Genomic DNA, 57,671 nt, shown 5'->3' on the forward strand with positions numbered 1-57,671 from the left:
CGGATACGGGTGCCGTGCTCTTCGTAATCACCGTGAGAGAAGTTCAGGCGCATGACGTTCATGCCGGCGTCCAGCATTTTGGCCAGCATTTCTTTGGATTCGGTCTTGGGACCTATGGTGCAGACGATTTTGGTCTTTTTCATGTCAGTCTTCATGGTTAAGGAGTTTCCGCCGTGCAATATACACCAGTTTTTGGATACTTTTTATGATCCAGAAACAACGTTTTGAGCTAAAAACGCCTCAATTTGAAAGATAACGTTTTCGCTCACAGCTGATTTTAGGGGCTAAAATAATTGATTTTCCGCGAGTGAGGCCATTTGGTTCCCATTTTTCGCCCCCGTCGATGACCCGATCCCATGTAGTTAAATGACAAACAAGGGATGAGAGTGCCGGCGACGGGTCAGGGCCCCTTTCCCCCTTTGGCCGTCACCCAGTGTAGTCATTGGACCGCCACCACGCAGGACGGGGACTAGCTTTCGACCAGGCGCGTCACCCACCCAGGGGACGCGCCTTTGCGCAGGCTTAGCCGAAGAACCAGTAACCGCGGTTGATGAGACGGGTCAGCAGCTGCAGGAAACCGGCCTGATCGGCGAGTTCCACCATGTCGGCCTGGGTGATGATGTCCTTGTCGCACAAGAGCGAAATGGCGGCCGCATCCTCGCTCGGCAGGGTCCAGGCCTCGCCGTCGATGTGGCAGGTACGGCTCTCGCCGCTGAACCAGACGGAGCGCAGGCCCGGCACCTTGATGGCGGGCTCGCCCTGGGTCAGCAGATCGGCCACTTCCTCGGCGCTGTAGTCAGGCTCCATGGGGCTCACGTCCAGATCGTGCTTGGCCTCGGAGATCATGGTGCCGAACCACTCCTTGAACAGGGTCTCGTCATCCAGGGCCTGTTGCATCAGCTCCCGCAGGCGGTGCAGTTCATGTGGCTGGATCTCGCCGTGACGGGCGCGGGGCTTGAGGTCCGGGTCGCCGTAACGCTCGGTGCGCAGATCGTTGTCGATCAGGTGATCGGCAAAGGAGGAGATAAGCGCTTTTGCGTCCGGTGCCCGGAAGCCCACGGAGAAGTTCAGTGAGGGCTCGATGGCGTAGCCCTCGTGGGGGAATCCGGGCGGGATGTAGAGAATGTCGCCCGGCTCCATGATGGCGTCGATGATCGCCTCGAACGGCTCGCAGTGCAGCAGGGCGGCGTGGGCGGCAAACTCCTCGAGGGGCTTGGCATCGCCGACCCGCCAGTGACGCTTGCCCTGGCCCTGGGTGATGAAGACGTCGTAGTTGTCGATGTGGGGGCCGACGCCGCCGTGAGGGGTGGAGAAGCTCACCATCACATCGTCAAAGCGCCAGCCCGGGATGAACTGGAACGGCAGCGCCAGCTCGTGCACCTCGGGGGCCCAGTGGTTGCAGGCCTGTACCAGCACAGTCCAGTTCTCTTCCCCCAGGTGGTCATAAGACTCGAAGGGCCCGTGTTCGGCGGCCCACTTGCCGTCGAAGCGGGTCACCAGGCGCGATTCGATCACCTCCTCCATGGCCAGCCCAGCCAGCTCGTCCGGGCTGATGGGATCCTGAAAGTCGGTGAAGCCGCCCTTGATGAGGAGCGGGCGCTTCTGCCAGTAATGCTCGAGAAAGTGGGCAATATCCAGATTGAGTTCGTACATGGTGCTTCTCGTATCTTGTGAGAGATCTTGCCCAAATCGGGCTTGGGCAAGGGCTCTGAAATGGCCCGATAGCCTGTGACGCTATCGAATGGGCCAAAATCAACGGGGGCCCTGCCGTCATGACAGAGCCCCCGCCGGTTCGGTTTAGCCGCTTACTTCAGCAGATCGACCAGACGCTGGGCCTGACCGAGGTAGTTGGCCGGAGTCAGCTTCTTCAGTTCGACCTTGACGGCCTCGGGCAGTTCCAGGGTGTCGATAAAGGTGCGCATGCCTTCGGCATCCACACGGCGGCCACGGGTCAGCTCCTTGAGCTTCTCGTAGGGCTTCTCGATGCCGTAGCGGCGCATCACTGTCTGGATGGGCTCGGCCAGCACTTCCCAGTTGGCGTCCAGATCGGCGGCCATGGCGTCCGCGTTGGCTTCCAGCTTGGAGATGCCCTTGAGGGTCGCCTGATAGGCAATCAGGGAGTAACCCACGGCCACCCCCAGGTTGCGCAGCACGGTCGAGTCGGTCAGATCACGCTGCCAGCGGGAGATGGGCAGCTTGGAGGCCAGATGCTGAAATACGGCGTTGGCCAGACCCAGATTGCCTTCGGAGTTCTCGAAGTCGATGGGGTTGACCTTGTGCGGCATGGTGGAGGAGCCGATCTCGCCCGCCACAGTGCGCTGCTTGAAGTGACCCAGGGAGATGTAGCCCCACACGTCCCTGTCGAAGTCGATGAGGATGGTGTTGAAGCGGGCCATGGCGTCGAACAGCTCGGCGATGTAGTCGTGGGGTTCGATCTGGGTGGTGTAGGGGTTCCAGGAAAGGCCCAAGGAGGTCACGAACTCCTCGGAGAACTGGTGCCAGTCCACTTCAGGGTAAGCGCTCACGTGGGCGTTGTAGTTGCCCACGGCGCCGTTGATCTTGCCGAGGATCTCCACCGCCATGATCTGCTTGTACTGGCGCTCCAGGCGATAGGCGACGTTGGCCATCTCCTTGCCCATGGTGCTCGGGGTAGCCGGCTGGCCGTGGGTGCGTGACAGCAGCGGCATGTCGCGGTACTCAACGGCCAGACGCTTGAGCTCGCTGATCAGCTTCTCGCAATAAGGCTTGATGACCTCGTCGCGGGCGGTCTTCAGCATCAGACCGTGGGAGTTGTTGTTGATGTCTTCCGAGGTGCAGGCGAAGTGGATGAATTCGCTGACGGCGGCGAGCTCGGGGTTCACTTCGACTTTTTCTTTGAGGAAGTACTCCACCGCTTTCACATCATGGTTGGTGGTGCGCTCGATCTGCTTGATGCGCGCGGCGTCCGCTTCGTTGAAGTTCAGGACTATGCCGTCCAGCACGGCATTGGCGGCCGCACTCAGGGCAGGGACTTCCGGGATCCCGGCGTGGCTGGCCAGTTTTTGCAACCAGCGCACCTCGACTTCGACGCGAAAACGCAGCAGACCGAATTCGGAGAAGATGGGACGCAGGGCATCGGCCTTGTCGCCATAACGACCGTCAATCGGGGAAACAGCAGTCAGCGCGGACAGCTCCATGGGGTGAACTCCTGATGATTGGTGTGGGGGATTCTCATCAACTCGCGCTCCTGTTACGAGACCGTTATCAAGGCTCATGTGCTGCTCGGCATCCTTATTTATCGACATAAACTCCGGTACCTGCGCTGCGCTTCACCTTGCTTCCGGCCTCTCACGACGGAGCTCGAGCCGATTCTTAGAAACGTTTGGCCAGTTCCACCATCTTCTTGCGAGCGAAGATGATCTGGGTACGGCTGCCGCCAAGCTGGCGCCACAGCACGGCGGCACGGATGCCTGCCAGCAGCAGGGCGCGCACCTTGTGCTGCACCAGGGGCTGCTGCAGGAACAGCGGGGTGCCCGCCACCTGGATGCGCGGCCCTATGGGGCTGATGAGATCGCTGTAGATGCTCGCCATGTTGGCCAGGATCTGCTCGTCGAGCAGATCGAAATGCTGTTGCTGGCGGCCGATCTGCCCGATCCGCTCCCCCAGCATGTTGAGAATGTCCTTGCGCTTGGCCAGCTTGCGCTCCAGCGCAATCAGGCTCACCACGTAGCGGGTCAGCTCGGCGTTCTTCTGGCTGCCGTCGGCCCCCAGCTGCTCCACCAGGGCGCGGTAACCGTCGCGGATGGCGAGGTGGCTGCCGAACACTTCCAGCGGCTGCTTGGGATTGGTCACCAGCACGCTTTGCAGGCTCTCGCGCAGGGAGGCCTCGTCACAGGTGCCGTCACGGGCCACTTTTTGCACCAGATAGGCCGCCTGGCAGATGCCGGCGAAAGCCATTGTTCTGTCTTGGAATTTGTCGCTCACGTCTGCTGCCTTCTGTTAAGGATTCAAACCGGATGGCTGAAACGCTGTTCTATGATGCCGCCGCCCAGGCAGACTTCCCCGTCATAGAAGACGGCGGACTGGCCCGGGGTCACCGCAGCCTGTTTCTCGTCGAAGATGACCCGTATGGTCTCATCGTCGATGGGCTGGATGAGGCAGGGGATGTCCTGCTGGCGGTAACGGGTCTTGACGGTGCAGCGAAGCGGCGCCCGGATCGGGGTGCGATCCACCCAGTGCAGCTGGCTCGCGATCAGGCCATCGGAGTAGAGGCGGGGATGCTCCCCTTGCGCCACCACCAGGGTGTTGCGCTCCACCTCTTTGTCGACCACGTACCAGGCCTCTTCGGTCGCATCCTTCATGCCGCCGATGCCGAGCCCCTTGCGCTGGCCCAGGGTGTGATACATCAGCCCCTGATGCTCGCCGATCACCTTGCCATCCACGGTTTCGATGGGGCCGGGCTGGGCGGGCAGGAACTTGGCCAGGAAGTCCTTGAACTTGCGCTCGCCGATGAAGCAGATGCCGGTAGAGTCCTTCTTCTTGGCTGTGATGAGGTCGAGCTGCTCGGCGATGCGGCGCACCTCCGGCTTCTCCAGATCCCCGACCGGGAACAGGCTCTGACCCACCTGGGCTTCGCTCAGGGTGTAGAGGAAGTAGCTCTGATCCTTGTTGGTGTCCAGACCGCGCAGCAGGCGGGGGCGGCCCGTGCTGTCGTCACGGCGCACGTAGTGGCCGGTGGCGATGTAGGTGGCACCCAGCTCTTCGGCGGCAAATTCCAGGAACGCCTTGAACTTGATCTCCTTGTTGCACAGGATGTCCGGGTTCGGCGTACGCCCTGCCTTGTACTCTTCCAGGAAGTGCTCGAACACGTTGTCCCAGTACTCGGCGGCGAAGTTGATGGTGTGTAGCTTCATGCCCAGCTTGTCGCAGACGGCCTTGGCATCAGCCAAATCCTGGGAGGCGGAGCAGTACTCGTCCGTGTCGTCTTCTTCCCAGTTCTTCATGAACAAGCCTTCGACCTGATAACCCTGCTGCTGGAGCAGGTAGGCCGAGACGGAAGAATCCACGCCGCCGGACATGCCGACGATCACCTTGATTTGGCTGTTGTCTGTCATTAGTCGAAGTTACCAGTTCGTTTAAACGGGGCGTATTCTACCAGAGTTTTGCGCCCCCGGTCACATCTCCCTGCCGTCGTTCCCCTCGGGAGCCTGGCGGCGGGAAATCGTTTTTCCGTCGTTTGCCAAGATGGGCAAAAAACGGCTTCAAATGGCCTCAGATAAAGGCCTTGAGCGCCGACAGGGGCAGGCGGGTGCCCCCCAGATAGTCCTGGATGCACTGCCACACCAGCGGGCTTCGCAGGGCGGGCTTGCACTCGGCTATCTCCGCCAGGGTGAGCCAGTGGCAGGCCAGCACATCGCCGTCGGGATCCTCTGGATGGTGCTGACCCGGCGCCTTTTCAAGGTCGAAGATGACGGCAGTGCGCACGAAGGTGGCCTCGCTGTCCGCCGGTTTGAACAGATAGACCCCGAGCCAGGCGCTGGGGGTGGCGGTCAGCCCCGTCTCCTCCTTGAGCTCGCGGCAGGCCGCCTCAATCAGGTTTTCCCCCGGCTCCACGTGGCCAGCGGGCTGGTTGAAGCGGCGCTGGCCCCTGATCTCCTCCTCCACCAGCAGGAAGCGGCCCTGCCAGTGCACCAGGGCGGCCACGGTGAGGCGGGTGGGCAGCGGCGGGTGATCGCTCATAAGGACTCCTTGTCTCGTTGGCTGTGCCCCGGCGGGGGCGTTCGATGCAGATCCGCTGTCGCCATCATGCTGACGGCTTGGTGCGGGCCGGGCGGCGGGCGGTGCCGCGCCCGCTGCTGCGATTGCCCGGGCGCGGGTCTGCCTCATGGTTGCCTCGCTCCTGGCGTGGTTCCTGAGGCTGTCGCCGGGTCTGGGGGCTGCGAGCCGCTCGGGGCTGGTTGCTGCCAGTGCCCTCGGGTTTGGTTGATGCCCGCGGCTTGCCGTGCGCTGGCGCTGATCGCGGTGCCTGCGCCAGCTCGGGGGCGGGCAGGGCGCGGCTCTCCCCCGGCGCCAGACCATCTAACGTCCAGTCACCGATGGCGTAGCGAATGAGGCGCAATGTGGGGTGGCCGATATGGGCCGTCATGCGCCGCACCTGGCGGTTGCGCCCCTCCACAATCTTGATCTCCAGCCAGCTGGTGGGGATCTCCTTGCGCATCCGTATGGGCGGGTTGCGCGGCCACAGATCGGGCTCGGCCATGATCCGTGCCCCGGCGGGCAGGGTCATGCCGTCGTTGAGCTCAACCCCGGCGCGCAGGGCGGCCAGTGCAGCCTCGCTCGGCACGCCTTCCACCTGCACCCAGTAGGTCTTGGGGGTCTTCTCCCCCGGCTGGGTGAGGCGCGCCTGCAGCTTGCCGTCGTTGGTGAGCAGCAAGAGCCCCTCGCTGTCGCGATCCAGCCGGCCTGCGGCATAGATGCCGGGCTCCCTGATGTAATTCTTGAGGGTCTCGCGCCCCGCCTCGTCGGTGAACTGGCAGAGCACCATGTAGGGCTTGTTCAGCAGCAAGAGCCTGCGTTCTGCCGGTGCCATCTCTGGTTTTTGCCCCGCCACTCTGGCGTCGCCCGCCTGCCGGGTGCCGGCCCGTGAGCGGGCAAGGCCGGGCTTGTGGGCTTCATCCTGTGCGGGACGGCCAGTGGCGCTGGGGCGGCCGGAAAGGGAGAGGCGGGGACGGGCAGGTTTCATCGCGTGCATACCAAAAACAGGGGATGCCGGAGTGTATCACGGCGGCGCTCGCCATGGGGCATCGGGGATGCGCGCACCCGGGCAGGCCTGCGCCTCTCAGCCGAGCAGGCTGTCGATGACGATGGCCTGGCGGGCGGGGGCCGAGCTTGCGTGCAAGAGCGCCGTGCTGACCACCTCGTCCATCAGGGCGCGAGCCAGCCGGGTGAGGGGGCGCAGCTGCTCGGGGGCCAGAGCGGCCGGAATGGCCAGCAATATGATGGTCTGCACGGGCCCGAGCGCCGATCCCCAGGGGAGGGGGTCATCGCAGCTAAGCAGCGAGAGGCTTGGCCTGGTGATGGCGGGGCAGATCACATGGGGCATGGCGAGGCCAGGCCTGATGATGGTGGCGGCGAGCCGCTCCCGATCCGCGATGGCCTGCTCCAGCGCGGCTCTGTCGCGCACCCGCTCCCCCGGCAGCAGATCCACCAGGATCTGCAACGCCAGCGCCTTGTCGAGGGGCGCCGAGCTGTGGCCGAGCTGGGCGAGGGAAAAGCCGTAGTCGGGCAGGGCGGCGGCCAGCCGCTGCTCGGCCCGGGCCGAGGTGGCGGGGCGCCCCAGCGGCTGGCCCAACTCCACGCACCAGCAGGTGAAGGCCATGTGGGCGAGCTCGGCATCCAGCCCTTCGATCAGCAACTGGCAGAGATCCCCGGGCTGGGTGGCCAGGGTGAGCAGGGCGAGCTGGCTGGTCGCCTCTGCCCGCTGGCGACGGCTGATGTTGATGAAGAGGATCTGGGACTTGAACAGCCCGGCCAGTCGACAGAGCTGCTTGGCCTGGGTGATGGTCAAGCCTTGGTGGCAGCAGAAGGTGAGCTCGCGGCGGAGCATTCAGGCGCCGGGAGTGGCGGCTTTGAGCACGGCGGCGGCGTCCAGCAGCACGGACTCCAGGGATACCTGGCGCACATTGCAGCCGAGGAAGCGCTCCTTCTGCTCTATCTCGATGTCGGAGGCGATCAGCACCAGATCCGCGCTGGCGATCTCCCGGGCGGTCAGCACGTTCTCCAGCCCCATGGCGCCCTGGGTCTCCACCTTGATCTTGAGTCCCAGCTTGTCGGCCGCTTTTTGCAGCGCCTCGGCGGCCATGTAGGTGTGGGCTATGCCGGTGGGGCAGGCGGTGACGGCGAGGATCTTCATGGGCTCTCGAAGCAAATTGAGGTGGGGCAACAAGATAGCGCCATGGGGCGGCTTTTGCCAAAGGTGCGGGGTGAAAGTGGGATCTTGGCGGCGCTCTGGTGCCGCTTTGCGCAAGGCATGGCCCCGTTTGAGTGTGGGGCTGTGCGGATAAAAAACGGCCCGCCAGAGGGCGAGCCGAATGCATATCAGGAGATAAAGCGGATGGCGGCTATCAGGCGGACTGGGTAGCCAGCTCGGCGGCGCGCAGTTCCCGTTTGATGCGGCGGATCTTGCGCTCCTCGGCCACGGCGACGCAGGCCATCAGCACCAGGCAGGCGGCGGCGGCCATGTCCAGCGCCGCGAAGGTGCCGGTCCAGCCGGTCAGGCCGAAGATGGGGGTGCCGTCGGCTATCATGCCCAGACCCAGCTTGGCGAAGCTGTCACCGATGAGGTAGGCGAAGGTGCCCTTGACCCCGTCGGCCACGCTGATCCCCTGCTTGGGCACGAAGCCCACGGCGGCCACGCCGATCAGCAGCTGCGGACCAAACACCAGGAAGCCCAGCAGGAACAGGGAGCCCAGGAACATGAACTGGGTGGTGGCATGCTGGTAGAGCCCCAGAGTGGCGATGATGAGCGCCAGTGCCACGCAGGCCACCAGACCACGGCGACCGTTCGCCAGATCCGAGAGGTAGCCCCACATCAGGGTGCCGACCAGGGCGCCCACTTCGAAGAAGGTAAAGCCCTGGATGGCGACTTCCTTGGAGAAGCCGAGCTCCTGGTGGGCGTAGACGGTGGACCACTGGTCGATGCCGATGCGCACCACGTAGAGGAAGATGTTGGCAAAGCAGAGCAGCCAGATCACCTTGTTCATCAGCACGTACTTCACGAAGATCTGCCACTTGGTCAGCTTCTGCTCTTCGGTGGCGATGTCCTCTTCGCTGGCCACCTCGTCAAACAGCTCCTCCACCTTGCCCAGACCATAGGCCTCCGGCGAGTCGCTGCCAAAGCGCAGGCCGATAAAGCCGACAATGAGCGCAATCATGGAGGGGAAGATGAACATGCCGAGCACGTTGCCATCGAACAGGTAGTTGGCACCGAACAGCGCCACACCGGCCGCGCCAGCGCCGCCCACGTTGTGGGAGAGGTTCCACATGCCGAGGTAGGTGCCGCGCTTGTTGCGGGGGGTCCACTTGGTGATGGTGGAGTAGCTGCAGGAGCCACCACAGCTCTGGAAGAAGCCGCTCAGGGCATAGAAGAAGATCATGAAGTAGAGGCTGAAACCCGTGCCCCCCATGCTGGCACTGAAGCCCAGCATGCAGAGGGCGGAGAGGATCAGCATCAGCGGCAGGAACTGCTTGGTGTTCTTGCCATCGGCATAGTAGGAGACGACCGTCTTGCCCACCCCGTAGGTGATGGAGAAGCCAAGGCCTATCATGCCGAGCTCGGTCATGGAGAGACCGTACTCCTGGATCATGTCGTTCTGGGCGATGTTGAAGTTCTTGCGGATCAGATACATGGTCAGATAGCCAATGAATACAACCAGATAAGATTGCATGAATGGCTTGAACCAGAGCTTGCGCCGGGCTTCGACCGGCAGGTCCAGGGTGGGGATCCGGACCTGTTCGAGCAGTTTAAACATCTTCGTTCATCCTCTGCGAGATAGACGCTATTCCCGCCGCGTTCCTCATTTATGTATTGAACTCGTTCAATCTGTTATGGGAGGTCACGCCACGGGAAGGGCGACAGGAAGAGGGCGAACTGCAGAGCGCTCCCCTGTCGATTGAACCCATGCCCGAACGCACCATGGCGTGCCGGGTAACTACATCAGGTAGGTCGACTGTAAAGAGGCGGGCTGTGGATGGCGTGAGAGCCATGCCTAGGGGACTTAAGAAAATTTCCTAGTTTGGCGGCTTGTGGTCGTGAAGCGTGAAGGGGATCACAGAGTCGGCTCACTGGCCCGCGCGCCCGGGGTGGCGCGGCGCCGCAGGGAGAGGAGCCATCAGGCTCGCAAACCGGCGGCAGGGGACGCGCAAAAACAAGCAGGCCACCCGGGGGTGGCCTGCTGTCATCTCAAGTGCGTGGGGTCAACAAGGGTCAGGCGGCCTTGGCCAGCGCCACCTGGTCGGTTTTCTTCACCCGCAGCTTTTTCAGGGCAACTGCCACCACGCCGGTGACGATGGCGCCGCAGATCATGCAGAGCAGGGCCAGCAGCGGCTTGTTGACGGCGCCGAGCAGGGCCACGATGGGGCCACCGTGGGCCACGCTGTTGGTGATGCCAAACAGGAAGGCCATCACGGCGGCTGTCATGCTGCCCAGCACGTTGGCGGGGATGACGGCGAGCGGGTCCCGGGCGGCGAACGGAATCGCCCCCTCGGAGATCCCCACCAGGCCCATGGCACCGGCAGCCTTGCCCGCCTCGATTTCGGAGGCATCGAAGATGCCGAGCTTGCGACCGAGCACGGTGGCCAGCGACATGCCAAGGGGCGCCGCCGGGATGGCGCAGGCCATGGCCCCCATGAACTGGGTCTGGCCGGAGGCAATCATGCCCACGGAGAACAGGAAGGCCACCTTGTTGACCGGGCCGCCCATGTCAAAGCCGGCCATGCCGCCCAGCACTATGCCCAGCAGCACCAGGCTGCCGCCGCTCATGGAGAGCAGCATGGCGTTGAGGCCCGTCATCATGTCGGCGATGGGGGCGCCGATGATGAAGATGAAGACGGCGGCGATAAAGAGCGACCCGACGATGGGGGCGATCAGGATAGGCACCAGCGGCTGCACCATCTTGTGGTAGTGGCGGGTCGCTATCCAGCGCACCAGATAGCCGACCAGCAGGCCCGCTATGATGGCACCGATGAAGCCGGTGCCGGCGTCGGCGCCGTAGAAGCTGCCGTTGTTGGCGATCCAGCCGCCGATAAAGCCCGGCGCCAGGGCGGGGCGATCACCGATGGCGTAGGCGATGTAGCCCGCCAGTATGGGGATCATCAGGGTGAAGGCGGCGACGCCCACGTTGAGGATCTGGTTCCACATGCTCCCTGCCGGGATCTGCATGCCGCTCGGGGTCGGGTCACCGCCGATGGCGAGCGCCAGGGCGATCAAGAGGCCCCCGGTCACCACGAAGGGGATCATATGGGAGACGCCGTTCATCAGGTAACGGTAGAGATCGGAACTGCCGCCCGCGCTCTTCTCCTCGCTCTTGCGCTCATCCTTGTCCGCCACATAGGCGGGGGCCTTCAGCGCCTGCTCGATGAGGCCCTTGCCATCCTTGATGGGCGCCTTGACGCCGGTCTTGATGAGCGGCTTGCCGTTGAAGCGGGTCATGTCCACCTGCTTGTCGCAGGCCACGACGATGGCGCTGGCGCGGGCGATCTCGGCAGGCGTAGGGCTGTTCTTGACGCCGATGGAGCCGTTGGTCTCCACCTTCACCTCAAAGCCCAGCTCCCTGGCGGCGCGCTCCAGGGATTCCGCCGCCAGATAGGTGTGGGCTATGCCGGCCGGGCAGCCGGTGACGCCTATGATGAAGCCCTTGTCGGCGGCCGGTGCGGCCACTTGCGGTTCTTTCTTCTCGAGCAGCAGCGCCAGCGCATCGGTTGGCGTCTTGGCGGCCAGCAGGGCATCGATAAAGCCCTCTTCGATCAGCTTGGCGGAGAGCTCGGCCAGCACCTCGATATGGTGGTTGGCGCCACCCGCCGGGGAGGCAATCATGAAGAACAGCCGGGAGGGCTTGCCATCCTCGGCGCCGTAATCGATGCCGGCACGGCTGATGCCGATGGCCACCGCCGGGGTGCTCACCGCCGCACTCTTGGCGTGGGGCAGGGCGACGCCCTCCTCGAAGCCGGTGTTGTCCAGCTCTTCCCGGGCCCACAAGTCCTTGATGAACTGCTGCTCGTCGCTGACCTTGCCTTGGGCGACCAGCAATCGGGTCATCTCGGCGAAGACCTCCTCCTTGCCCGTGGCCTTTAAATCGAGCGCGATCAGCTGCTCGTTGATAAGGGTGGTGATCATGGCGTTCTCCCTGCTCCCTTGATGGAGCCTGTTGGCATGCCGTGCACACGGCATGCAGACAAAATTGACACGACTATTATCGCGCCGGGCCGCACGCCACCCTATCGGACAAATGTGCGAATGACTGGATTTTTGTGCGGCAAGATCCCGAGTGTGAGCCGGATCCCAAAGCGAGGCATTGGATGGAAAACATCAGGTTTGCATTTTTTAATAAATTAAATCATGTAGTTATTTAATTGTTTGTTGCAGCCACATCGCTGTGGCCCTACCAGTCTGGGCGGGAGAGAGAAGCTTTTTCTGTAAATTTGTGAGGGTGGATGATGGGGCTAGATGTGATCCGACGCACATAAATGGCTGCTATCAGGGGAGGATAGGGGAGAGCAAGCTGGAGAAATGAGCTTGGCGAGCGGGATTTGTGGGGGTAACCGCAGAGTGCAATGAACGAAGTGAATTGCACCACCTATCACGGTGGAAGGGAAAGGAGTCTTGATGCAATCCGTTTCTATATCACTTTTAAAAAAATGATGCTAGATATATGGTGGGCTATTTTTATATTTTTCGCTGGACTTTGAATTTCATATTATATAGTGCCAATATATAAGGCGATCAGATTCTTACAAGAAGCCCTCTGGCCAACAGGGTGTAATATCATGAGGATATAATTAGCTAGCTATAGTTGCTGGCGTGGTTTACAAGAAAATGAGAGATCAGTCTTTTGTGTTGGCTTTCCAAATTATCTCGGTTCGTGCATCTATTTTACTGTGCCAAAGTAAACTGGGTTGTAATGGTCTGGGGTACTTGAGTTGCGAAACAAACCTAAGTGCTTCCAGCTTGTCGACACCGTCAAGCTGTGGCCCAAACTTTGCTTTTAAGCCTTTTAAACCAACGCAACCGCTCCCATAAAATGCAATAGATAAATAAGCTGATGCAATTGATTTTTTTTCTCGGTGTCGGACAAGTGCGATAGCCAATAATTGTTCCCGTACTTTTCTTGCAATTGTTCGTTCATATCGCCTTGTTACGGTTCTCACAAACTGTTGTTCGATAGTACTTGCGCCTTGGACGTTACCATAAATGGCTCTTACCCATAAAGCTCGGAGCATTCCTATAGGATCAATCCCCCGATGATACTGATTGCGATGGTCTTCTGCAGCAAATAGAGCATCGATAAACACGGATGGCACAGAATTCTTATACTGGTCTATGTAAAATAAACATAGTTCTAGGTCTGAATGGAACATTCCAGTTGAGAGGCCTTCCATACATCTTGAGATCGCTATTTGAGGGGTGGATATAGCAATTATTGTTATTTTTAGAATTCTATTCTTTGCCATTTGACAGTACCCGATTGATTGGCGACCATAGAGCTGAAGTTACCCGGCATACATTTTTCTGAATCTGCAATAAGTTCGTAAAAATTAGTTGACTCGCGTCCATGTCCATCTTCTACCACATGCAAAACGAGTTTATCTTTTCCAAAGTAATTTTTTTCAATGCAACCTTCTACTTTACCTCTGGTACGATTTTTACCAACGAATTTTCTTTCGCCGGTAGATGAGTTTTCATAAATTTTCTCCACAGTTCCTTGGACTTTACTGCCTTCTTGCCATAGCACAGCCACATATCTAAGAATCATGTTTTGGTATGGAGTGTAGGAGGTGGTGATTGTATTTACCTGAAAGTACCAGCGACCAGTTATTTTAGGCATTGGTACCACTTTTTCTCGAAACCAGAAAAATAGAATTGCTATTATGATACCACCTACAAGAGTCGCGATAATATCCGCAAAGAAAGAATCAAAGTTCATTATATCTCACCATTGTTTTGGACTTTTAACGTTTTCATCTAGAGGAGCGATTAGTGTGTACAGTGCAATCAGCTGCTGAAAGGTATCACCTAGCAACGCTGCCGCCCCTGAGTTTCAGCTCCCAGCCTGCTGCTTTTTACCTGAGAGTGACCCGATAGGGTGTGGCGATTCCTGCTCATGGATGTGACTCCGTCGAGGCTTGGTTGCCAACTGAAGCATCTTAACCAAGGCGGTGGGATAGCAAAACAGGGAGCCGATAAAAACCGGCGGCAGATCAATAAATTGCCGATGGGTGGGGGAGGTGGCGGATCAGCGGTGCCGCCTGAAGGTTTGTGGTGAAAGAAGGCGGCACTAGCCGCTTAGCGGGCCGGGCTTGGGAGCCGGGCTCAATACTCCAGAAACTTCTCGCCGCAGCGCTCGCAGATCAGGTGCTTTACATGGGTGGCCTGGTAGGCCAGGGTCGAGCCGAATGCCCAGTTGGTGATGCTGCTGGAAGTAAAGGCTTGCCAGAAGGCCTTGCGCGGATCCTTGGGCAGGATGTCCTGACTGTGATCGCGAGGGACCAGCACTACGATATGGCGGGTGCGCTCAGCGCATTTGTCGCAGCGATGGATTTCGCTCTGCGCCTGTTGCTCACTCTGTTTTTGCTGTTCACGCCGGGCTGTCATGATGAGCACTCTCCTGCTGATGGCGCGCCCATCATAATCCTCTCCACTTGGCTCTCTTCCCCCCATATGGTGTGGCTCCATTGAGGGAGGAGCCCCTTTTCTGCGTGGTGGCATGAGGGCATGGCGATGTCGATCAGGGCTGTTTGGGGGATGTGATGCCCATGCTGGCCAGTACCCGGGCGGCGTTCTCCTCGCACGGCATCTCGTCGGGTTTGGACTCCACCAGCCGGATCAGGGTCTGTAACTGCTGCTTGCTGTGGGCAAGCCTTGCCTCCAGCGCCTCGATATCGCTCACCTTGGCCTTGAGTGCCGCCAGCAGCGGGGCCTGTTGCCAGGTGCCGATATCCGCCGGCACCAGCTGCTTGATTTCGTCGAGGGAGAAGCCCGCCTGCTGGGCCTGGCCGATGATGGTCAGCAGCTGCACCGTTTCGGGCGGGTAGTCGCGATAGCCGTTGGCACCCCGTCGCACCTTGCTGAGCAGGCCCCTGGCTTCATAGAAGCGGATGGCCGAGGCCGCCATGCCGGTCTGTCTGGCCAGTTCACCTATCTTCATCTTGCCTCCTGGGCTGCGGGTTGGCGGGTCCGCCCGCCGAAGGGCGGGATCAGGGAGGATTCTAGGGTTAAAGCCCGCTTGAATGTCAACGGCCCCGAGCAAGGGCGGTGTGGGTGGATAGCGTTTTCCCCATCGCAACGGCATCCCGACAAAGGGGCTTGACCTTCAAGTCAGCTTCAAACTTATGGTGGGGCCCTCATTACCGAGGAGATCGCCATGAACCCCTTTACTCCCCTGACCCTGCCGAGTGGCAGCCAGCTTATCAACCGCCTCGCCAAGGCGGCCATGGAAGAGAACATGGCCGACCGTGACCATGCCCCCTCAGAGGCACTGATCCGCCTCTATCGCACCTGGGCAGAGGGCGGCGCCGGCCTTATCATCACCGGCAATGTGATGGTGGACGGCCACGCCATGACGGGAGCGGGGGGCGTGGTGCTCGACTCCCCGGCGCTCTCCCCACAGCTGGCGGGGCGTTTCAGTGCCTGGGCCGAGGCGGCCAAGAGCGGGGGGGCCCAGATCTGGATGCAGATCAACCACCCCGGCCGCCAGATGCCGGCGGCGCTGGGGCAACCCACCCTGGCACCTTCCGCCGTGCCCATGGCGCTCGGCAGTTTCTCCAGGCAGTTCGCCCCGCCCAGGGCCATGAGCGAGGCCGACATTGCCGAGGTAAAGGCGCGCTTCATCAACACGGCGCGGCTGGCACAGCGTGTCGGTTTTGACGGGGTGCAGATCCACGCCGCCCACGGCTATCTGTTGAGCCAGTTCCTCTCGCCGCTCACCAACCTGCGCCGCGATCGTTGGGGCGGCAGTCTTGAGAATCGTGCCCGCCTGCTGCTGGAGATAGTGCAGGGGATCCGTGAGCAGGTGGGGGAGCGCTTCTCACTGTCGGTCAAGCTCAACTCCGCCGACTTTCAGCGTGGCGGCTTCAGCACCGAGGATGCCAGGGCTGTGGTGGAGATGCTCAACCCCCTCGGGGTGGATCTGGTGGAGCTCTCCGGCGGCAGTTACGAAGCGCCCGCCATGCACGGCCAGGCCCGGGATGGCCGCACCCTGGCGCGGGAAGCCTATTTTCTGACATTCGCCGAAGAGATAGTGAGCGCCGCCCGCATGCCCGTGATGGTGACCGGGGGGATCCGCCGTTATCCGGTGGTGGAGCAGGTGCTCGGCAGCGGAGTGGCGGTCGTCGGCATGGCCACCGCGCTTGCCATAGCACCGGATCTGCCCGCCAGATGGCGCCGGGAGCAGGAGGTCAGCGCCGAGCTCAGGCCCATCCCCTGGCGCAACAAGGTGCTGGCCTCGGTGGGCTATATGGCGATGGTGAAATACCAGCTGCGGCGGCTTGGGCGCGGCCAGCCGAGCCGCCCCAAGGTCGCACCCGCCCTGGCGCTGGCCTGCCAGCAGTGGCAGACCCTGCGTGGCAACGCCCGCTATCGGCGCTGGATAAAAGCGCAGGAAAAGTGAAGAGATGGCGGTTCGCAGGCGGACGAGCCAGCCAAGCCAGCTTAGGCCGACTCCCGCTTCTGCGGTTTGCTGGTGAGCGGTGATGATATGGCGGTTGGGGGCAAGTTCGGGCTGCTGCTGGCTTGGCCAGCCAGCTCAGGCAGACTCCCGCTTCTGCGGTTTGCTGGTGAGCGGTGATGATATGGCGGTTGGGGCAAGTTCGGGCTGCTGCAGGCTTGCCCAGCCAGCTCAGGCCGACTCCCGCTTCTGTAGGCTGGGGGTGATGATATGGCGGTTGGGGGCGAGCTCGGGCTGCTGCATCCGGGTCAGCAGTCGCCTTGCCGCCTGACGGCCGATTTCGCGCGCCGGTGAGCTGACGAAGGTGAGGGCGGGGGTGGTGAGTTCGGCCTCCGCCACGTCGTCAAAGCCGAGCAGGGCCACCTGCTGGCCGATGTAGTTGTCCTTGCCCACGCTGCGCCCGCTCGCCTCCACCCCGTAGATGCCGCCGAGGGCCACTTCGGGGTAGTGGCAGAGGATGGCGGTCACCTTGGGGTGCTGGTGCAGCAGCTGGGCTATGGTATCCGCGGCGCTGCGCTGGGTGCGCTCGCACTCCAGTACCCACTCGGGTTTGAACGGCAACCCGTATTGCAGCAGGCTGGCGCAGTAGCCGCCGATGCGCTCGGCGCGGGTGAGGGAGTCCGCCCGTCCTCCCACGTAGGCGATATGGCGATGGCCCTGCTCGATAAGGTAGGTAGCGGCCTGCTGGGCGGCGTGGGTGTTGTCGGGGCCGATAAAGTCCACATCGTCGCGATAGTAGGAGCGGGCGGCACATACCACGGGCAGCGCCGAGTCGAGCAGGGTTTCCAGCGTCTTGGCCGCCGCGCCGCGCACCGGATTGAAGATGATGCCCGCCACCCCCTGGCGCGACAGGGACTGGATGCTCTGCTGCAGTCGCTCCGGGCTGTGGCCGCACTGGGTCAGAAACAGCAGATAACCCTGCTGCTCCAGCACTTCGCTCACCCCGGCGGTCACCTCGGTATAGAAGGGATCCGTGATGTCTCGCAGGATCAGCCCCACCAGGTTGGAGTGCTGGCTGCGCAGGTTGGCGGCGGCGCTGTTGGGCACGTAATCGAGCTCCCTGATCGCCTGCTGCACCCGCTCGGCGGTGGCCGGCGAGATGCGTCCCTTGCCCCTCAGCACCATGGATACGGTTGTGACCGAGACCCCCGCCAGCTGGGCCACATCGGTGATCTTGGCATTCTTGGATGGCAGCGGTTTGAGCGACATAGGCGAGGGCATGGGACGATAAGGAGAGTCGAGAGGCACAGCATACCCGCACCAGGAGGGGAGTAAAACGTTACAGCACGCAGGGAGGGATCTGCCTCACAGATCTGGCGATAGCGGTATTTATGGCGGTGAAATTGTGATCTTGTCGCGGATTTTTAGTTGGTAAATCGTTTTATCATTCACAAAACCTGATGCGATCCCTCTTCCTCCATCCAGCACCTCTGGTGGACAGGAGAAGGGGAGGCACAGGATCTGACCTTCACTTCACAAGGATTAGACAGATGGCCAAGTCCCCCGCCAAATCCACGATCTGGGAGTTCCTGCAAAGCCTCGGCAAGACCTTTATGCTGCCGGTCGCCCTGCTGGCCTTCTCGGGCATTCTGCTCGGTGTCGGCAGCTCCCTCACCAGCGATGCGGTCAAGCAGAGCATGCCCTTCCTCGACAACACCGTGCTGCAACTGCTGTTCCTCTGGATGACCAAGGTGGGGCTGGTGGCCTTTATCTACCTGCCGGTGATGTTTGCGGTGGCGATCCCGCTCGGCCTCGCCCGTGAAGAGAAGGGGGTGGCGGCCTTTGCCGGTTTCGTCGGTTATGCGGCGCTCAACCTCTCCATCAACTTCTACCTCACCGTGGTGAACGTCATCGGCGACGCGGCGGCGGAGAAGGCCTACGGGGTGAAATCCATCCTCGGTATCAGCTCCATCGACACAGGTATTCTGGGGGCCATCATAGTTGGGGTTATCGTCGCGAGGCTCCACGCCCGCTTCTACACCTACAAGATGCCCGATGCCCTGGCCTTCTTCGGCGGCGCCCGCTTCGTGCCCATCATCACCGCCATCGTGCTGGGGGTGGTCGGCCTAGTGGTGCCCCTGGTCTGGCCCTGGTTTGCCGCCGGCATCAACGGCATAGGCGCCGTTATCTCCCACGCCGGTCCCTTCGGCCCCTTCCTGTTCGGTACCGGTGAGCGGCTGCTGCTACCCCTTGGCCTGCACCATATCCTGGTGGCGCTCATTCGCTTCACCGAAGCGGGCGGCACCCAGCTGGTCTGTGGCAACGAGGTGAGCGGGGCGCTCAATATCTTCTACGCCGAGCTCTCCTGCGCCGATACCACCCAGTTCTCGGTGTCGGCCACCTCCTTCCTCTCTCAGGGCAAGATGCCGGCCTTCCTCGGCGGCCTGCCGGGGGCGGCGCTCGCCATGTATCACTGCGCCCGTCCGGAAAATCGCGGCAAGATCAAGGCCCTGCTGGTCTCCGGCGTGGTGGCCTGCGTCATCGGAGGCATCACTGAGCCGCTGGAGTTCCTGTTCCTGTTCGTGGCGCCCGTGCTCTACGTCATTCACGCCATCCTGACCGGGCTGGGCTTTATGACCATGGGGCTGCTCGGCGTCACCATAGGCAACACCGACGGCAACCTCATCGATTTCCTGGTGTTCGGCGTGCTGCAGGGCACCGCCACCAAGTGGTATCTGGTGCCGGTGGCTGCCGCCATCTGGTTTGCCATCTACTACGGGGTGTTCCGCTTCGCCATAGTGCGCTTCAACCTGAAAACACCCGGCCGTGAGATCGAAACCAGCGAGGTAGCCCAGCCCGCGGGCAAGAAGGCAGGCAACAGCGGCTACAACGGCGAGGTGATCCTCAATGCCCTGGGTGGGGCCGACAATATCCTGGCGCTCGATAATTGCATCACCCGCCTGCGGATGTCGGTTCAGGACATGAGCCGGGTCGATGACAAGGTATTGAAGGCAAACGGCGCCATCGGGGTGATCAAGCTCGACGAGCACAACCTGCAGGTGGTGATTGGGCCCCAGGTCCATCTGGTGAAAAACCAGCTGCAGAGCCTGATGGGGGCCTGACCGGCCAATAAGATCCGAACGGGGGGCGCAAGCCCCCCCTTGTTTGCCTCTCCCAATATGTCTCCTGTTTATGGAGGGAGAAACTTCATGCACGATATTTATGACTTCGACCGCGTGGTCGACCGCCACGGCACCTACTGCACCCAGTGGGACTATGTGGCCGACCGCTTCGGCCATGCCGACCTGCTCCCCTTTACCATCTCCGACATGGATTTCGAGACAGCCCCCTGCATACGCCAGACCCTGGCAACCCGGCTAGAACACGGGGTATTTGGCTACAGCCGCTGGAATCACGGCGACTTCAAGGGGGCGGTGAGCGACTGGTTTGCCTGCCGCTACGGGGCGAGCCTCGACCCCGAGACCCTGGTCTATGGCCCCTCGGTCATCTATGTGATTGCCCAGCTGGTGAGCCTCTGGTCGGCGCCGGGGGAAGGGGTGCTGGTGCATACCCCCGCCTACGATGCCTTCGGCAATATGCTGGCCGCCAACGACAGGGTGCTGCTACCCTGCCCGCTAATAAAGGCGCAGGGGAGCTACCAGATCGACTGGCAATGTTTCGAGCAACAGGCAGCCCGCCCCGATTGCCGGATTTTACTGCTCTGCAGCCCCCACAACCCTACCGGCCGGGTCTGGACACGGGATGAGCTCGGCCGGATGGCCGCCATCTGCCAGCGCCACGGGGTCAAGGTCATCTCGGACGACATCCACATGGATATAAGCTTTGCCCCCTACCTGCCGTGGAGCGAAGTGGCGATGGACGATCACTGGGCGCTGGTGAGCTCGGGTTCCAAATCCTTCAATATCCCCGCTCTTGGCGGCGCCTACGCCTTTATTGCCAACGCGGAGGCGAGAGCCGCCTATCTGCAGCGGCTCAAGGCGGCTCATGGCCTCTCATCGCCCCCCATTCTCGGGGTGCTGGCCCATATCAGCGCCTATCGGGACGGCGGTGCCTGGCTCGATGCCCTGAAAAGCTACCTTCACGGCAACCTCGCCCAGGTGGCGGCGCGGCTCAACGCAGCCTTCCCCGCCATCGACTATCGGGTGCCCGAGGGGACCTATCTCGCCTGGATTGACTTGAGCGGCCTTGGCATAGACACCACCGAGCGGATGGATGCGTTGCAAGCCTTGCTGGTGGAGAAATACCGGGTCGCCATCATGCGCGGCGACACCTATGGGCCTGAAGGCAGAAGTTATCTTCGCCTCAACGTCGGCTGCCCGCGATCTAAGGTCGATAAGGGCCTCGACGCCCTGATAAGGGCGCTGCAGGAGCTGCTTGCCGGATAGAGAATCGCCGCCCTTGGGCGGCGATGTTATTTCCAGGCGGCCTTGTCAGGCCGGTAGCGGGTCTCTGTTATCTGATCGATGCGCAGGAGCAGAGTGCCGCCCCTTGAGGTGACAGGCACCGTGGGATGCGTTGCAGCCGATCTGGATATGGGTTCATCTCCCAGCAGAGTGGAGACAGGCTATGGACCTCGGTGGTGAGCCAGCCGCTCGGCTTCGGGCGCCGGGCTCAATACTCGAAAAACGTCTCGCCGCCGCGCTTGCAGATATCGCAGGGATGGATTTCGCTCTGCGCCCGCTGTTCCCTTGGCTCCTGTCGGATTGTCACCATGAGCCCTCTCCTGCTGATGCTCAACCCGCCCGAGCTGCCCGATGAGGGGAGCGGCTTTGTCTGTCTGGAGCCCCAGAACCATGCCGCCAATGCCCACCACATGGCAGGTCACCCTGGCCTGCGCCTGCTCGGCAGAGGGGATCGCATGAGCCTTGGCATGACCCTCTGCCTGTGCCCGGCGTCATGACTCAGGGTTGGCAATGACAGGGGCCCGAAAGGGCCTCACTCGTTGGCACCCGGCGGGGTTCGGCGGCGGATAAAGGGCGGTTTGTCAGGGACTTGGGGGCGGGTTGCCAGGTTTCATCGCGGTTTTCTTAACCCAGGCTGTCTGCGCCGTGGCTTTCGGTGGACGGCAAAATGCCCCGTTGCTCTACTCCCCGTCTGGTTCAAACAGCCGCAGCGACAGGCGGCCCCGGCGCACGCCGAGCGCGCCGGCAAGGGAGTGATTTAGGGAGGAGTGGGTAATGGCAGTGGGCAAGTGGTTGGTAGCAGGATTGGCAGCGCTGGCGCTGCTGGGGTGTGGCAGTGACGACGAGGAGGGCTCAACGGGGGAGGGCCCCTCCCTCGCTTCGTTGCGGATGAGTCCGGAAGAGATCAGGGTTCCCGTCGGCGTCGAGCAGCAGTTCCAGGTGCAGGCGACCTGGGATGATGGCGCCGTGCAGGACGTGACCGGGCATCCCGACCTTGTCTGGAGCAGCAGCGACACCGCCGTGGTCAGGGTGGATGAGCAGGGCCTCGCCATGGGGATCGGCCCGGGCACGGCCACCCTGACCAGCGCGGGCACAGTCAACGGGGAGTCTCATAGCGCCACCGCCAGGGTGGAGGTGATCGATGCCTATGTGACAGAGTTGCAACTGACCCCGGTCACGGCCAGGGTGCCGGTGGGATTGAACCAGCCCTTCGTGGCCATCGCCACCTTCTCCGACGGCCAGTCGCGAGACGTGACCAATGCCGCAGGCCTGCAGTGGCGCAGCAGTGACGAGGGCAGCGCCCTGGTCAGCAACGACGCCGGCAGCAAGGGCCTTGCCACCGGGGTGGCGGTCGGAGAGCCGAACATTGAGGCCAGCGGCACCCTCAACGGCGCGTCCTTCCAGGCGTCGGCCCCGCTGGCGGTGACGGATGCCGTGGTCACCGGGCTGGATATCCATGCTCCCCAGGATCCGCTGCCCATGGGGTTGAGTGCGCAGCTGCATGCCTTCGCCACCCTGTCCGATGACAGCGATCCCATAGAGGTGACCGAGCATGACGCCTTGACCTGGCACAGCAGCGATCCTGCGGTGGCGAGCATCAGCGAGACCGGGCTGGTCACCGGGCTGACGCCGGGGAGTGCCACCATAGGGGTGAGCGGCATGATCAACGGGGTCTCCCTCGAGGCGACCGAGCCGCTCAGGGTGAGCTCGGCCGCCGTCATCGGACTCGAGGTGCAGTCCATGGGGGGCGCCATTGCGGCTGGCCTGCAAACACAGTTTGTCGCTGCGGCCAATCTCACCGATGGCACCTCGTTCGATGTCACCGACAACGACCTCATCCAGTGGCAAAGCAATCAACCCGCGATAGCGAGCGTCAGCAACCAGGCGGGGAGCAAGGGGCTGGTGACGGGCCAGACGGTGGGGACTGCCGCCATCATGGCGAGCGGCACCCTGGACGGCACCACCTTCACCGCCTCGGCCCCGGTGGCCGTCTCATCCGCCGTGGTGACCAATCTGGAGCTGACGCCGGCGGATGCCTCTGTCACCGTGGGGGGCAGGGTGCAATTTCAGGCCATGGCGACCCTCTCCGATGGCAGCAACCAGGAGGTGACGGACGACGACAGCATCCTCTGGTCTTCCGATGCGCCCGCCGTCGCGTCCATCAGCAATGCCTCTGGCAGCCGGGGGGAGGCGAGCGGCCTGAGCGAGGGGGTGGCACTCATCACCGCCAGCCTGGGGGGCGTCACCAGCACGTCGGCCCGGCTGACCGTGATGCCGACGGCCCCCGAGGCTCCCATCCTCATCGAGCCGCGGCAAAACCAGCTGGCTTCGCTGCAACTGAGCCCGGAGGCCTTTGCATTCTGGAATGCGACCTCCATCAACTCCCCCGAGGGGCAGGCGGCGCTGAAAGATCTGACCGGACAGGTCTACAACCAGTTCAGCGATGCCTTCGACTTCATCACTGTGGTGATGAACAACGACGATGTCCCAGCGGGCATGCCCACAGGTGAATATGCCCACGTCAGAAACGATGTGGCGGGCATAGGCCTTGGCATGTTTGATGAGACGGCGGCGTTTCACTCGGACGGCAAGCTGCAGGGGGTCTTCTTCCTCTACAAGAAGAAGTACCTGTCGACCTCGACCTATGGCCCCATCCTGCACGAGATGGCCCATCGCTGGGCGAACTGGGTGGTGCCACCCGCGACCGGGCACTGGGCTCCCTGGCTCGGCATCGTCGGCCAGCTGAACAACGTGAGTGCCAACTACGCCGACATCGAGCTCTACCTGATGGGGTTGATGGACGCCTCCGAGATGACGGATCCCGCCAGTCTCGATGCCTATGCCCTGATCCCGGTCGACCAGAAGCCCAGGGTGCCGAGTGCGACCACCTCGCAGAAGGCGTTTCGTACCCTGCTGCTGATCCTGTCGGATCGGCCGCTCACCGCCACCGAGATCCAGAACTACAACAACGGGGCCACCCTGCTGACCCGGACAGACAACCCGTCCCAGCAAGGCACCAACTTCCACAAGATGACCCGAGGCAGAGGCACCCTGACGGTGAACGCTCTGGATACCCTGGTCAAGCCGACCCCTTGATCCGGCTGCGTGACAGGCGAGCGCGCCCCATCCCGACCGGCAAGCCGGCCGATAGCGGCCGCCTACCACGACGTTATCCGGCGCCCCCTGGCGCCGGATTTCTTATGGGGATGGGTCAAGGGTGAGCGGACGCTTCAGGTGGCTTGGTGTCGTCCGTAAGGGGAGGTTCAGGCCGGTAGCGGGTCTGCTCAATCTGATCGTGTCGCAGCAGCAGGGTATCCCCCTCCTTGAGGCGATAGGCGCAGTAGGTGGCGTTGCAGGCGATGCGGATATGAGGTTCATCTCCCAGCAGAGGAGATTGGCTATGGGCCTCGCTTACTGGCCAGGTGCCTTGCTCGAGGCGGGTGATCTGGCTGCGGGCCAGCTCCTCCCCCATCGAGTTGATGTGTTCGGCTGTCATGATGACCAGCAAGGGGGGAAGGATGAAAATGGCGAATTTCAAGTAGGCGCTTTTTAGCCAAATCAAGCAGTCGAAGGTAAAGGGGGCGGGATACCGATGGGCAATCTTTACTCCTTTTAGCACGACGGGAAGCAATACGAAGAAGCGGAATAGCCACCAGGAGAGCGTCAGTCGCCACCTCGCCTTGAAAAACAGAACGCTCAGCATGATAAGCAATCCCACTACTGTCAAAACAAGGGGGAGCACGAACGGCAGAGATAGCTTGATCAGTAGATAAAACCCGAGATGAAGCGTGGTGTCGGCGGGTAGCGAGAACTCGGTGCTACCGAGCCCAAATTGGCCGACATAACCATGGTAGTAGCGCATTCCCACGAAATACACGGCGGAAGTCAGAAGCGGGATTGCCGCGCAAAGAATGCCGACGAAACGCAGCATTCCCCCTTTCGCTTCCTCTTTATTTTTTGCGGCTCGTAGCTCTTGCAGATGTGTCTTAAGCCAACGCCTGCGCAGGGTGTTCAGATCCATATCTGGTGTCATCAAATCCCTTCTAGCGACTTGGCTTGGCTGTGGTGATGGATAAACCATCAAGGGTGATTGTGTACCCTAATGGCATAGCAGTTGGCACCTTGTCAGAGGATGGCGCGGCTGCGAAACAGCACCTTGCCGCAGGCAAGGCAGGTGTGGCGCAGGCGGTAATCGCCGGCACCGGTAAGAGGAAGGAACAGCACCTTGTCGGAGCCGCAGCCATGGCAGCGGGCGTTTTCGGCATCCTCGATGGCGCACTCGGGGTGCCGCTCGAGGTACTCAGGCAGGGTCGGCAGCCTGTCCCAGTCGGGTTGGGTAACCGAGCGGTTCTTGAGGATGATGCCGGCGGTGACCAGACCCGCCAGGGTGAGCAGTGCGTCAGTCAGTTCCATGAGTATCAAGGCTTCCATTCCGGGGGCCGCAGGGCAGTAGGCCTGTGCGAGATGACGCTTATCCTATCGGGCGGTAGGCTGAGTGCGCCATCCCCACCTGGATAGCCGACACCGCAGGCGGGTTGGCTCCGAGCGCTTGACTGCGTGAAATAAGTGGAGGGGCCCTCGGCCCCTCCTGTTGCACATCAGATAAAGCGTCTTCGTCAGGCGACCTTGCTGCTGCCTGCCAGGGTGCGGGCCAGCAATCCATCTGGATTGTGGATAGCATCCTTCGTTTTGACATCGATTATTTCGATACTATTGAAGCGCTCCCGGTGCTTGATGGCCACGTCATGGGCCAGGATGACGCAGCGGGCGTTGGCCACGTCCTTGGGGGTGATGCGGTTGATGATGCCGTTGGCGCCCTGGGTCTCCACCTTGAGCTTGATGCCCGCCTTGGCGGCCGCCTTTTGCAGGCTCTTGGCGGCGAGGAAGGTGTGGGCCACGCCGGAGGGGCAGGCGGTGATGGCGAGCACCTCTGCCTCACCTTCAGCTTCGATGACCTCATAGCCGCCATCCGGGGTGGTGACCTCTTCCTCCTCGGTCACCGGTTTTTTCAGCAGGTTGACGACAAGGGCCGTGGTCAGGGCGCCGAGGAGGGTGCCGAGGATATAGCCCATCTTGCCCTCCACCACTGGCAGCACTATCCAGCCACCCCAGGGGGCGTGGTTGATGCTGTGCATCATGAAGCCGGTGATGTTGCCGACGATGCCGCCCGCGACTATGGCCGGGATGACGCGCACCGGGTCGGCGGCGGCAAAGGGAATGGCCCCCTCGCTGATGCCTATCATGCCCATGATGGCGGCTGCCTTGCCCGCTTCGCGCTCCTCCTTCTTGTAGCGGCGGGGGGAGAGCAGGGTCGCCAGCGCCATGCCGAGCGGCGGCACGCAGATGGCGATGCCGACCCCGCCCATCAGCCAGGGCTGGGTGTTGACCTGGGTCTGGGCGAACAGGGTCGCTACCTTGTTGACCGGGCCGCCCATGTCAAAGGCGGTCATGCCACCGAGGATGGCCCCCAGCATCACCTTGCCGGAGCCCGCCATGCTGGAGAGCCAGTGGTTCATCCCCTCCATCATGGCGGCGATGGGCGACCCTATCACCCACATGACGATGCCGCACACCAGGAAGGTGCCGATCAGCGGATAGATGAAGATGGAGCCGAGCGAACTCATGGAGTCCGGCAGCTTGATGCGTTTGAGCTGATTGACGATGAGGCCGGCGATAAAGCCCACCAGGATGGCGCCGAGAAAACCGGTGTGGAACTGCTGCACCGCGATCCAGGAGCCGATCATGCCGGGGGCCAGGCCTGGCTTGTCCGCCATGGAGTAGGCGATGTAGCCGCCCAGCACGGCGGTAAACAGGGTGAGCCCGGCGATGCCCATGTCGGCCATGTCCTTGAGCACGCCCGCCTCGGGCACGGCGCCCTTGCCGCTCATCATCACCGAGAGCGACAGCAAGACGCCCCCCGCGACGATGAAGGGGATCATGTGGGAGGTGCCGAACAGCAGGTGCTGCTTGAGGGTGTTGAGCTGGCCCTTGAGGCTGCGATCCCGGGGCTCGGGGGCGCTGGGTTGCGGCGCCCTGGTCTGGGCTGGCTGGTTGCCGGCCGCACTGGCGGGAGCCCGGGCTGCCAGCAGCTTGAGCACCTCGGCCTTGCTGGTGGCCGCTTGCACCTGCGGGATAAAGCCCGGCTCCAGCAGCTTGGTGGAGAGTTCGGCCAGCACCTCGATATGGTGGTTGGCGCCCCCCGCCGGGGAGGCAATCATGAAGAAGAGTCTGGAGGGCTGTCCATCTTCGGCGCCGTAGTCTATCCCCTGGCGGCTGATGCCGATGACGATGGCGGGCTGCAGCACCGCCTCGCTCTTGGCGTGGGGCAGGGCGACCCCCTGTTCAAACCCTGTGTTGTCGAGGTTTTCCCGCGCCCAGAGGTCGCGCACGAACTGATCCTGACTGGCTATCTTGCCGCAGGCCTTGAGCCGGGCGGCCAGCTCCACAAAGAGCCCCTGTTTGTCGTTGGCCGCTATGTCGAGGCAGATCAATCCTTCGTCTATCAAGGAGGTGAGCATAGGTGTCTCCTGGCTCCTTCTTGGAGCCGTTGCGATGGGTAACAATTGACCCGTCTATTGTTTCGCCCCTGCCCCCGGGTAGAAATCGGATATATGTGCCCTTTACTGGATTTTTGTGTCAGTGACCCCGTCCTGTGACCCCGCTCGCATTTTGATGCCGGCTTGCAGGCTCGCTTGCCTATTTTTTATTTTCTTTTAAAACAATCTGTTGAGTTTGTTTTTGATGCGGTTATCAGAAACGGGTGGCCATATGTCGCGCCCGAGTCAGGAGCGGGAGTTGGAGATTTGTGTGCTGTGGCCGCGCCCTGAAATGTGAGCCGCCCGGCAAAAGTGCGGCCCGGGGGCGGCTTCGCATGGGTGAGGCGGGCCCAGGCGTGGGTGTGAAAAAAATGTGCATAACCAGTATCCCCGGACAAGGGCGGCGACAAGGCTGGAGTGAATGTTTTCAATGCACTGATAATGAAAGAAAAACAGGTTTTTACCGCACCTGGACAGGAGCGTTTTATGTGGTTTCATAAGAAGCCTTTCACTATTTTTTAGATTGGTTTTTGCATAATAAATCGTTTATTTAGTTGGACAATCGGGGAAGACTTGGTGTCCAATCGGGTAGAGCAGGTTGGCCAACAGTGCCGTCAGCCAGTGTGTAACCCGAGATGTAAGGAGACATCCTGATGGAAAAACTTGACCAAGAAATCGACACCATGCGCCAGGAATTCGAGTCACAGGGGCAAAAACAGGCCCATGACAAATGGCAAGCCAGGGTTGATGAACTGCAGCGGGAACGCTCGGAAGCTCCCCAGCCGGAAGCGGCAGAACACTAGCCCCCGACGGCCATGCTGGCCATCGGTTGAGCAGATAATGAAAAACCACCGCCCTGACTCAGGGCGGTGGTTTTTTTCACGGGGCAGGGCGCCCCTGATTTACAGGCGATAGAGATTCAGGGCTGCGTCGAAGTGCGCCGCGCTCTCCCCCGTGCCGCCGTTGAGCACAGTGTGGAAGAAGGCCGCCACCTTCTTGTTGGCGATGGCATCCCCCTCGAAGTAGGCGTGGGAGTCCCCCACCTGGGGCTGGTCGGTGAAGTCGACGTAGATGGCCGTCCTGGAGTCCAGCTTCCTGGTGTAGTGGCCGAGGCGCGCCTTCTGCTGCTCCCCCATCTTCATCCGCGACGCCATGAGGGCGCTGTCCCGCTCATTGATGGTGATGTAGAGGCGGTTGCGACACTGGATCCGGTCTACCCACTGGGCGTGGTCTTCGTTGTTGGTGTCCGCGGCCACCATGACGACGTTGTCGAACAGCAGGTGGTTGGCGTTGTAGGTGGTGCTGCCGAGCAGGTGCTTGAACAGGTAGTTGCCCATGCTGTGCAGCATCAGGTTGATGGTGAAGGGGCAGCGCTTGTTTACCTCCTTCGAGAAGTAGCGATCCCAGGCCTCGCCGTTGCCGGCAAACTTCTTCTGGGCCTTGCCCTCCAGCTCGGTCACATACTGGGCATTGAACTCCTCGAGCAGCAACCTCATCTTCTCCAGCACCCGATCCAGGGCGCCGGCAGAGGCCAGGGCATCGCGCTTGTCGCTCTTGTAGCTCAATACTCCCTGGGCGCCCCCGCCATTGGCGGGCCAGCTGAAGCAGAGCACCTCGACCCCATACTGGGCCTCGAGACGGGCCGCTCGCTCCAGCACATCCTTCAGATCGTTGTTGAAGCCATGAACGAACAGCAGCAGGTGCTTGCCGGTCTTGAGCTTCTGTTTACCCGTCCCCGTGCCGGCGCAGCGCTCCAGCAGCCTGCGCGCCACATAGGCGCTGGCCGGGTAGCTGGCGGCAGGGTCCAGCCCCACGCTCTCGGCCATCTCGGGGGTGATCTGGTCCGGCAGCAAGTCCAGCTGCCATTTGTCTCCCTGGCGGCTGGCCTCGGCCAGTCGCAACTCATTCGGGCCTGCCTCCGGCCTGTCGCCGAAGACGCCAAGGGGGGTCTTGCTCCCCGCGTTCACCACACGGTTGGTGACGATAAACATGATGTTCTCCTTTTCTCGTGCTCTCTCCATGGTCAGTGACTTGTTCGAAGCCCTGACCGATGGAGAAGAGCCTAGCCGGGATCCATCGGTTCTTCCTTGGAACAGAAACGACAAGGGCCATCCGAAGATGGCCCTTGTGCATTAGGGGGGCGTGGCGCCCCTTAGCAGCGGTTGCCGGCGCGGGCGACCCGCCCCTCGGCCAGCAGCCGGTAGTGACCGGTGGCGGCGGGGACGAAGGCGGACTGCCCCTTCTCGAGGCGCAGTGACTGCTCACCCTGCTGGAGGGTCACTGGGCCATCGATGGCAAACAGTATCTCGGCGCTGGCGGTGGTGAGTGCATGCTCACCGGCCGGGTAGACGCTGAAGGTGAAGTCAGGTACCGGCACCTCGAAGTGCTGCACCGCCCCGTCAAGGTGGGGGGCCAGCAGGATCTGGTCGTCCGGCTTGGGCAGGCAGCGGGTGCAATCCAGCAGCTCGGCCACGTCTATGTATTTGGGGGTGAGCCCGGCGCGCAGCACGTTGTCGGAGTTCGCCATGATCTCAAGGCCGGTGCCGCGCACATAGGCGTGGGGGGTGCAGGCGTCCAGATACATGGCCTGACCCGGCTGCAGGGTCACCACGTTCAGCAAGAGCGGCGAGAAGAGCCCGACATCCCCCGGGTACTGGGCGGCGAGTGAGGTGATGAGCGCAAAGGTCTCTTCATCCTGATGCTGGGCGGCATAGGCCAGCAGGCCAGCCAGGGCCTCATCCTTGCGCGTCCCTTCCAGCACCAGCAACTGGTGGAAGAAGTGCTGCAAGCCCGCCTCATCCTGTGACTGGCGCAGCGCTTCGGTCAGCTCGGCCAGCGCCGGCAGCCCCATGCGGTCGAACAGCGCCAGTATGGCCGGGATGGCGCGAAAGCCGTTCATCGCCTGATAGGGGGTGAGGGCAAATACCAGCTCCGGCTTGTGGTTCGGGTCCTTGTAGTTGCGATTGGTTGCCTTGGGGTCGATGCCGGCGGCCTCTTCTTTGGCAAAGCCGGCTTCGGCCTGGGCCTTGCTCGGGTGCACCTGGATGGAGAGGGCCTTCTCGGCGCACAGCACCTTGAACAGGAAGGGCAGGCTGCCGAAACGGGCGACGGTGGCATCCCCCAGCACGGCGGCGGGGGCGCGCTCTATCAGGGTCGAGAGCCTCTGCACATTTCCCGCCAGCGTCACCTCGGAGCAGCCGTTGGGGTGGGCTCCCATCCAGAGTTCTGCCTGGGGTTTGCCAGCCGGATTGGGGATGCCAAACAGGGTGGTGAGGGCGTCATGGCTGCCCCAGTCGTAACCTTGAATCGGATTTTGCATTAACAAAAAAGAGGGCAGATCTCGACTGCTCATAAGGGACGCCTCATTTGGTGTGAACAACGTGGTTTGAAGAAAAGGGTGGAATTGACGGTCCGGCCCGGACTATAACATGGGCGGCCTTTGCCGCCGCAATCGCTTGCCTCTCTCTTGATCGGGATCATCATGTCACTCATCTTCAGCCAGCTGCTCGACGGCGCTCTCCACGACCAGGTTCCCTTCGAGCAGATCTGGTTTGCCCAGGATCAGGGGGTGCCGCCCGGCTTCAGCTACCAGGTCAACTTTCCCCGTCTCGAGCTGGTGTTCAGCGGCGAATACCTCAACCAGATCTGGGACAGGGAGTCGGGTTGCCAGGAGATAAGCGTGCTGCCGGGGCAGGCGCTCTACATCCCCCCCAACGGCTGGAACAAGCCGCTCTGGACCACGGACTGCTCTGTGCTGAGCCTGCTGTTTGGCAAGCGCCAGCTCGGTTTCAGCCTGGTGAGCAAGCGCCGGGAAGACCCGGATTTCTTCGATGTGCAAAAGCACAGCATCATGGCCCGGGCCGGCCATGTGAACGAACACATACTGGCGGCCCTCAACGTGCTGGTGGAAGACCCGGGCCGCACTCCCACCGACAACCACCTGTTGCAGGCGCTGCTCACCAGCGCCCGTCAATTGCTGGCGGAGTCCACCTTCGAGCGGCCGCGAGGGGCTGAGCTGTTTCACGGCATCTGCATCTATATCCAGGAGAACTTTCACCGTCCCATCAGCCGCGACTCCATCGCCCATCGCTTCAACGTCTCGGCGAGCCACCTCTCCCACCTGTTTCGCGAGCAGGGGCACATGCGCCTGGCGGACTACATCAGCTGGGTGCGCATCGATCGGGCCAAGTTCATGCTGAAGAAATACCGCTTCCGCCTCGAAGAGGTGGCCAGCCGCTGTGGTTACATGGATGTGAACTATTTCTGCCGGGTGTTCAAGCAAAAGACGGGGCTGACCCCCTCCCAGTACCGCGCCCTGAGCCAGCCCCAGGGGCAGAGCGAGAGTCTGGCGCCATGACGGCGGCGCTCGCCATGGCGGGGCTGCACTGGCTTGCGCCTCATGGGGCGCAAAGAGAAGTGGCGCATTGTGATCCAGTCCCCGACTATGGTCGGACATGCACGCCCGCCATTTGATTATGCAAATGGATGGGCTAAGATGGCCGCGCGCAACGATCAACGATCAGATTGATAACAAACGGAAGTTAGGAGATGCCGATGGAAAGCAAAGTAGTTATCCCGACCCAGGGTCAGAAAATCACAGTCGATGCCAGCGGCAAGCTGCAGGTTCCCCACAACCCCATCATTCCGTTTATCGAAGGGGATGGTATAGGTGTGGACGTGACCCCGGCCATGCTGAACGTGGTGAACGCTGCGGTCGAGAAAGCCTACAAGGGCGAGCGCAAGATCGCCTGGATGGAGATTTATACCGGCGAGAAATCGACTCATGTCTATGGCGAAGGTGCCTGGCTGCCGGCCGAAACCCTGGATTTCATTCGTGAATACTGCGTGGCCATCAAGGGCCCGCTGACCACCCCGGTCGGTGGCGGTATTCGCTCCCTCAACGTGGCCCTGCGTCAGGAGCTGGATCTCTACGTCTGCCTGCGCCCGGTCCGTTACTACGAAGGGACCCCGAGCCCGGTCAAGCACCCCGAGCTGACCGACATGGTGATCTTCCGCGAGAACGCCGAAGACATCTACGCCGGCATCGAGTGGAAGGCGGACAGCGACGAAGCCAAGAAGGTGATCGCCTTCCTGCAAAACGAGATGGGCGTGAAGAAGATCCGCTTCCCCGAGTCCTGCGGTATCGGCATCAAGCCCATGTCCAAGGCCGGTACCGAGCGTCTGGTCCGTGCCGCCATCGAGTACGCCATCGACAACGATCGCGACTCCGTGACCCTGGTGCACAAGGGCAACATCATGAAGTTCACCGAAGGTGCCTTCAAGGATTGGGGCTATGCCCTGGCCCAGAAAGAGTACGATGCCCAGCTCATCGACGGCGGCCCCTGGTGCTCCTTCAAGAACCCGAAGACCGGCAAGACCATCATCGTCAAGGACGTCATCGCCGATGCCTTCCTGCAACAGATCCTGCTGCGTCCGGCCGAGTATGACGTCATCGCCTGCATGAACTTGAACGGTGACTACATCTCCGACGCCCTGGCCGCTCAGGTCGGTGGCATCGGCATCGCCCCGGGCGCCAACATCGGCGACGGCGTGGCCCTGTTCGAAGCCACCCACGGCACTGCACCCAAGTATGCAGGTCAGGACAAGGTGAACCCGGGTTCCCTCATCCTCTCCGCCGAGATGATGCTGCGCCACCTGGGCTGGACCGAGGCGGCCGACCTCATCGTCAAGGGGATGGAAGCGGCCATCGCCAACAAGACAGTCACCTATGACTTCGAGCGACTGATGGAAGGCGCCACCCTGCGTTCCTGCTCCCAGTTCGCCCAGGACATGGTCGACCAGATGTAATTCGGTTCTCTTAATGCAAAAGATGCAAAACCGGCGCCATGAGCGCCGGTTTTTTTATGGGTGACAGGCCAGAAAGCCTGAAGGTGCCGCCGTCAGGTGGTCTTTTCCACGTGCTGCTGGTAGAGCTGTTGCCATTTGCTGGTTTCGGCCTCATCCCCCTGCGCCTGCCAGAACTCGCAGATGGAGTTGGCGAGTTCGGAAGCCATGGCGTGATCGCCATCGCGACGGCTCATCAGATATTGTCCAAGCCAGCTTTGATACTGTTTCATAGCCCGATCTCCTTATCTAAGGTGCCCCTGGTGTCGCTCGCTGGCACAGGCCGCCAGCATTGACTCAACCGGGTCACTTGTGGTGCTGCGCCGCCGCGGTTGTGCCCACCGGACTGGGTGGTGATCTTGCAGGATCAAGGCGACAACGGGGCGCAGATGTCAAAAAACGGCCTCTATCGTATCACAAAATAACCAACTTGGGGGGATTGACGGCAGGGGAGGGGCATGAAGGGTTGCCACGCTTTGGCAAAGAGCATGCCATCTTGCTGATCCCAGAAGAGAAAAACCCGCCAGGGTGGCGGGTCTTTCGGTTGAAAAAAAGATCAGAGGTGGGCGGCGGCGAGGTATTTTGCCATCTCCTCGGCGGACACCATGCCGCCGCCGGTGGCCCACACCAGGTGGGTGGCGCCTGCCATGGTCGCGGCATCGAAACCGCGCCCGATTTGCCACTCGAGGTTGGCCGCCACGCGCCAAGGCCCTGCCATGCCGGCCAGGGCGGACGGTTCGAGTTTGATCTGCTCGTCCCGCGCCAGCAGTCCCAGCAGGTCATACATCTCCTGATCGCTCAGGGTGTAGAAGCCATCGAGCAACCTCTCCATGGCGCGGCCGACGAAGCCGGAGGCGCGCCCCACCGCCAGACCGTCAGCGGCGGTGAGGTTGTCTATCCCCAGATCCTGCACCGCAATGGCATCGTGCAATCCGGTGTGGACCCCGAGCAGCATGCAGGGGGAGTGGGTGGGTTCTGCGAAGAAGCAGTGAACATGGTCCCCGAACGCGAGCTTGAGGCCAAAGGCCACGCCCCCGGGGCCGCCGCCGACGCCGCAAGGCAGATAGACGAACAGCGGATGTTCGGCATCCACCACTATGCCCATCTCGTCGAACTGCTTTTTCACCCGCTCGCCCGCGACCGAATAGCCGAGGAAGAGGGTGCGGGAGTTCTCGTCGTCGATGAAGAAGCAGTTGGGGTCGCGCTCGGCCTCCTTGCGCCCCTGCTCCACCGCCACCCCGTAATCCTCGGCATATTCCACCACGATCACCCCGTGTTCGCGCAACTTGCGCTTCTTCCACTCCCGCGCATCGGCAGACATGTGGACGGTGACGGTGAAGCCGAGCTTGGCGCTCATGATGCCGATGGACATGCCGAGGTTGCCGGTCGAGCCCACCGCAATGCTGTACTGGCCGAAGAACTGGCGGAACTCGTCGCTGAACAGCTTGCGATAGTCGTCCTCTTCGCAGAGCAGACCGGCCTTGATGGCCAGCCGTTCGGCGTGGGTCAGCACCTCGTAGATGCCGCCACGGGCCTTGATGGAGCCGGAGATGGGCAGGTGGCTGTCTTTTTTCAGCAGCAACTTGCCGGTCAGTTCGACGCCGTAACGCTGGTTCAGGGTGGCCTGCATCGCCGGGATGGCCGCTATCTCGGACTCCAGAATGCCGTTGCTGGCGCGGGTCTCCGGGAAGGCGTCGCACATGTAGGGAGCGAAGCGGGCGAGCCGGGCGGAGGCATCCGCCACATCGCTGCCATCCAGGCCCACATGGGGCAGACCGACCGCCAGGGTGGTGGCCTTGGGGTTGAACCAGGTGACGGGCTCGAGCGCGATCAGGGATTGCAGCAGCGGATATTGGCTTGTGAGCTGTTGGACGTCGATGTGTTTCATGGGAGGTCTCGGTCTTGTTACAGGATGAAGGAGAGCAGGAAAGTACCGGCCAGCGCCATCAGGGAGGCGACAAAGGTGGCACTGGTGTAGTACTTGAGCGTTTCGTTCAGGGTGGCACCGCAATACTGCTTGACCAGCCAGAACAGGGAGTCGGTCACCATGGTGCAGCCGATGGCGCCTGAGCCGATGGCGAGCGTCATGATCTCCGGGCTGATGTTCGGGTAGTGCACCATCATGGGGGAGACGATGGCGGTGGCCCCCATCATGGCGACGGTGGCGGAGCCCACGGCGGCGTGCAGCACTATGGCCACCAGCCAGGCGAGCAGTATGGGGTGCATGTCCAGCTGGGAGAGTATGGTCGCCAGGCTGTCCCCCAGTCCTCTCGCCTTGAGTACGCCGTTGAAGGCACCCCCTGCCCCTATGATGAGCAAGATGTTGGCGATGGAGGAGAAGCACTCTTCCGTCTTGTCCAGCAGCCCTTCCATCTTCATGCGCTGACGGATCCCCAGCACGTAGTAGGCGGTAAACGCGGCGATGAACATGGCGGTGATGGGGTTGCCGATAAACTCCAGCAGGGTATAGAGGTGGCTTGCGTGATCCATGTTGAGCTCGGCCACCGTCTTGACCAGCATCAGCACTATGGGCAGCAGCACGGTGAAGAGGGAGGCGCCGAGGGTCGGGAGGTTTGCCTCATCGCGGGCCTGTATGTCGGCAAAGGCGGCGGGCACCTCCTTGAACGGCACCCGCTTGCCCAGCAGTTTCAGGAACAGCGGGCCACCCACCAGGGAGGCGAAGAGCCCGACCGCGAGACCATAGACGATGACGGAACCGATGTCGGCACCCAGCTGATTGGTGACATAGAGCGCGGCCGGGTGGGGCGGCACTATGCAGTGCACGGCCATCAGGGCGGTGCAGAGCGGAATGGCCAGGGTCAGCAGCGAAGTGTTGGTCTTGCGGGCGATGGAGAAGGCGAGCGGAATGAGCAGCACCACCCCCACTTCGACAAAGAGGGTGATGCCGCACACCAGACCCACCAGCACCATGATGACCTGGGGCGAGAGCCAGCGGCATTTCTGCAGGGCGAGACCGATGCGCTCTGCCGCCCCCGATACCTCCATCATCTTGCCGAGTATGGTGCCAAGGCCGATGACGGCGGCGAGAAAGCCCAGGGTGCCGCCTATGCCCTCTTCCATGGCGTTGACCATCTTGACCGGGTTCATCCCCATCATGGTGCCGACATAGAAGCTCGCCAGCAGCAGGGCGAGGAAGGGATGCACCTTGCCCTTCACTATGGTGAAGACGATCAGGATGATGCTTGTCAGCAAGGTACCGACGACCCACATTTCAGAATTCATACTGCGCCTCGACAGGGATGATAAGAGATGAATGATGGGCCTATTGAACGGCAAGGGGGTCGGGCTGACAAATGATGAAAATGGCCTCTTGGATGAGCTGGGTTGATGCAAAGGTGCTACATTCATCACATTTAGCGGTATTTATGTGACTTGGGTTCGCTTGTCTCATCCTGAATCGGGTCATCCGGGATATCATGACGGCGATGTTGAGCCTGTGACGGGGAAGGCGGATGTATACCGAAGACAACTACGTATCGAGAAACAAGCTGCTGAGCGGCTATCAGCTCTCCAAGCTGCACACCTTCGAGGCGGCGGCCCGCCACAGCTCCTTCGCCCTGGCGGCGGATGAGCTGGCGCTCAGCCCGAGTGCGGTGAGCCACCGGATAGGTGCGCTGGAAGAGGAGCTCGGCTTCAAGCTGTTCCAGCGCTTTCACCGCAAGGTGGTATTGACGACTGAGGGGCAACGGGTCTTCTGGGCACTCAAGTCGTCGCTGGAGTTCATCAATCAGGAGATCCTGGAGATCAAGAATCAGGAGCTGTCCGGTTCCCTGACCGTCTACTCCCGCCCCTCCATCGCCCAGTGCTGGCTGGTGCCGCGGCTCGCGGATTTTTCCCGCCTGCATCCCCAGATCGATCTCAACATCATGACCGGCAACGAGAACGTCAATCTGCACGGCTATGGCATCGATCTGACGATCTATTTCGACGACAAGGTGCCGGAGCGGCTCGCCATCCACCCGCTGATGGATGAATACATGGTGCCGGTGTGCAGCCCCGAATATGCCGAGCGGCACCAACTGCTCAACAACCCGGACAACTTGAACCACTGCCGCCTGCTGCACGACCGGCAGGCCTGGGGATATGACTCCGACACCGACGAGTGGTGCAGCTGGGCTCGCCAGGCCGGGATCTCCCTCGATGGCTGCCAGTCGAGCATGGGCTTCGATCGCTCCGATCTCGCCATCATCGCCGCCATGAATCACGCCGGCGTGGCCATGGGCCGCAAGAACCTGGTGCGCCAGCGGCTGGAGCGCAACGAACTGGTGGAGCCCTTCCCGGGCAAGGCGGTTCGCTGCAATCAACGCTACTACATGGCGACGCTCCCCCATCGCCAGTGCCCCAAGATCCAGGCATTCATCGAATGGATAAGCGCCCAGGCAAAGGAAATTGATTGAACCAGGGGCAGGGATACAGAGTGCTGCCCGGTCTCGATCTCATTTCATTCGACCCTGGCATGAAGCGGACGATATTTGTACATTCCGTGCTGGCGGCTGTGGGCCGCGGTATAGCTTGTTATATATGAATGCAGGTGCTTGGATGACACCCCTTTTATCTCTGTGACAAATACCTGGTAAGTAGGACCGATTAACCCATGTTGAAGAAATAATGTCTGTTGAGTGGCGATCCGATAAGATCCCTGATGTGAATTAACCACTGTGAATAATGACCATGAGATTGTCAGGAATAGCGCTGGCGCTATAAAATCATTATGTTGTTATCGAGTGGACATGCTATTCTCAAAATGAGTTATCCCTGTGACATACAAAAATAATTCTGTGAGGAAGTAATGAACGAGTTTCTGAAGGTTCTGCTGAACATTCGCAGCTTGCGCGCTGCCATTCGTGAACTGCCGTTTGAGCAACTGCAAGAAGCGAAAGAAAAGTTTGATCTGGTATATAACGAGCGTGCCGAGTCCGTAGAGCAAGAGCGGGCCGAGCAGGAAGAGCGTCAGCGCAAGCTGAGCGAGTTTACCGAGATGCTGCAACAGGCCGGCATCGATCCGCGCGAGCTGATCGGCAGCGTGGCCGCTCCGGCCGCTGCTGGCGCGACCAAGAGCAAGCGTGCTCCGCGCCCTGCCAAATACAAGTATCAGGAAGATGGCCAGGAGAAGACCTGGACCGGCCAGGGCCGCATGCCCAAAGCCATTGCCGAGCAAGTTGCGCTGGGCAAGGATCTGAACGACTTCCTGATCTGATTGCCAGGATAGCGTCGTCAATAATGCCGCCCAAGAGGCGGCATTATTATTTTCAGGATCCTGTCTATCAATTGCCCATCGAAGAAGCCACCTAAATAGGGTCGCCCGTCCACAATAGCCATGACCATCATGGGCCAATAAAAAAGTACCCATTGGCGGTAAGCCAATCGCTGTCGCGTCTCGCCTGCGACACAATGAGGACTCATACAGCCCGTTTGTTATCTCTGATGACACAAGATGCCAAATAATGGTCCGTCGCAGTGGGATGAAATAGGTGGATTTGCGGGCATGCTTCCCGCTTTGCCTGGCTGCCCATCTTCCTATCAATGGGGAAGTGCTTGTCCCTCTCGCACTATTTCTCTTTCACCATCACTGCCCTATTTGACACCCCTGTCCAGACAATATGTGAATGTCATTTATCGGTATAGGGATTGAATAGGGGTCTGGCGACCCCGCTGCGATTAAATAGGAAATAGGTCAGCTGACCGGTTGGCCGAGATCGCGGTGAAGGGGAATGGCGCGACCGTTTGCAAATTGACGGCGCGCCATGACCCCATCGGCCAGCATGGCCAGCAGGCTCTCACTCTCTTCCCAGCAAAGGCAGGCATCGGTGACCGACAAGCCATATTGCAGCTCACTCAGTGGCGCCGGTTTCTGGCTGCCCCCTTGCAGGAAGCTCTCGACCATGACGGCGGCAACGGCCGTGCTCCCGCCCCGCAACTGGCGGCAGAGCTCCCCGGCGACCAGGAGCTGGTTCTGGTGCAGCTTCTGGCTGTTGCCGTGGCTGCAATCCACCATCAGCCGAGGGTTGAGCCCCTGGCGCGCCAGGCGTTCGGCCGCGTCCATCACGTCGCTCTGGTGATAGTTCGGCAGGGTGCCGCCGCGCAGAATGATGTGGCCGCCCGGATTGCCTTCGCTCCTGATCACCACCATGCCCCCCTGGCTGCCAGGGGCGGTGAACAGATGGGAGGCCTCGCTGGCCAGGATGGCATCGATGGCCACCCGGATGTTGCCGTCCGTGCCGTTCTTGAAGCCGACCGGGCAGGGCAGGGCCGAGGCCAGTTGCCTGTGTACCTGGGATTCGGTGGTGCGGGCACCGATGGCCCCCCAGCTGATGAGATCCGCCAGATAGAGGAAGCTGGTGGTATCGAGGAACTCGGTGGCGGTGGCCAGCCCCAGCCGGTTGATGTCGAGCAGCAGCTGACGGGCCAGGTGGAGCCCATGAACGATGTCGTTGCTGCCATCGAGATGAGGGTCGAAGACCAGCCCCTTCCAGCCGACTGTGGTGCGCGGTTTCTCGAAATAGGTGCGCATCACTATCTGCAGGCTCTCCTGATACTCGGTGGCGAGCCGTGCCAGCCTCTTGGCATAGTCGAGGGCGGCGACGGGATCATGGATGGAGCAGGGGCCTATCACCACCAGCAGACGATCGTCTGCCCCGCTCAGGATCTGGCGCACCTGGTGGCGGTGGTGGTCAATGTGCTGCGCCATATCGGCCGGGCGGGGATGCTGTGCCAACAGGTCGGCAGGGGGGGGGAGCGCCTCCACCGCGAAGGCGCGCATTACCGAATTCAAAACAGCCATCTGGGGTTACCTTGCAGTGCAAATGGGGTCGACGATGTGTCCGGAGTGTTCGGGTGTCTGGATCAGGGGATCTGCGCCCGGCACACAGCATCTTTGTTGAGAGTGATTATCATTATCTTGCTGTTTGTCTCAAATGCAAGCACTACCGAGAGGATTACCAAAGATGGGGGGCGGGCCGTAAAAAAGGGAGGGAAGCATGACAACCAGGCCCGCTCCCGAGCGGGAGAAGGCCTGATAAGAGCAAGGAATACAGGGTGTTATCAGCTATCCATCACGACGTGGCGATCCTGATGGTAGGCGTCTTCATCCTTGCCGCTGCGCCAGTAAGGCACTGCGTAGACCCGCTGGCGATCGGTGTCCAGGGTCCGCCTGACATGACGGCGCAGGGGCACCACCAGACCCTCTTCCCCCCCGAACCAGAAATAGCTCTCCTCGGCGGCCATGGGCAGGGAGGTGAAGTACTCCACCAGGGGGCCGGTCTGGTCCGGCGTGCCGACAAACCAGCGCAGGCTGACCCCTTCTGGCAGCGACAGATCCTGCACATCTTCCTGATGGGGCACCAACAGGGCGATATGGCCCCTGGCCTCTGCCGGCATCACCTCGGCCATGGCGCTGATGGCGGGCAGGGAGGTGAGATCGCCGGCCATGTAGTAGTGAGCGGCCAGCTGCAACATAGGGTCCGGGCCGCCCGGGCCCGAGATGGCGAGCCTGTCCCCCGGCTTGGCGTGGAGGGCGAAGCGGCTGGCGGGGCCGATGTCGCCGTGCAGGGCGAAGTCGATGTCGATCTCCAGGGCCTCGCGGCGGAAGGCGCGGATGGTGAAGGTGCGCAGTATGGGCTTCTGGCTCGGATCCTCCCAGCGGGGCCCCTTGGGGGTCGGGGTTGGCAGCACTATCTCGCTCTGGCCCGGCCGGGGCAGCATGATCTTGATATGGGCACCGCCACAGCTGAAGGGGTAATCCGCCAGTTCAGGGCTGGTCAGGCAGACTCGGCGCAGATGAGGGCTCACATCGTGGACATGCTTGACGGTGAGCAGGCGAGGGCGATTGACCGGGGCGGGCTGTGACATTTGAGTACTCCTGACAGACGAGAGCGCTCATTTTTCATTAAATGAAAACTATTATCAATTGCTTTGTTATGGAGAGGATACAAGGGCGGCCAGCAGGGAGGTCATGCCGGCCGCCCTGGGGGTTGACCGGGCTCTAGCTCCGATCGCTCCCTCCCAGTGCCCGGTAGATCCCGGCCATGGTCTTGAGCTGACTCTGTTGCTGGGCCAGCACGCCGAGTTCGGCATCCCACAGTCGATTCTGCTCGTCCAGCCAGGGCTGAACCCCGGTGGCGCCCGCCAGGAAGCGGGCCCCCGCCAGCCGCTCGGCCTCTTTGGCATAGGCCAGCTGCTGCTCGAGATAACGCAGCCGCTGCTCCCCCTGCTGGCGAGCGGCCAGGCCGTCTTCCACCTCCAGCAGGGCCGTATAGAGCTGCTTGCGAAACTCGGTCTCGGCTATCTGATAGTCAATCTCGGAGCTCGCGATGGAGAGCCGGGTCTTGTTGTACTCGAGGAAGGGGAGCGCCAGGGTCGCACCCAGGGTTCCCACCGGGTTCTGCAGCACCTGGGTCAGGGTGTCCGAGGTGGTGCTGGCGCCGCCGGTGAGGCTGAGGGTGGGGTAGAAGCCGGTGCGGATCTCGTCCCCTCTGGCCAGCGTCTTGCGAAGACGCAGCTCCGCGGCCCGCACGTCTGGGCGCCTGGCCAGCACATCGGCGGGGATGCCGACCGCCAGCGTCGGAATGGGACCCATGGCGAGGGAGGTCGGGGCAAATTCCAGCGGGCCGCTGCTGCGGCCGAGCAGCAGGCGCAGGGCGTTGCCGGCCTGCTCTCGTTGCAGGGTGAGAGAGGCGAGCTCCGCCTGCTTGCCGGCTTTCTGCTGGCTGGCCTGTACCAGATCGAGGCGGGTGACGGCCCCGGCGTCATATTTTGCCCGGGTCAGCCGCTCTATCCGCTCGTAGTTGGCCAGCTGGCGCTCGCCCAGGGAGATGGCCGAGCCGAGATACGCCAGCTGCCAGTATTGCTCCAGGGTCTTGCCTACCAGCATCAGGCGGGTGGCGGCGCGATCCTGCTCGCTGGCCTCTGCCTCCCACTGCGCCTGATCCCGCACCGAGGCGAGCCGGCCCCAGAGATCCACCTCATAGCTCAGGTTGAAGGAGGGGCCCAGGTTGCTGCTGGCGCTGCCATCCTTCATGTTCTTGTTGCCGCTCGCCCCCAGGCTGGCGTTGACCGAAGGGGTGAGGTTGGTGTCGGCGAGATCGGCGCCGAGCAGGGCGCTCTTGAGCCTGAGCCCCGCGACCTGCATGTCCGGGTTGGCCGCGAGCACCTCATCGACCAGCAGGTCGAGGGCGGGATCCCGGAACCCCTGCCACCAGAGCCCGGCCTGCTGGCCGCCAAGATCCCGGGCGTCCTGCTGCCACGCTGGCGCCACATCCAGTTCGGGCCTGTGGTAGGTGCTCTGCTGGCTGCAGGCACCGAGGCAGACGGCGAGCACTAGGCTGAGCGCCGTTTTTGACCAGAGGCGCAGCCCCCGATCGGATAAGTTGTGCATCATCATTCCCTCGCCAGTGCCTCGACCGGATCGAGCCGGGCCGCATTGCGGGCGGGCAGGTAACCAAACAGGATCCCGATGAGCGAGGAGCAACCGAAGGCCATCAGGATGGAGAAGAGCGAGAAGCGCATCTGGAAGCTCTCCACGAGCAGGGAGAAGATAAAACCGATGAAGATGGCCAGGCCGATGCCGAGCAGGCCCCCCAGCAGGCTGACCATCACAGCCTCGATCAGAAACTGCTGCAGGATGTCGGACTGACGGGCGCCGACTGCGATGCGGATCCCTATCTCCCGGGTGCGCTCCACCACAGACACCAGCATGATGTTCATCACCCCGACCCCGCCGACGATGAGGGAGATCACCGCGATGGCGGAGACCAGCAGCGTCAGGGTGGCCGTGGTCTTCTCCACCGACTTGACGATGCTGTCGCTGCTGAAGGTGAAGAAATCCTTCACCCCGTGGCGCTGGGTCAAGAGCGCCACGGCGGCCTGCTCGGCCAGCGCCGGCTGGACCCCGTCCTTGACCCTGATGGTGATCTGGCTGAAGTGGTTCTGGGAGATGAGGCGGCTCATCACGGCACTGTAAGGCAGCCAGACATTGACCGACTGGCTGCTGGGGCCAAAGCCGGTCTCCTGGGCCACCACGCCGACGATGCGCACCGGCAGGGTGCCGACCAGTACCACCTGGCCGACGGGATCCGTCTTGCCGAGCAGGCTGGTGATGGTCTTGCCATCCACCACGGCCACCGCCGTCCGGCTGCGGATGTCCCGCTCGTCGAGCAGGCGGCCCTGGGTGAGGGTCATCCCCTTGACCCGGAAAAAGTCGCTGCCGACGCCCACCACGCTGCCGCTGCTGGTCTTGTTGCGATAGCGCAACTGGCCCGAGGTGGCGATCTGGGGGCTGGCCCCCTCCAGATAGGGCTGGCCGAGCAGGGCGTCGAGATCCCGCTCGTTCAGGGTCTGGATGCTGGCGGCCTTCTCGTCGCCCCAGTCCTTGCCGGGGAAGATGTCGATGGTATTGGTGCCCATGGCGTTGATGTCGTTGATCACCTTGGCGCGGGCCCCCTGGCCGAGTGCCACCACGCTGACCACGGCGGCGATGCCGATGATGATGCCGAGCATGGTGAGGAAGGTGCGCATGCGGTGGGCCAGCATGGCGTGCAGGGCCATGCGACCCGCCTCCCGGTAGCGATCCCAGCCCTGGCTGCCGCGTTTGGCGACAGAGGCGGTGGGGAGCCGGTCCGGCGCCGGCTCGCGGGCTTTCTGCCCGGTAGCTGGCCGGGGGAGGGCGCAAGATAGCTGTTCGACAGTGGCCTGGGGGATCTGCTGACGCTCTTCCACCCCGTGGGCCTTATCCGGGGAGATGGGGGGGCTGGCAGCCGGCTGGCCGCTGTCCTCCACCACGCGCCCGTCCCGCAGGGTGATGATGCGATTGGCGTGGTCGGCCACCGCCATGTCGTGGGTCACCAGAATGATGGTGTGACCCTGGGCGTGCAGCTCCTTCAGGATGGCCATCACCTCCTTGCCGCTGTGGCTGTCGAGGGCGCCGGTAGGCTCGTCGGCCAGGATCACCTCGCCGCCATTGGCCAGCGCCCGGGCTATGCTGACCCGCTGCTGCTGGCCGCCGGAGAGCTGGCCCGGCCTGTGGTGGCTGCGATCGCTCAAGCCCAGGCGGGTCAGCAGGGTGCGGGCACGTATCTGGCGCTCGGGGCGGGAGGTGCCGGCATAGATGGCGGGGATCTCCACGTTGGCAGCCGCATCCAGATGGGGCAGCAGGTGGTAGCGCTGGAAGATGAAGCCGAAGTGGTGGCAGCGCAGCCGTGCCAGGGCCAGGGCATCCAGGCCGGCGGTGTCCTGACCACGAAACAGGTATTGGCCGCCGCTCGGACGATCGAGGCAGCCCAGCAGGTTCATCAGGGTGGACTTGCCGGAGCCGGAGGCACCGACTATGGCCACCATCTCCCCCGCCGCTATGGTCAGATCCAGCGGGTGCAGCACCGTCACCTCGTGCTCCCCGCTCTGGTAGCGGCGCTCTATGCCCTTGAGCTGGATCAGGGGCTCGCTCACGGGACCATCTCCATCTCATCGTTCTGGACAGGCTTGTCCTGCTCCAGGGTCACCTTGTCCTGTTCGTCAAGACCGCTCACCACCTCTATCTTGATGTCATCCTTCATGCCGGTCTTGATGCGGCGGGTCTCTTTCTGCCCGTCCTCCTTGAGCAGGGTGACCTCATATTCATTCTCTCCCAGCTTCTTGCCGAGGGCGGTCTGGGGGATGGCCAATACCTGTTTGCGTTCACCCAGCACTATGGTGACCTGGGTGGTCATGGCAACCCTCAGCTGATGGTCGGGGTTGGGCACATCGAACAGGGCGTAATAGTAGATGGCGGCATTGCTGGTGGTCGTGGTGTTGGCGCTCTGCTCGTTGATGTTGGTGGGGGCCAGCTCGACAGTGCGCAGGGTGCCGTGATAGCGGCGATCCGGGTCTCCGATCAGGGTGAAGTAGACCGGCATGCCGGCCCTGACCTTGGTGACATCCGCCTCCGAGATCTGCGCCTTGACCGTCATGGTGTCCAGGTTGGCGAGCTTGAGCAGGGTCGGGACCGTCTGGCTGGCGGCCAGGGTCTGCCCCTGACGGGTCACTATGCTGACCACTGTGCCATCCATGGGGGCCTGAATGCGGTTATAGCCGAGCTCCGTCTTGGTGCGCTCCACCTTGATCAGGGCGTTGTCGATGTCTGCCTGGGCGCTCTGCAGCTCGGCCCGGGTGACGGCCAGCTGCGCCTCTGCACTCTCCAAGTCGGCCCGGGAGCTCGCCTCCTGCTTGAACATCTGCTGCTGGCGGCGCCAGGCCAGCTCGTTCTGCTTGAGCTGCGCCTGCTTGATCTTGAGCTGGGCACGGCGGCTGGCCAGCTCGGCCTCGGCGGTCTTGAGGTTGTTCTGGGCTATCAGGGGATCTATCTCTGCCAGCAGGTCCCCCTGCTTGACCTGTTGCCCGGCTTCCACCGCCAGATAGGTGACCTGACCCGAGACCTGGGCCCCCACATCCACCTGCTCTATGGCCTGCAGTACGCCGCTGGCCAGCACCGTCTGCTCCACATCCTGACGGGTCGCTGTGGCGGTCAGCACGGGGTCCGGGGTCTTGGCGGGCCAGGCCAGCCAGACCACGAGGGCCAGCAGTGCCAGGGCAAGCAGGGCATATTTGCCCGGTTTTGGAAGAGTCTTCATTTATCACCTGAACGAAACGAGCGAAGGCGTGCAAGGGCGATATCCTGCAGCAAATGGCACTTAAAAAGAAGCGAGCAATGTGTAAGAAATCATGTAGATGAAGTTATCAATTAAGGAGCCGGGTGACAGCCGGAGAAGAGGAGGCGAGCCCTGCATGATACCCGCTGGGGGCAGTGCAAGGGGCCGGGAGGTCTACCTAGGGGATAAATGCAGGGAGCCCGCTCGTTGAGCGGGCTCCCGGGTATTCAGCCGACCGCCTTGAGCTGCTCGGCATAGGGCTCGTGGCAGATCTGGATATCGACGGGCAGCTTGTAGATGAGCAGGCGAGCCAAGGATCCCTCCATCCAGTGGTGGCGGCTGCCGACCAGCAGGAGCGAGGCCGGGTGGGAACTCAGCCACTGGCCCAGATCCCTGACCACGTCATCGACCACCAGGCAGTGGTAATCCACCGGATGAGGCAGCAGGGTGATGAGTTCGCTGATGATGGCCTTGGCATCCAATGTGCCCTGGGCACTGCGTTCTTCCTCGGACAGCGACAGACTATTGCGGCGCACCTTGCTGCTGTGCGTCAGGTGCAACAGGGTCAGATCGCACCCCAGCCCCTGCGCCAGGCGGCTCGCCTTGGCCAGCGTCTCCTGCTCGTAATCCTTGCCTTCCAGCAACAGCACTATGTTGGTGTGGGTCATCAGCAGTTCTCCTTGGCATGGCGCGGGTCACCGGGGACAAAGGAGCTGTCCCCTACCACAGTGATCCCGCCCTGTATTGCATGGTTCTCACTTGTCTGTCTGTGGGCGCCAGACGTCATCCTTTGTCGGTGAGGGCGCGCAAGATCACCTTTGTTTACATCAGCATAACAGACGCAGTTGAACGGAGAATGAAGACATGCCGCCCATGGCCCCCTTGATGGAGGAATGAGATGGGTAAAAGGTCCGTGGGTAGCACAGCCGTGGGGTTTGTCTTGGCTGTGCCTGGTGATCATGCTGCTCGCCCGGCTCCGAGCCAAGGTGCAGGGAGCCGATGTCGAAGGGGGGAATCCCGGTGGCGGTCGGCGGGCCGCCACTGGGACAGGGGCTGGCTGGGGGCTTATGACAGCTGTCGGGTCAACCAGGGAAGCCCCTCTTTCTTGCGGCTGAGGGCCCCCGCCAGGTGAACCGGCTCGGCTGGCAGTATGCCCCTGCTGGCAAAGTGGAGCTCACTGCTCCCCTTGGCCAGATCGGTCAGCATCAAGACATAGCCATCCAGCGAGTCCAGGGTCAGCCTCTGCGCCATGGCGTGATGCAGCTCCTCCATCCGGCTGTGGATCTGGCTCGGGTCCATCACGCAGATCTGGCTGACCATGAGGGAATGGCCCGCTATCTGGTAGGCCTTCTCGTCGGCAACGAGCAGCTCGCACAGGGGGGTATCGCCCAACTGGGTGCGCCGCTCCAGCAGGGTCTGGGCAAAGGGGGCCAGGGCCAGATCGGCGATGGGCAGCAGCCGTTCGACCGCGAGCCTGTCCTCTGCCGTGGTGGTGGGGGAGGTGAGGTTGAAGGTGTCGCTGATGATGGCCCCCAGCAACAACCTGGCCTGGGCGCGGGACAGATTGTCATGGCCCATCAGCGCCAACAGCACAGTGGCGCTGCACCCGACCGCCCTCACCCAGGCGTCGAGGGGGCCACGGGTGATGAGGGTGCCGATGCGGTGGTGATCGATGAGGCCTTGCACATCGGCCTCGGCCAGCCCCTCCGGCCCCTGCTCCAGTTCGCTGAAATCCACCAGAAAGACCGGCTTGTTGGCGACGCTGCCCGTCAGAACCGGGGGGGCCGACACGCCCGCCGTCTCCAGGATGAAGCGGGTCTCGGCAATGGGTTCACCCAACGCATAGGCCTGGGCTGGACGTCCCTGAAGGTTGAGCCAGTCGGCGGTGACCAGCGCGGTGCAGATGCTGTCGCTGTCGGGATTCTTGTGGCCAAAGACATGAAGCATGAGGTGGTTCCTGATGTCGGGTGATGGTCTCGGCCGCATGTCGCGGCGCCGGGCCAGAGGGGGCCATGGGGCCCGAGTCGGTTCCACTCTACTGTCTGGCGGCCAGGGGGGCAAATTCGGCCGCTCTTCGCTTGGGGCGCCGAGGGCTCGGGGAGGTGCCGGGAGCACGCCATCGACCCAAGCCCTTGGTGACACTTGGCGCCTGGCAGCAGAGGCATAGGGTGGCCCTGTGCGAGTGCCGGTGCCCGCCCCCCCTGGCAGATTGCCGGGGGCGATGACTCGGCGCCTCGGGCAGATCGTACAAGGGGGCCAGTGCCGCGTTGGGCGGGCAACCGGGGAGGTTGATCACTACCCCCCGTACCGGTGGCTTGGTGGCTCTCCTTCCGGTCAGGTCACCATGAAGGTGGATGACATGGCGCTTAGGGCTGGCGTCGGAAGGTTGATGACTCACTCCCGCTCATGTCGACGAAGGCTGAATGGCTCGCCGCCCCAGAGGCGGCGAGCGGCGTCGATGGCTTGTCGCACCACCCTCAGGAGGCAAGCAGCTCGCGGGCATTGGCCAGGGTGTTGTCGGTGATCTGATCCCCCCCCAGCAGACGGGCCAGCTCGTTGAGGCGGGCCCCCTGGTTGAGCGCCTGCATCTGGGTCTCCGTGGTCTTGCCGTCCGTGTGCTTGCTGACCACCATGTGCTGGTGACCCTTGCCGGCCACCTGGGGCAGGTGAGTGACCACCATCACCTGGGTGGATTCGCCGAGTTGGCGCAGCAGGCGACCCACCACGGCCGCCGTCGGGCCGCTGATCCCCACGTCCACCTCGTCGAAAATCAGGGTGGGGGTGGAGATCTTGCGGGCACTGATCACCACCAGGGCGAGGCTGATGCGCGACAGCTCGCCGCCGGAGGCCACCTTGCCCAGCGGCTGTATGGGCTGCCCGGGGTTGGTGGTGACCATGAACTCCACCCGATCGATACCAAGGGGGGAGAGGCTGCTCTGGGCGTCGGGACGCACCTCGATGGCGAAGCGGCCGTCGGGCATCGCCAGCTCGTGCATGCTGGCGGTCACCTGGGTGGCCAGCTCCTGGGCATAGCGCTGACGGCTCTGGCTGAGCACCTCTGCCGCCTGGACAAAGGCCTGACGGGCCTCGGCCAGTTCATCCTCCATCCCCTCCAACCGCTCCTCATCGGAGTGGAGGCGGGCGAGATCGCTGGCCAGATCCTGGTGGAACTGGGCCAGCTCGGCGGGTTTGACGTGGTGCTTGCGGGCCAGGTTGATCGCCTTGGAGAGGCGGGCCTCCAGCTCGTTGAAACGCTCGGGATCCAGCTCCAGCAGATCCAGATAGCTGCGCAGCTCGCTGTGGCTCTCCTGCACACCGATCAGGGCTTCATTCAGCATGCCGAGCACGTTGCCAAGGCGGCTGTCCATGCCGACCAGGGTCTCGGCTCTGTCCACCGCCACCTGCAGCAGGCCGGCTATGGTGGTCTCCTCGTTGTCATAGAGCAGGTCGAGGCAATAGCCGCACTCCTGCATCAGCTCGGTGCCGTTGGCGAGACGCTGGTGCTCCTCTTCGATGGCCTCAAACTCCCCGGGTTGCAGGGCGAACTCGTCCAGCTCCTGCACCTGATACTCGATGAGCTGGCGGCGGGCCTCCCGCTGCTGCTGTTCGGCCTTGAGACGGTTGAGCTCGTTCTGCAGCTGACGCCACTGCTGATAGTGCTGGCGCACCTCATCGAGCAGCAGGTGGTGACCGGCATAGCCGTCCAGCAGGGCGAGCTGATAGTCGGGTTTGAGCAGCAGCTGATGAGCGTGCTGGCCGTGAACGTTGACCAGCAACTGACCCAGGCTCTTGAGCTGCACCAGGGGGACGGGGACGCCGTTGATGTAGCTGCGCGAGCGGCCCTCGGCGGAGAGCACCCGCCGAACGATGCACTCACCGTCGTTCTCCAGCTCGTTGGTGGCGAGCCAGGCGCGGGCGGCGGGGTTGCCGTCCAGCAGGAAACGGGCACTGACTTCCGTCTTGTCGCTGCCCGGCCGCACCATGCTGGCTTCGGCCCGCTCGCCGAGGCAGAGGCCGAGGGCGTCGATGGCAATGGATTTGCCTGCCCCCGTCTCCCCTGTGATGCAGGTCATGCCGGATTGCAGATCGAGTTCGAGAAACTTGACGATGGCGAAGTTGTTGACGGTCAGCTGGGTCAGCATGGTCTCATCCTGTATGGGTCAACATTACTGTGTATGCATCCAGTATATACTGGTCTTATATACAGTAAAGTGTGCGTGGCGGGATTTTTTGCCGGGCAAGGGGATGAGGGGCTGTGCGAGGGGGGCTGCACTGGGAGAGGCGCTGAGCCGCCATGGCATCCCATGGGGGATGTGAGCCTGGGGCTGTCGCGCGATGAGCCTGTATTCGTTCACCTTTATGGGGTCTTGTCGCGGCGGTGAACTTGTGGAGTCGGGGTGGCTGAGACACACTCGAGACAGGCATGGCTCAGGTTCAACGGGCAGGCCACCGTGCCTCACACCAAGGATGCGTCCAGATGATCCACACTCCGACCCTGCTGTTGATCTCCCTGGCAATCAATCTGATGTCGGCACTGCTCATGTTGTTCATCCACTTCTTGAAGCCGGGTCGGCGCAACTTCCTGTTCTGGTCCCTGTCGGCCTTCCTCTTCTCCCTCTCCATCCTGCTGCTCAGTCTGGGAATAGGGAGTGGTCATCCGGCCCTGGGGATCAGGGTCGGTGGCCTGGTCTCCCTCATGAGCATATTGCTGTTGCTGGCCGGCTTTTATGCCCTCTATGGCCGGTCCTGGCGCCCCCGTCCCCTGTGGGGAGGGGTTGTCCTGTTGCTGCTTGCCTATCTGGGGCTGTCGAGCCGCTTCGAGGTGCGCATTGTGCTGGCCCTGATGGAGTCGGTGGTCTACCTCTGGTGTGCTTGTCTCATCGTCTCCCTCAGCCGGCACCAGAAGCGGGTGCTCCATGCCGTCGCTGCCATTTATCTGCTCCATTTCACCATACTGCTGAGCCAGGGGCTGCTGCTCTTGCTGGGGCCTGATAGCCGCATGGGCAACGGGGACGGGCTGCTGGATGGCATCTTCTTCATGCACATGGTGCTGACCATAGGCTCGGTATTGCTGCTGCCCCTGGTGGCCTATGTGGAGGCGGAGCAGGCGCTGCTGGCCCTCTCGGAGCGGGATCCCCTCACCGGGGTGCTCAACCGGCGCGGCCTGTTCAGGCTGGGAGAGCGGGCGCTGCCGGGTCAGATGCGCTGCGTGGTGGTGCTCGACATAGACCACTTCAAGAGCGTCAATGACCGATTTGGCCACGGCTGCGGTGACGAGGTGATCCGCTACGTGGCCCGGGTGCTGGTGGCCGAGGCGCGCAAGGATGATCTGGTGGGGCGCATAGGTGGCGAGGAGTTCGCCCTCATCATGGGAGGGGTGAACAGCCAGATGGCCCATGACATCTGCGACCGGATCCGCCGCCAGATAGAGACGGGCTCCCGTCAGGGGGCCTGCCCGCCGTGCGAGGGGGTGACGGTCAGTGTGGGGGGCGTCTGCGCCTGTGCAGAGACAGGGTTGGCGCACTTGCTGATGAAGGCCGACGAGGCCATGTACAGGGTCAAGGCAGCGGGGAGAAATGGCGTGCATCTGCAGCTCGAACCCGGACCGCTTCGGCTGGTTGAGGGGGGCGAGGGCTAGGCCCTCGCCTTCAGGCTCGCGTCGGCCCGGGCCCGCTTGCTAGAACAGCTTGCTGCCCCAGCCGAGCTTGTTGCGCAGCACGTGGAAGTAGCTGTAATCCAGCGGATGCACCAGGTGCAGCTTGTGCTGGCTCTTCTTGATGAGGATCTCGTCCCCCGGGTGGACCGCCAGGGTCACCTGACCGTCGCAGCTCACCTGCATGGCGTCATCCTGATTGTCGGGGGAGACCAGCAGCCGCACCTCGCTGTCCGCGTCCAGCACGATGGGACGGCTGCTCAGGGTGTGCGGGAACATGGGCACCAGCGTGATGGCGTTGAGCTTGGGGGTGAGGATGGCGCCCCCCGCCGACAGGGAGTAGGCGGTGGAGCCGGTGGGGGTGGCCACTATGATGCCGTCCGAGCGCTGGCTGTACATGAAGCTGCCATCGATATAGACCTCGAACTCTATCATGTGGGCTATCTTGCCCGGGTGCAGCACCGCCTCGTTGACCGCCAGGTTGCTCGACTTGCGCTCGCCGTGGCGATAGACGGCGGCCTCCAGCAGGAAGCGGTGCTCGCTCTTGAAGTGGCCGGAGAGCACCTGCTCCAGGGGCAGCAGGTAGTCCTGGGGCGAGAGATCGGTCAGGAAGCCGAGGTTGCCCCGGTTCACCCCTATCACCGCCACATCGAACCGGGACAGCACCCGGGCGGCTCCCAGCATGTTGCCGTCACCGCCGACGACGATGGCGAGATCCGCCTGCTCGCCGAGCTGCACCAGATCCATCACGTTGTCACCCAGGATCCCCAAGGTCTGGGCGACCCGGCTCTCCAGCAGCACCCGAAAACCGCGGGTACTCAGGTATTGATACAGGCCGCTGAGGGTCTGGTTGGCCCCTTCATGATGGGGCTTGCCGATGAGGGCAACGGTTTTGAACGGAGAATCCATAGGTTATCGGGTCTGGGGAAGTCTTGCGGGGAGTATACCGCGCTTTGCCGGGGATTTGTCTGTCTCCATGCCCCTTGGCGCAATCGGCCCCGAAAAGTGGCAAGCTGGCCGGCTGGCGGCAGGCATTGTGCCTGATATGCCCTTTTCCCCTTGAAAGCCGGGGCTGCGTCCCCATAATAGCGCCAACACAGGGTCCGCTGACGCGTGTCGCTTGTCTGAACGTCAGCAGCCCCTCATAAGCAACCCTGAATATTGGAGATGTCATGAGCCACGAAGAACAAAAGGTTGAAGCGATGGAGCAAGTGGAAGTCCAGCCAGTCGAGCCGACCGATGTAGACAGTGAAGTGACAGCCGAGCAGGCCCGCATTGCCGAGCTGGAGGCCCAACTGGAAGCGGCCCAGCAGGCCTCCCTGGAAGAGCGCGAGCGCGCCGTGCGTGCCGTCGCCGAGATGGAAAACCTGCGTCGTCGTGCCGCCCAGGACGTGGAGAAGGCCCACAAGTTCGCGCTGGAGAAGTTCGCCGCCGAGCTCTTGCCGGTGCTGGACAACCTGGAGCGCGCCATCGAGCTGGCCGACAAGGAGAGCGAGGCGCTCAAGCCGATGATCGAAGGGGTCGAGCTGACCCTCAAATCCATGCAGAGCTCGGTGGCCAAGTTTGGCCTGGTTGCCCTGGATCCGCAGAACCAGCCGTTCGACCCCAATGCCCATCAGGCCATGAGCATGATAGAGAACGCCGAACTGGCGCCCAACACCGTCATCGCCGTGATGCAGAAGGGCTATGAACTCAACGGTCGGGTGATCCGTCCGGCCATGGTGATGGTCTCCAAGGCCCCGGCCTGAGTCCCGTCCCTGTGCTGAGCCCGCCGCTCGGCGGGCTTTTTATTGGTAGCGGCGCCATCAGAATATGCAATGGCGCCATTTGGCAAGCACTCTTGCGCCCAAGTGGCAAGAATGCGCGGTTTTTTAAGGTCAGGGCTTGAAGCGTCGGCTTGAGACCCCATATAGGTGGCAAGGCCACGGCGGCATCTGATTTCAGTGGCATGGAAACTTGAGTGACACGGAAAGAATTTGATGTCGGGTGCTTGAAAGCCACAGTGTCAGGCCCCACCTAGCCGTTAACGTATTTAAGGCGAGCCCCTCGCCAGTTTATTCAAAGTATTTGGAGATTCGTCAAATGGGTAAAATCATCGGTATTGACCTGGGTACTACCAACTCCTGCGTTGCTATTCTGGATGGCGACCATGCTCGCGTGATCGAGAACGCGGAAGGCGACCGTACTACTCCGTCCATCATTGCCTATGCCGATGACGGCGAAATCCTGGTTGGTCAGCCGGCCAAGCGCCAAGCCATCACCAACCCGAAGAACACGCTGTTCGCCATCAAGCGTCTGATTGGCCGTCGTTTCGAAGATGAAGAAGTACAGCGCGATCTGAAGATCATGCCGTACGCCATCGCCAAGGCTGACAACGGTGACGCCTGGGTAGAAGTCAAAGGCAAGAAGATGGCACCGCCGCAGATCTCTGCCGAAGTGCTGAAGAAGATGAAGAAGACCGCCGAGGATTACCTGGGCGAGCCGGTGACCGAAGCCGTCATCACAGTACCGGCCTATTTCAACGACGCCCAGCGTCAGGCCACCAAGGATGCCGGTCGCATCGCCGGTCTGGATGTAAAACGCATCATCAACGAACCGACTGCCGCGGCCTTCGCCTATGGCGTGAACAAGGTCAAGGGCGAGCGCAAGGTTGCCGTGTATGACCTGGGTGGTGGTACCTTCGACATCTCCATCATCGAGATCGACGAAGTGGAAGGCGAAACCACCTTCGAAGTGCTGGCGACCAACGGTAACACCCACCTGGGTGGTGAAGACTTCGACAACCGCGTCATCAACTACCTGGTTGAAGAGTTCAAGCGCGAGCAGGGCATCGACCTGCGCAACGACCAGCTGGCTCTGCAGCGTCTGAAAGATGCCGCCGAGAAGGCCAAGATCGAGCTCTCTTCCGCCCAGCAGACCGACGTGAACCTGCCGTACATCACTGCAGATGCCACAGGTCCGAAGCACATGAACATCAAGGTGACCCGCGCCAAGCTGGAATCCCTGGTGGAAGACATGGTGAAAGACTCCCTGGAGCCGGTCCGTGTCGCCCTGAAAGACTCCGGTCTGGCAGTCGGCGAAATTGACGACGTCATCCTGGTGGGCGGTCAGACCCGTATGCCGCTGGTTCAGAAGACCGTTGCCGACTTCTTTGGCAAAGAGCCGCGTAAAGACGTCAACCCGGACGAAGCCGTGGCCATGGGTGCCGCCATCCAGGGTGCCGTACTGTCCGGTGACAAGACCGACGTACTGCTGCTGGACGTGACCCCGCTGTCGCTGGGTATCGAGACCATGGGCAGCGTGATGACTGCGCTGATCGAGAAGAACACCACCATTCCGACCAAGAAGTCCCAGGTGTTCTCCACTGCCGAAGACAACCAGTCTGCCGTGACCATTCACGTGCTGCAGGGTGAGCGCAAGCGTGCCAGCGACAACAAGTCCCTGGGCCAGTTCAACCTGGAAGGCATCCGTCCGGCACCGCGCGGTCTGCCGCAGATCGAAGTGACCTTCGACATCGACGCCAACGGCATCTTGCACGTCTCCGCGAAAGACAAGGAGACCAACAAGGAGCAGAAGATCACCATCCAGGCTTCTTCCGGTCTGTCTGACGAAGAGATCGAACGCATGGTACGCGAGGCGGAAGCCAACGCGGCGGAAGACAAGAAGTTCGAAGAGCTGGTGCAGACCCGCAACCAGGCTGACGGTCTGGTCCACTCGGTACGCAAGCAGGTGACCGAGGCCGGTGAAGCCCTGCCAAGCGATGACAAGGCCAAGATCGAGACTGCACTGTCCGAGCTGGAAGCCGTCATCAAGGGTGACGACAAGGCTGCCATCGAAGCCAAGCAACAGGCTCTGATGGAAGCGTCCCAGAAGCTGATGGAGATTGCCCAGCAGCAGGCTCAGGCGCAAGGCGCCGGTGCCGAGGCCGGTCACTCCTCTTCTTCCGCCAAGGCTGACGACGACGTGGTCGACGCCGAGTTCGAAGAAGTGAAAGACGACAAGAAATAAGCCCAACCCAGATGGGCAGAGCAGACTCTGCCCATCGGCTCAGAATCTGTTCGCGGTCTGTCGCGAGAGGCCGTCAGCAAGGTAAAGAGCAGCGCAGGAACCGGAGTGTATGTGAATACATGAGGATTCCGAGCAGCACATGAGCCTTGATCACGGCTTCGTAGTAAGAGTGTGAGCAGATTCGTCAATGAATTTACGGGCGTTGGGTAACCAACGCCCGTCTGCATAACGGCTCAAGTAGAACAGGATGAGTATGTCGAAGCGCGATTTCTACGAAGTGCTCGGGGTATCGAAAGGTGCCGACGAGCGCGAGATCAAGAAGGCGTACAAGCGTCTGGCGATGAAGTATCACCCGGATCGCAATCAGGGTGATGCCGCATCGGAAGAGAAGTTCAAAGAGGTCAAGGAAGCCTACGAGGTCCTGACCGACGAGAACCTGCGTGCCCGCTATGACCAGTACGGTCATGCCGGCGTGGATCAGAGCCAGGGCGGCGGCCACGGTGGCTTCGGCGGTGGTGCCGATTTCGGTGACATCTTCGGCGATGTGTTTGGTGACATCTTCGGTGGTCGTGGGGGTGGTCGTCGCGGCCCGGCCCGTGGCTCCGACCTGCGCTACAACATGGAGCTGACCCTGGAAGAGGCGGTGCGCGGGGTCTCCAAGGAGATCAAGATCCCGACCCAGGTCCATTGCGAGGTCTGCAACGGGTCCGGTGCCCACACCGGCAGCCAGGCCCATACCTGCCCGACCTGTCACGGCTCCGGTCAGGTGCAGATGCGCCAGGGCTTCTTCGCGGTGCAGCAGGCCTGCCCCCACTGTCACGGTCGCGGCAAGATCATCAAGGATCCCTGCCGCAAGTGCCATGGCGAGGGTCGCTACCAGAAGACCAAGACACTGTCGGTGAAGATCCCGGCGGGCGTCGACACCGGGGATCGCATCCGCCTCTCCGGCGAAGGGGAAGCGGGGGAGGCCGGCGCACCGGCAGGGGATCTCTACGTACAGGTGCACGTCAAGGAGCACGAGATCTTCGTCCGTGACGGCAACGATCTCTACTGCGAGGTGCCCATCAGCTTCACCGCAGCGGCCCTGGGTGGCGAGATCGAAGTACCGACCCTGGATGGCCGGGTCAAGCTCAAGGTCACGGCGGAAACCCAGACCGGCAAGCTGTTCCGCCTGCGGGGCAAGGGCGTCAAGTCCGTGCGCTCCGGCCAGGTCGGGGATCTGATGTGCAAGGTGGTGATCGAGACCCCGGTCAAGCTGACCGAGACCCAGAAAGATCTGCTGCGCCAGCTGGACGAGTCCTTCAGCGGTGCCGCTGCCAAGACTCACAAGCCGAAATCCGAAGGCTTCTTCGAAGGGGTGAAACGCTTCTTCGACGACCTGACCAAGTAACCGCGACTCGCGTGACCCAAGCCGGCCTTCAGTGCCGGCTTTCTTTTTGCCTGCCATTTGCCCTAGATCCCCCCTATTGAGTGGATCCCGATGAGGGATCCTCCTCACAACTCCCGGCGCTTTTCCCTGTGCAAACGTTACTCTGATCACAAGTGGCTGAAACGGTTTAGCTGGCATATTGAGTTAGCTAAAGCGGTTTAGCTATCCTCTGCTCGTCCATAACAACAGCGCCCGGACGGGCGGCAGATGACAGGTGAGGAAGATGACGATGTTCAAGAGCAAGTTGGCGCTGGCGGTGGCGCTGGGATTGGGGATGAGCAGCCCGCTGTGGGCGGCGGATGGCGGTATCGAAGCCCGACTGGCGGCGCTGGAGGCACGGGTGCAGGCGGCAGAGTCCCGCGCCGCCGCCGCCGAAGCGCGGGCAGATGAGGCCCAGAGCAAGGCGAGCGAGGCCCGGGAGGCCGCCGTGGTGGCCAAGGCCCAGAGCGAGAAGGTGGACAAGCAGACCGCCGGGGCCCAGGGCTTCGAGTTCCACGGCTACGCCCGCTCCGGCCTTCTGGTCAACGGCAACGGCAACGGCGGGCGCGGCGGCCCCTACATCACCCCGGCCGGCTCTGTGGGCGGGGCCGTGGGTCGTCTTGGCAACGAGGATGACACCTACATGGAGGCCAACCTGTTGAAGACCCAGACCTTCGACGATGGCAGCTGGGCCCGCTACAAGCTGATGCTGGCGGACGGGGTGGAGACCAGCAACGACTGGACCGCCAGCGATTCCAGCCTCAACACCCGCCAGGTGTTTGCCGAGATCGGCGACCTGGCG

48 protein-coding genes (1 of these 48 running past the window's edge) are annotated in these 57,671 nt (G+C 62.1%); 15 read left to right on the plus strand and 33 right to left on the minus strand.

Features of this window, described 5'->3' with window-relative positions:
- The 15 genes from HB860_RS22150 to HB860_RS04660 all read right to left on the minus strand — a co-directional run.
- Nucleotides 1-143: pyruvate kinase (locus HB860_RS22150; protein WP_282101159.1), on the minus strand; the 143-nt coding region annotated here is incomplete at its 3' end.
- A gap of 379 nt (nt 144-522) precedes the next feature.
- Entirely contained in the window at nt 523-1,653 is a 1,131-nt protein-coding gene (locus tag HB860_RS04595; protein WP_247625863.1) for a cupin domain-containing protein, read from the minus strand.
- Between the two features lie 152 nt (nt 1,654-1,805).
- On the minus strand, nt 1,806-3,176 hold the full coding sequence (gene purB / locus HB860_RS04600) for an adenylosuccinate lyase (RefSeq protein ID WP_139439357.1): 1,371 nt from the start codon (nt 3,174-3,176) through the stop codon (nt 1,806-1,808).
- A 175-nt stretch (nt 3,177-3,351) separates the two neighbouring features.
- The gene (gene hflD / locus HB860_RS04605; RefSeq protein ID WP_247625864.1) at nt 3,352-3,963 is read right to left on the minus strand and encodes a high frequency lysogenization protein HflD; all 612 of its coding nucleotides are present in this window, start codon (nt 3,961-3,963) and stop codon (nt 3,352-3,354) included.
- Nucleotides 3,964-3,986: 23 nt separating this feature from the next.
- Nucleotides 3,987-5,093: a tRNA 2-thiouridine(34) synthase MnmA gene (gene mnmA / locus HB860_RS04610; RefSeq protein ID WP_005328710.1), complete on the minus strand. Its 1,107-nt coding sequence runs from the start codon at nt 5,091-5,093 to the stop codon at nt 3,987-3,989.
- A 157-nt stretch (nt 5,094-5,250) separates the two neighbouring features.
- Nucleotides 5,251-5,718, minus strand: a complete 468-nt coding sequence (locus HB860_RS04615; protein ID WP_247625865.1) for an NUDIX hydrolase — start codon at nt 5,716-5,718, stop codon at nt 5,251-5,253.
- Nucleotides 5,719-5,782: 64 nt separating this feature from the next.
- Nucleotides 5,783-6,721 carry a pseudouridine synthase gene (locus HB860_RS04620; protein ID WP_432612668.1) on the minus strand — a complete coding sequence of 313 codons (939 nt, stop codon included), beginning with the start codon at nt 6,719-6,721 and terminating at the stop codon, nt 5,783-5,785.
- A 96-nt stretch (nt 6,722-6,817) separates the two neighbouring features.
- On the minus strand, nt 6,818-7,585 hold the full coding sequence (locus HB860_RS04625; RefSeq protein WP_247625867.1) for a PTS sugar transporter subunit IIA: 768 nt from the start codon (nt 7,583-7,585) through the stop codon (nt 6,818-6,820).
- Nucleotides 7,586-7,891 carry a PTS fructose transporter subunit IIB gene (locus tag HB860_RS04630; RefSeq protein ID WP_247625868.1) on the minus strand — a complete coding sequence of 102 codons (306 nt, stop codon included), beginning with the start codon at nt 7,889-7,891 and terminating at the stop codon, nt 7,586-7,588.
- A gap of 211 nt (nt 7,892-8,102) precedes the next feature.
- Nucleotides 8,103-9,509: a hexose-6-phosphate:phosphate antiporter gene (gene uhpT / locus HB860_RS04635; protein ID WP_139439364.1), complete on the minus strand. Its 1,407-nt coding sequence runs from the start codon at nt 9,507-9,509 to the stop codon at nt 8,103-8,105.
- A 455-nt stretch (nt 9,510-9,964) separates the two neighbouring features.
- Entirely contained in the window at nt 9,965-11,872 is a 1,908-nt protein-coding gene (locus tag HB860_RS04640) for a PTS fructose transporter subunit IIABC (RefSeq protein WP_247625869.1), read from the minus strand.
- A gap of 707 nt (nt 11,873-12,579) precedes the next feature.
- Nucleotides 12,580-13,206, minus strand: coding sequence for a biosynthetic peptidoglycan transglycosylase (locus HB860_RS04645; protein ID WP_247625870.1), 627 nt, complete (start codon nt 13,204-13,206; stop codon nt 12,580-12,582).
- On the minus strand, nt 13,185-13,679 hold the full coding sequence (locus HB860_RS04650) for a hypothetical protein (RefSeq protein WP_247625871.1): 495 nt from the start codon (nt 13,677-13,679) through the stop codon (nt 13,185-13,187). Before HB860_RS04650 ends, HB860_RS04645 begins: the two co-directional genes overlap by 22 nt.
- Before the next feature lie 386 nt (nt 13,680-14,065).
- Nucleotides 14,066-14,347 carry a hypothetical protein gene (locus tag HB860_RS04655; RefSeq protein ID WP_247625872.1) on the minus strand — a complete coding sequence of 94 codons (282 nt, stop codon included), beginning with the start codon at nt 14,345-14,347 and terminating at the stop codon, nt 14,066-14,068.
- Nucleotides 14,348-14,480: 133 nt separating this feature from the next.
- A complete protein-coding gene (locus tag HB860_RS04660) occupies nt 14,481-14,900 on the minus strand; it encodes a MerR family transcriptional regulator (protein WP_247625873.1) in 420 nt (139 codons plus the stop codon).
- 216 nt (nt 14,901-15,116) lie between these two features.
- Between HB860_RS04660 and HB860_RS04665 the strand changes: the two genes are divergently transcribed.
- The gene (locus tag HB860_RS04665) at nt 15,117-16,361 is read left to right on the plus strand and encodes an NADH:flavin oxidoreductase/NADH oxidase family protein (protein ID WP_247625874.1); all 1,245 of its coding nucleotides are present in this window, start codon (nt 15,117-15,119) and stop codon (nt 16,359-16,361) included.
- A 228-nt stretch (nt 16,362-16,589) separates the two neighbouring features.
- Here HB860_RS04665 and HB860_RS04670 read toward each other — a convergent pair whose 3' ends face one another.
- Nucleotides 16,590-17,627: a Mal regulon transcriptional regulator MalI gene (locus HB860_RS04670; RefSeq protein ID WP_247625875.1), complete on the minus strand. Its 1,038-nt coding sequence runs from the start codon at nt 17,625-17,627 to the stop codon at nt 16,590-16,592.
- Nucleotides 17,628-17,908: 281 nt separating this feature from the next.
- On the opposite strand from HB860_RS04670, the gene malX reads away from it, so the two are divergent.
- The 4 genes from malX to HB860_RS04690 all read left to right on the plus strand — a co-directional run bounded on the left by malX (nt 17,909) and on the right by HB860_RS04690 (nt 23,878).
- Nucleotides 17,909-19,480 (plus strand): maltose/glucose-specific PTS transporter subunit IIBC, encoded by a 1,572-nt coding sequence (gene malX, locus HB860_RS04675; protein ID WP_247625876.1) that lies wholly within the window; start codon nt 17,909-17,911, stop codon nt 19,478-19,480.
- Between the two features lie 87 nt (nt 19,481-19,567).
- Nucleotides 19,568-20,764, plus strand: a complete 1,197-nt coding sequence (locus HB860_RS04680) for a MalY/PatB family protein (protein WP_247625877.1) — start codon at nt 19,568-19,570, stop codon at nt 20,762-20,764.
- A 326-nt stretch (nt 20,765-21,090) separates the two neighbouring features.
- A complete protein-coding gene (locus HB860_RS04685; protein ID WP_247625878.1) occupies nt 21,091-21,279 on the plus strand; it encodes a hypothetical protein in 189 nt (62 codons plus the stop codon).
- Nucleotides 21,280-21,556: 277 nt separating this feature from the next.
- Entirely contained in the window at nt 21,557-23,878 is a 2,322-nt protein-coding gene (locus tag HB860_RS04690) for an Ig-like domain-containing protein (protein ID WP_247625879.1), read from the plus strand.
- A 115-nt stretch (nt 23,879-23,993) separates the two neighbouring features.
- Here HB860_RS04690 and HB860_RS04695 read toward each other — a convergent pair whose 3' ends face one another.
- From HB860_RS04695 to HB860_RS04705, 3 genes are all read right to left on the minus strand, one after another.
- Entirely contained in the window at nt 23,994-24,803 is an 810-nt protein-coding gene (locus tag HB860_RS04695) for a hypothetical protein (RefSeq protein WP_247625880.1), read from the minus strand.
- A 104-nt stretch (nt 24,804-24,907) separates the two neighbouring features.
- Complete coding sequence (locus HB860_RS04700) at nt 24,908-25,195, minus strand: hypothetical protein (protein WP_202046776.1); 288 nt, start codon at nt 25,193-25,195, stop codon at nt 24,908-24,910.
- 203 nt (nt 25,196-25,398) lie between these two features.
- Nucleotides 25,399-27,300, minus strand: a complete 1,902-nt coding sequence (locus HB860_RS04705) for a PTS fructose transporter subunit EIIC (RefSeq protein WP_247625881.1) — start codon at nt 27,298-27,300, stop codon at nt 25,399-25,401.
- A gap of 671 nt (nt 27,301-27,971) precedes the next feature.
- Between HB860_RS04705 and HB860_RS04710 the strand changes: the two genes are divergently transcribed.
- A complete protein-coding gene (locus HB860_RS04710) occupies nt 27,972-28,121 on the plus strand; it encodes a hypothetical protein (protein WP_005328920.1) in 150 nt (49 codons plus the stop codon).
- A gap of 99 nt (nt 28,122-28,220) precedes the next feature.
- On the opposite strand, the gene HB860_RS04715 is transcribed toward HB860_RS04710, so the two are convergent.
- Nucleotides 28,221-29,309 carry an alpha/beta hydrolase gene (locus tag HB860_RS04715; RefSeq protein ID WP_247625882.1) on the minus strand — a complete coding sequence of 363 codons (1,089 nt, stop codon included), beginning with the start codon at nt 29,307-29,309 and terminating at the stop codon, nt 28,221-28,223.
- Nucleotides 29,310-29,470: 161 nt separating this feature from the next.
- The gene (gene manA, locus HB860_RS04720; RefSeq protein ID WP_247625883.1) at nt 29,471-30,670 is read right to left on the minus strand and encodes a mannose-6-phosphate isomerase, class I; all 1,200 of its coding nucleotides are present in this window, start codon (nt 30,668-30,670) and stop codon (nt 29,471-29,473) included.
- A 129-nt stretch (nt 30,671-30,799) separates the two neighbouring features.
- Here manA and HB860_RS04725 point away from each other — a divergent pair, with 129 nt between their 5' ends.
- Nucleotides 30,800-31,675, plus strand: coding sequence for a helix-turn-helix transcriptional regulator (locus tag HB860_RS04725; RefSeq protein ID WP_247625884.1), 876 nt, complete (start codon nt 30,800-30,802; stop codon nt 31,673-31,675).
- Nucleotides 31,676-31,872: 197 nt separating this feature from the next.
- Entirely contained in the window at nt 31,873-33,126 is a 1,254-nt protein-coding gene (icd, locus tag HB860_RS04730; protein WP_025327693.1) for an NADP-dependent isocitrate dehydrogenase, read from the plus strand.
- A 92-nt stretch (nt 33,127-33,218) separates the two neighbouring features.
- Here the strand turns inward: icd and HB860_RS04735 are convergent, their stop codons facing one another.
- The 3 genes from HB860_RS04735 to dsdX all read right to left on the minus strand — a co-directional run bounded on the left by HB860_RS04735 (nt 33,219) and on the right by dsdX (nt 36,405).
- Complete coding sequence (locus tag HB860_RS04735; protein WP_080675191.1) at nt 33,219-33,395, minus strand: hypothetical protein; 177 nt, start codon at nt 33,393-33,395, stop codon at nt 33,219-33,221.
- Nucleotides 33,396-33,718: 323 nt separating this feature from the next.
- Nucleotides 33,719-35,050: a D-serine ammonia-lyase gene (locus HB860_RS04740; protein ID WP_247625885.1), complete on the minus strand. Its 1,332-nt coding sequence runs from the start codon at nt 35,048-35,050 to the stop codon at nt 33,719-33,721.
- A gap of 17 nt (nt 35,051-35,067) precedes the next feature.
- A complete protein-coding gene (gene dsdX / locus HB860_RS04745; RefSeq protein WP_247625886.1) occupies nt 35,068-36,405 on the minus strand; it encodes a D-serine transporter DsdX in 1,338 nt (445 codons plus the stop codon).
- A gap of 230 nt (nt 36,406-36,635) precedes the next feature.
- On the opposite strand from dsdX, the gene dsdC reads away from it, so the two are divergent.
- Both dsdC and HB860_RS04755 read left to right on the plus strand, forming a co-directional pair.
- Entirely contained in the window at nt 36,636-37,580 is a 945-nt protein-coding gene (gene dsdC / locus HB860_RS04750) for a DNA-binding transcriptional regulator DsdC (RefSeq protein WP_139436306.1), read from the plus strand.
- A 392-nt stretch (nt 37,581-37,972) separates the two neighbouring features.
- Complete coding sequence (locus HB860_RS04755) at nt 37,973-38,380, plus strand: H-NS family nucleoid-associated regulatory protein (RefSeq protein WP_005332615.1); 408 nt, start codon at nt 37,973-37,975, stop codon at nt 38,378-38,380.
- A gap of 477 nt (nt 38,381-38,857) precedes the next feature.
- Here HB860_RS04755 and HB860_RS04760 read toward each other — a convergent pair whose 3' ends face one another.
- From HB860_RS04760 to recN, 8 genes are all read right to left on the minus strand, one after another.
- Complete coding sequence (locus HB860_RS04760; RefSeq protein ID WP_247625887.1) at nt 38,858-39,964, minus strand: 3-deoxy-7-phosphoheptulonate synthase; 1,107 nt, start codon at nt 39,962-39,964, stop codon at nt 38,858-38,860.
- Nucleotides 39,965-40,224: 260 nt separating this feature from the next.
- Nucleotides 40,225-41,031: a siderophore-interacting protein gene (locus tag HB860_RS04765; protein WP_247625888.1), complete on the minus strand. Its 807-nt coding sequence runs from the start codon at nt 41,029-41,031 to the stop codon at nt 40,225-40,227.
- A gap of 133 nt (nt 41,032-41,164) precedes the next feature.
- Nucleotides 41,165-42,562: an efflux transporter outer membrane subunit gene (locus HB860_RS04770; protein ID WP_432612669.1), complete on the minus strand. Its 1,398-nt coding sequence runs from the start codon at nt 42,560-42,562 to the stop codon at nt 41,165-41,167.
- Nucleotides 42,559-44,622, minus strand: coding sequence for a MacB family efflux pump subunit (locus HB860_RS04775; RefSeq protein ID WP_247625890.1), 2,064 nt, complete (start codon nt 44,620-44,622; stop codon nt 42,559-42,561). Before HB860_RS04775 ends, HB860_RS04770 begins: the two co-directional genes overlap by 4 nt.
- The gene (locus tag HB860_RS04780) at nt 44,619-45,782 is read right to left on the minus strand and encodes an efflux RND transporter periplasmic adaptor subunit (protein WP_247625891.1); all 1,164 of its coding nucleotides are present in this window, start codon (nt 45,780-45,782) and stop codon (nt 44,619-44,621) included. Before HB860_RS04780 ends, HB860_RS04775 begins: the two co-directional genes overlap by 4 nt.
- A gap of 245 nt (nt 45,783-46,027) precedes the next feature.
- Nucleotides 46,028-46,468 (minus strand): universal stress protein, encoded by a 441-nt coding sequence (locus HB860_RS04785; RefSeq protein WP_247625892.1) that lies wholly within the window; start codon nt 46,466-46,468, stop codon nt 46,028-46,030.
- Nucleotides 46,469-46,865: 397 nt separating this feature from the next.
- Entirely contained in the window at nt 46,866-47,747 is an 882-nt protein-coding gene (locus HB860_RS04790; protein ID WP_247625893.1) for a DHHA2 domain-containing protein, read from the minus strand.
- A 530-nt stretch (nt 47,748-48,277) separates the two neighbouring features.
- A complete protein-coding gene (gene recN, locus HB860_RS04795) occupies nt 48,278-49,942 on the minus strand; it encodes a DNA repair protein RecN (protein ID WP_139436320.1) in 1,665 nt (554 codons plus the stop codon).
- Nucleotides 49,943-50,277: 335 nt separating this feature from the next.
- Here recN and HB860_RS04800 point away from each other — a divergent pair, with 335 nt between their 5' ends.
- Nucleotides 50,278-51,438 carry a GGDEF domain-containing protein gene (locus tag HB860_RS04800; protein ID WP_247625894.1) on the plus strand — a complete coding sequence of 387 codons (1,161 nt, stop codon included), beginning with the start codon at nt 50,278-50,280 and terminating at the stop codon, nt 51,436-51,438.
- A 39-nt stretch (nt 51,439-51,477) separates the two neighbouring features.
- On the opposite strand, the gene nadK is transcribed toward HB860_RS04800, so the two are convergent.
- Nucleotides 51,478-52,362, minus strand: a complete 885-nt coding sequence (nadK, locus tag HB860_RS04805; protein WP_005332581.1) for an NAD(+) kinase — start codon at nt 52,360-52,362, stop codon at nt 51,478-51,480.
- A gap of 263 nt (nt 52,363-52,625) precedes the next feature.
- On the opposite strand from nadK, the gene grpE reads away from it, so the two are divergent.
- From grpE to HB860_RS04825, 4 genes are all read left to right on the plus strand, one after another.
- Nucleotides 52,626-53,201: a nucleotide exchange factor GrpE gene (grpE, locus tag HB860_RS04810; RefSeq protein ID WP_025327678.1), complete on the plus strand. Its 576-nt coding sequence runs from the start codon at nt 52,626-52,628 to the stop codon at nt 53,199-53,201.
- A gap of 334 nt (nt 53,202-53,535) precedes the next feature.
- Nucleotides 53,536-55,461, plus strand: coding sequence for a molecular chaperone DnaK (gene dnaK, locus HB860_RS04815; RefSeq protein WP_139436324.1), 1,926 nt, complete (start codon nt 53,536-53,538; stop codon nt 55,459-55,461).
- Nucleotides 55,462-55,714: 253 nt separating this feature from the next.
- Complete coding sequence (gene dnaJ / locus HB860_RS04820; protein WP_139436326.1) at nt 55,715-56,851, plus strand: molecular chaperone DnaJ; 1,137 nt, start codon at nt 55,715-55,717, stop codon at nt 56,849-56,851.
- 262 nt (nt 56,852-57,113) lie between these two features.
- Nucleotides 57,114-57,671 carry the 5' end (the start) of a carbohydrate porin gene (locus HB860_RS04825; protein WP_247625895.1) on the plus strand. It continues 933 nt past the right edge of the window, so 558 of the gene's 1,491 nt are visible here — the first part of the coding sequence; the start codon lies at nt 57,114-57,116; its stop codon lies beyond the right edge, outside the window.

This window comes from Aeromonas genomosp. paramedia, assembly GCF_023093515.1.
GTDB lineage: Bacteria > Pseudomonadota > Gammaproteobacteria > Enterobacterales > Aeromonadaceae > Aeromonas.

What these genes read in the sequence shown, in the direction of transcription:
- HB860_RS04595 (WP_247625863.1), bottom strand. Translation starts at nt 1,653, where the DNA reads ATGTACGAACTCAATCTGGATATTGCCCACTTTCTCGAGCATTACTGG.
- purB (WP_139439357.1), bottom strand. Translation starts at nt 3,176, where the DNA reads ATGGAGCTGTCCGCGCTGACTGCTGTTTCCCCGATTGACGGTCGTTAT.
- mnmA (WP_005328710.1), bottom strand. Translation starts at nt 5,093, where the DNA reads ATGACAGACAACAGCCAAATCAAGGTGATCGTCGGCATGTCCGGCGGC.
- HB860_RS04615 (WP_247625865.1), bottom strand. Translation starts at nt 5,718, where the DNA reads ATGAGCGATCACCCGCCGCTGCCCACCCGCCTCACCGTGGCCGCCCTG.
- HB860_RS04620 (WP_432612668.1), bottom strand. Translation starts at nt 6,721, where the DNA reads ATGAAACCTGCCCGTCCCCGCCTCTCCCTTTCCGGCCGCCCCAGCGCC.
- HB860_RS04625 (WP_247625867.1), bottom strand. Translation starts at nt 7,585, where the DNA reads ATGCTCCGCCGCGAGCTCACCTTCTGCTGCCACCAAGGCTTGACCATC.
- HB860_RS04630 (WP_247625868.1), bottom strand. Translation starts at nt 7,891, where the DNA reads ATGAAGATCCTCGCCGTCACCGCCTGCCCCACCGGCATAGCCCACACC.
- uhpT (WP_139439364.1), bottom strand. Translation starts at nt 9,509, where the DNA reads ATGTTTAAACTGCTCGAACAGGTCCGGATCCCCACCCTGGACCTGCCG.
- HB860_RS04640 (WP_247625869.1), bottom strand. Translation starts at nt 11,872, where the DNA reads ATGATCACCACCCTTATCAACGAGCAGCTGATCGCGCTCGATTTAAAG.
- HB860_RS04645 (WP_247625870.1), bottom strand. Translation starts at nt 13,206, where the DNA reads ATGGCAAAGAATAGAATTCTAAAAATAACAATAATTGCTATATCCACC.
- HB860_RS04650 (WP_247625871.1), bottom strand. Translation starts at nt 13,679, where the DNA reads ATGAACTTTGATTCTTTCTTTGCGGATATTATCGCGACTCTTGTAGGT.
- HB860_RS04655 (WP_247625872.1), bottom strand. Translation starts at nt 14,347, where the DNA reads ATGACAGCCCGGCGTGAACAGCAAAAACAGAGTGAGCAACAGGCGCAG.
- HB860_RS04660 (WP_247625873.1), bottom strand. Translation starts at nt 14,900, where the DNA reads ATGAAGATAGGTGAACTGGCCAGACAGACCGGCATGGCGGCCTCGGCC.
- HB860_RS04665 (WP_247625874.1), top strand. Translation starts at nt 15,117, where the DNA reads ATGAACCCCTTTACTCCCCTGACCCTGCCGAGTGGCAGCCAGCTTATC.
- HB860_RS04670 (WP_247625875.1), bottom strand. Translation starts at nt 17,627, where the DNA reads ATGTCGCTCAAACCGCTGCCATCCAAGAATGCCAAGATCACCGATGTG.
- malX (WP_247625876.1), top strand. Translation starts at nt 17,909, where the DNA reads ATGGCCAAGTCCCCCGCCAAATCCACGATCTGGGAGTTCCTGCAAAGC.
- HB860_RS04680 (WP_247625877.1), top strand. Translation starts at nt 19,568, where the DNA reads ATGCACGATATTTATGACTTCGACCGCGTGGTCGACCGCCACGGCACC.
- HB860_RS04685 (WP_247625878.1), top strand. Translation starts at nt 21,091, where the DNA reads ATGAGCCCTCTCCTGCTGATGCTCAACCCGCCCGAGCTGCCCGATGAG.
- HB860_RS04690 (WP_247625879.1), top strand. Translation starts at nt 21,557, where the DNA reads ATGGCAGTGGGCAAGTGGTTGGTAGCAGGATTGGCAGCGCTGGCGCTG.
- HB860_RS04695 (WP_247625880.1), bottom strand. Translation starts at nt 24,803, where the DNA reads ATGGATCTGAACACCCTGCGCAGGCGTTGGCTTAAGACACATCTGCAA.
- HB860_RS04700 (WP_202046776.1), bottom strand. Translation starts at nt 25,195, where the DNA reads ATGGAACTGACTGACGCACTGCTCACCCTGGCGGGTCTGGTCACCGCC.
- HB860_RS04705 (WP_247625881.1), bottom strand. Translation starts at nt 27,300, where the DNA reads ATGCTCACCTCCTTGATAGACGAAGGATTGATCTGCCTCGACATAGCG.
- HB860_RS04710 (WP_005328920.1), top strand. Translation starts at nt 27,972, where the DNA reads ATGGAAAAACTTGACCAAGAAATCGACACCATGCGCCAGGAATTCGAG.
- HB860_RS04715 (WP_247625882.1), bottom strand. Translation starts at nt 29,309, where the DNA reads ATGTTTATCGTCACCAACCGTGTGGTGAACGCGGGGAGCAAGACCCCC.
- manA (WP_247625883.1), bottom strand. Translation starts at nt 30,670, where the DNA reads ATGAGCAGTCGAGATCTGCCCTCTTTTTTGTTAATGCAAAATCCGATT.
- HB860_RS04725 (WP_247625884.1), top strand. Translation starts at nt 30,800, where the DNA reads ATGTCACTCATCTTCAGCCAGCTGCTCGACGGCGCTCTCCACGACCAG.
- icd (WP_025327693.1), top strand. Translation starts at nt 31,873, where the DNA reads ATGGAAAGCAAAGTAGTTATCCCGACCCAGGGTCAGAAAATCACAGTC.
- HB860_RS04735 (WP_080675191.1), bottom strand. Translation starts at nt 33,395, where the DNA reads ATGAAACAGTATCAAAGCTGGCTTGGACAATATCTGATGAGCCGTCGC.
- HB860_RS04740 (WP_247625885.1), bottom strand. Translation starts at nt 35,050, where the DNA reads ATGAAACACATCGACGTCCAACAGCTCACAAGCCAATATCCGCTGCTG.
- dsdX (WP_247625886.1), bottom strand. Translation starts at nt 36,405, where the DNA reads ATGAATTCTGAAATGTGGGTCGTCGGTACCTTGCTGACAAGCATCATC.
- dsdC (WP_139436306.1), top strand. Translation starts at nt 36,636, where the DNA reads ATGTATACCGAAGACAACTACGTATCGAGAAACAAGCTGCTGAGCGGC.
- HB860_RS04755 (WP_005332615.1), top strand. Translation starts at nt 37,973, where the DNA reads ATGAACGAGTTTCTGAAGGTTCTGCTGAACATTCGCAGCTTGCGCGCT.
- HB860_RS04760 (WP_247625887.1), bottom strand. Translation starts at nt 39,964, where the DNA reads ATGGCTGTTTTGAATTCGGTAATGCGCGCCTTCGCGGTGGAGGCGCTC.
- HB860_RS04765 (WP_247625888.1), bottom strand. Translation starts at nt 41,031, where the DNA reads ATGTCACAGCCCGCCCCGGTCAATCGCCCTCGCCTGCTCACCGTCAAG.
- HB860_RS04770 (WP_432612669.1), bottom strand. Translation starts at nt 42,562, where the DNA reads ATGATGATGCACAACTTATCCGATCGGGGGCTGCGCCTCTGGTCAAAA.
- HB860_RS04780 (WP_247625891.1), bottom strand. Translation starts at nt 45,782, where the DNA reads ATGAAGACTCTTCCAAAACCGGGCAAATATGCCCTGCTTGCCCTGGCA.
- HB860_RS04785 (WP_247625892.1), bottom strand. Translation starts at nt 46,468, where the DNA reads ATGACCCACACCAACATAGTGCTGTTGCTGGAAGGCAAGGATTACGAG.
- HB860_RS04790 (WP_247625893.1), bottom strand. Translation starts at nt 47,747, where the DNA reads ATGCTTCATGTCTTTGGCCACAAGAATCCCGACAGCGACAGCATCTGC.
- recN (WP_139436320.1), bottom strand. Translation starts at nt 49,942, where the DNA reads ATGCTGACCCAGCTGACCGTCAACAACTTCGCCATCGTCAAGTTTCTC.
- HB860_RS04800 (WP_247625894.1), top strand. Translation starts at nt 50,278, where the DNA reads ATGATCCACACTCCGACCCTGCTGTTGATCTCCCTGGCAATCAATCTG.
- nadK (WP_005332581.1), bottom strand. Translation starts at nt 52,362, where the DNA reads ATGGATTCTCCGTTCAAAACCGTTGCCCTCATCGGCAAGCCCCATCAT.
- grpE (WP_025327678.1), top strand. Translation starts at nt 52,626, where the DNA reads ATGAGCCACGAAGAACAAAAGGTTGAAGCGATGGAGCAAGTGGAAGTC.
- dnaK (WP_139436324.1), top strand. Translation starts at nt 53,536, where the DNA reads ATGGGTAAAATCATCGGTATTGACCTGGGTACTACCAACTCCTGCGTT.
- dnaJ (WP_139436326.1), top strand. Translation starts at nt 55,715, where the DNA reads ATGTCGAAGCGCGATTTCTACGAAGTGCTCGGGGTATCGAAAGGTGCC.